Annotated in this window: 49 protein-coding genes and 1 tRNA gene (2 of these 50 running past the window's edge); 29 read left to right on the top strand and 21 right to left on the bottom strand. The window is 73.1% G+C overall.

The window, feature by feature from the left end; genetic code table 11:
• Nucleotides 1-1,384 carry the 5' portion of a TrkH family potassium uptake protein gene (locus B5Y66_RS16625; RefSeq protein WP_217700834.1) on the bottom strand. 41 nt of this gene lie to the left of the window's left edge, so the window shows 1,384 of its 1,425 coding nt (coding positions 1-1,384); the start codon lies at nt 1,382-1,384; its stop codon lies off the left edge, out of view.
• A gap of 127 nt (nt 1,385-1,511) precedes the next feature.
• Here B5Y66_RS16625 and B5Y66_RS16620 point away from each other — a divergent pair, with 127 nt between their 5' ends.
• From B5Y66_RS16620 to topA, 3 genes are all read left to right on the top strand, one after another.
• Entirely contained in the window at nt 1,512-2,669 is a 1,158-nt protein-coding gene (locus tag B5Y66_RS16620) for a S1 family peptidase (RefSeq protein ID WP_079575636.1), read from the top strand.
• A gap of 160 nt (nt 2,670-2,829) precedes the next feature.
• On the top strand, nt 2,830-3,813 hold the full coding sequence (locus tag B5Y66_RS16615) for a phosphatase PAP2 family protein (RefSeq protein ID WP_079575635.1): 984 nt from the start codon (nt 2,830-2,832) through the stop codon (nt 3,811-3,813).
• 123 nt (nt 3,814-3,936) lie between these two features.
• Entirely contained in the window at nt 3,937-6,684 is a 2,748-nt protein-coding gene (gene topA, locus B5Y66_RS16610; RefSeq protein WP_079575634.1) for a type I DNA topoisomerase, read from the top strand.
• Nucleotides 6,685-6,762: 78 nt separating this feature from the next.
• On the opposite strand, the gene B5Y66_RS16605 is transcribed toward topA, so the two are convergent.
• Nucleotides 6,763-6,969 (bottom strand): hypothetical protein, encoded by a 207-nt coding sequence (locus tag B5Y66_RS16605; RefSeq protein ID WP_079575633.1) that lies wholly within the window; start codon nt 6,967-6,969, stop codon nt 6,763-6,765.
• 74 nt (nt 6,970-7,043) lie between these two features.
• Between B5Y66_RS16605 and B5Y66_RS16600 the strand changes: the two genes are divergently transcribed.
• Together B5Y66_RS16600 and B5Y66_RS16595 are read left to right on the top strand one after the other, a co-directional pair.
• The gene (locus B5Y66_RS16600) at nt 7,044-7,502 is read left to right on the top strand and encodes a MarR family winged helix-turn-helix transcriptional regulator (protein WP_079575632.1); all 459 of its coding nucleotides are present in this window, start codon (nt 7,044-7,046) and stop codon (nt 7,500-7,502) included.
• A 71-nt stretch (nt 7,503-7,573) separates the two neighbouring features.
• Nucleotides 7,574-8,635 (top strand): Gfo/Idh/MocA family protein, encoded by a 1,062-nt coding sequence (locus B5Y66_RS16595; protein WP_079575631.1) that lies wholly within the window; start codon nt 7,574-7,576, stop codon nt 8,633-8,635.
• Nucleotides 8,636-8,645: 10 nt separating this feature from the next.
• On the opposite strand, the gene B5Y66_RS16590 is transcribed toward B5Y66_RS16595, so the two are convergent.
• Nucleotides 8,646-9,062, bottom strand: a complete 417-nt coding sequence (locus B5Y66_RS16590) for a pyridoxamine 5'-phosphate oxidase family protein (RefSeq protein WP_079575630.1) — start codon at nt 9,060-9,062, stop codon at nt 8,646-8,648.
• Nucleotides 9,063-9,175: 113 nt separating this feature from the next.
• Between B5Y66_RS16590 and tmk the strand changes: the two genes are divergently transcribed.
• From tmk to B5Y66_RS16565, 5 genes are all read left to right on the top strand, one after another.
• The gene (gene tmk / locus B5Y66_RS16585) at nt 9,176-9,871 is read left to right on the top strand and encodes a dTMP kinase (RefSeq protein ID WP_079575629.1); all 696 of its coding nucleotides are present in this window, start codon (nt 9,176-9,178) and stop codon (nt 9,869-9,871) included.
• Complete coding sequence (locus tag B5Y66_RS16580; RefSeq protein WP_079575628.1) at nt 9,868-11,019, top strand: DNA polymerase III subunit delta'; 1,152 nt, start codon at nt 9,868-9,870, stop codon at nt 11,017-11,019. The genes tmk and B5Y66_RS16580 overlap by 4 nt, the downstream gene beginning before the upstream one ends.
• A gap of 129 nt (nt 11,020-11,148) precedes the next feature.
• Entirely contained in the window at nt 11,149-12,834 is a 1,686-nt protein-coding gene (locus B5Y66_RS16575; protein WP_079575627.1) for an enoyl-CoA hydratase-related protein, read from the top strand.
• Entirely contained in the window at nt 12,831-13,400 is a 570-nt protein-coding gene (locus tag B5Y66_RS16570) for a hypothetical protein (RefSeq protein WP_139820942.1), read from the top strand. The genes B5Y66_RS16575 and B5Y66_RS16570 overlap by 4 nt, the downstream gene beginning before the upstream one ends.
• A gap of 63 nt (nt 13,401-13,463) precedes the next feature.
• A complete protein-coding gene (locus B5Y66_RS16565; RefSeq protein WP_245807181.1) occupies nt 13,464-15,065 on the top strand; it encodes an alpha/beta hydrolase in 1,602 nt (533 codons plus the stop codon).
• 51 nt (nt 15,066-15,116) lie between these two features.
• On the opposite strand, the gene B5Y66_RS16560 is transcribed toward B5Y66_RS16565, so the two are convergent.
• Nucleotides 15,117-16,010 (bottom strand): PrsW family intramembrane metalloprotease, encoded by an 894-nt coding sequence (locus B5Y66_RS16560; RefSeq protein ID WP_079575625.1) that lies wholly within the window; start codon nt 16,008-16,010, stop codon nt 15,117-15,119.
• Nucleotides 16,011-16,147: 137 nt separating this feature from the next.
• Between B5Y66_RS16560 and B5Y66_RS16555 the strand changes: the two genes are divergently transcribed.
• A tRNA-Thr gene (locus tag B5Y66_RS16555) sits at nt 16,148-16,223 on the top strand.
• Nucleotides 16,224-16,798: 575 nt separating this feature from the next.
• Here the strand turns inward: B5Y66_RS16555 and B5Y66_RS16545 are convergent.
• The 4 genes from B5Y66_RS16545 to B5Y66_RS16530 form a co-directional block, all read right to left on the bottom strand.
• Nucleotides 16,799-18,067 carry an enolase C-terminal domain-like protein gene (locus tag B5Y66_RS16545; protein WP_079575991.1) on the bottom strand — a complete coding sequence of 423 codons (1,269 nt, stop codon included), beginning with the start codon at nt 18,065-18,067 and terminating at the stop codon, nt 16,799-16,801.
• Between the two features lie 53 nt (nt 18,068-18,120).
• Entirely contained in the window at nt 18,121-19,743 is a 1,623-nt protein-coding gene (locus B5Y66_RS16540; RefSeq protein WP_079575623.1) for an aldehyde dehydrogenase (NADP(+)), read from the bottom strand.
• A gap of 41 nt (nt 19,744-19,784) precedes the next feature.
• On the bottom strand, nt 19,785-20,729 hold the full coding sequence (locus B5Y66_RS16535; protein ID WP_079575622.1) for a 5-dehydro-4-deoxyglucarate dehydratase: 945 nt from the start codon (nt 20,727-20,729) through the stop codon (nt 19,785-19,787).
• Nucleotides 20,730-20,860: 131 nt separating this feature from the next.
• A complete protein-coding gene (locus B5Y66_RS16530; RefSeq protein ID WP_079575621.1) occupies nt 20,861-21,745 on the bottom strand; it encodes a LysR family transcriptional regulator in 885 nt (294 codons plus the stop codon).
• A 114-nt stretch (nt 21,746-21,859) separates the two neighbouring features.
• Between B5Y66_RS16530 and B5Y66_RS16525 the strand changes: the two genes are divergently transcribed.
• Nucleotides 21,860-22,711, top strand: a complete 852-nt coding sequence (locus B5Y66_RS16525) for an NAD-dependent epimerase/dehydratase family protein (RefSeq protein WP_245807180.1) — start codon at nt 21,860-21,862, stop codon at nt 22,709-22,711.
• Nucleotides 22,708-23,835 (top strand): hypothetical protein, encoded by a 1,128-nt coding sequence (locus tag B5Y66_RS16520; RefSeq protein ID WP_079575620.1) that lies wholly within the window; start codon nt 22,708-22,710, stop codon nt 23,833-23,835. Before B5Y66_RS16525 ends, B5Y66_RS16520 begins: the two co-directional genes overlap by 4 nt.
• A 65-nt stretch (nt 23,836-23,900) precedes the next feature.
• Here the strand turns inward: B5Y66_RS16520 and B5Y66_RS16515 are convergent, their stop codons facing one another.
• From B5Y66_RS16515 to B5Y66_RS16490, 6 genes are all read right to left on the bottom strand, one after another.
• On the bottom strand, nt 23,901-25,145 hold the full coding sequence (locus tag B5Y66_RS16515; RefSeq protein WP_079575619.1) for an enolase C-terminal domain-like protein: 1,245 nt from the start codon (nt 25,143-25,145) through the stop codon (nt 23,901-23,903).
• On the bottom strand, nt 25,142-26,008 hold the full coding sequence (locus B5Y66_RS16510) for a carbohydrate ABC transporter permease (protein ID WP_079575618.1): 867 nt from the start codon (nt 26,006-26,008) through the stop codon (nt 25,142-25,144). The genes B5Y66_RS16515 and B5Y66_RS16510 overlap by 4 nt, the downstream gene beginning before the upstream one ends.
• On the bottom strand, nt 26,005-26,850 hold the full coding sequence (locus B5Y66_RS16505) for a carbohydrate ABC transporter permease (protein WP_245807179.1): 846 nt from the start codon (nt 26,848-26,850) through the stop codon (nt 26,005-26,007). The genes B5Y66_RS16510 and B5Y66_RS16505 overlap by 4 nt, the downstream gene beginning before the upstream one ends.
• Nucleotides 26,851-26,942: 92 nt before the next feature.
• Nucleotides 26,943-28,154: a sugar ABC transporter substrate-binding protein gene (locus B5Y66_RS16500; RefSeq protein WP_176168910.1), complete on the bottom strand. Its 1,212-nt coding sequence runs from the start codon at nt 28,152-28,154 to the stop codon at nt 26,943-26,945.
• A gap of 234 nt (nt 28,155-28,388) precedes the next feature.
• Nucleotides 28,389-29,138, bottom strand: a complete 750-nt coding sequence (locus tag B5Y66_RS16495) for a FadR/GntR family transcriptional regulator (protein ID WP_079575616.1) — start codon at nt 29,136-29,138, stop codon at nt 28,389-28,391.
• Nucleotides 29,139-29,175: 37 nt separating this feature from the next.
• The gene (locus B5Y66_RS16490; protein WP_079575615.1) at nt 29,176-30,309 is read right to left on the bottom strand and encodes an L-talarate/galactarate dehydratase; all 1,134 of its coding nucleotides are present in this window, start codon (nt 30,307-30,309) and stop codon (nt 29,176-29,178) included.
• Nucleotides 30,310-30,435: 126 nt separating this feature from the next.
• Here B5Y66_RS16490 and B5Y66_RS16485 point away from each other — a divergent pair, with 126 nt between their 5' ends.
• Entirely contained in the window at nt 30,436-30,747 is a 312-nt protein-coding gene (locus B5Y66_RS16485; protein WP_079575614.1) for a DUF3467 domain-containing protein, read from the top strand.
• A gap of 36 nt (nt 30,748-30,783) precedes the next feature.
• Here B5Y66_RS16485 and B5Y66_RS16480 read toward each other — a convergent pair whose 3' ends face one another.
• From B5Y66_RS16480 to B5Y66_RS16470, 3 genes are all read right to left on the bottom strand, one after another.
• Complete coding sequence (locus tag B5Y66_RS16480) at nt 30,784-32,181, bottom strand: FtsX-like permease family protein (protein ID WP_079575613.1); 1,398 nt, start codon at nt 32,179-32,181, stop codon at nt 30,784-30,786.
• Nucleotides 32,178-32,903, bottom strand: coding sequence for an ABC transporter ATP-binding protein (locus B5Y66_RS16475; RefSeq protein ID WP_079575612.1), 726 nt, complete (start codon nt 32,901-32,903; stop codon nt 32,178-32,180). The genes B5Y66_RS16480 and B5Y66_RS16475 overlap by 4 nt, the downstream gene beginning before the upstream one ends.
• Before the next feature lie 147 nt (nt 32,904-33,050).
• Nucleotides 33,051-33,659 carry a TetR/AcrR family transcriptional regulator gene (locus B5Y66_RS16470; RefSeq protein ID WP_079575611.1) on the bottom strand — a complete coding sequence of 203 codons (609 nt, stop codon included), beginning with the start codon at nt 33,657-33,659 and terminating at the stop codon, nt 33,051-33,053.
• Nucleotides 33,660-33,930: 271 nt separating this feature from the next.
• Between B5Y66_RS16470 and B5Y66_RS16465 the strand changes: the two genes are divergently transcribed.
• The 3 genes from B5Y66_RS16465 to def all read left to right on the top strand — a co-directional run bounded on the left by B5Y66_RS16465 (nt 33,931) and on the right by def (nt 37,502).
• Nucleotides 33,931-35,310, top strand: coding sequence for a serine hydrolase domain-containing protein (locus tag B5Y66_RS16465; protein WP_176168909.1), 1,380 nt, complete (start codon nt 33,931-33,933; stop codon nt 35,308-35,310).
• Between the two features lie 53 nt (nt 35,311-35,363).
• Nucleotides 35,364-36,533 (top strand): serine hydrolase domain-containing protein, encoded by a 1,170-nt coding sequence (locus B5Y66_RS16460; protein ID WP_079575609.1) that lies wholly within the window; start codon nt 35,364-35,366, stop codon nt 36,531-36,533.
• Between the two features lie 282 nt (nt 36,534-36,815).
• Nucleotides 36,816-37,502: a peptide deformylase gene (gene def / locus B5Y66_RS16455; RefSeq protein ID WP_079575608.1), complete on the top strand. Its 687-nt coding sequence runs from the start codon at nt 36,816-36,818 to the stop codon at nt 37,500-37,502.
• A 106-nt stretch (nt 37,503-37,608) separates the two neighbouring features.
• Here the strand turns inward: def and B5Y66_RS16450 are convergent, their stop codons facing one another.
• Both B5Y66_RS16450 and B5Y66_RS16445 read right to left on the bottom strand, forming a co-directional pair.
• Nucleotides 37,609-38,901 (bottom strand): ABC transporter substrate-binding protein, encoded by a 1,293-nt coding sequence (locus B5Y66_RS16450; RefSeq protein ID WP_079575607.1) that lies wholly within the window; start codon nt 38,899-38,901, stop codon nt 37,609-37,611.
• Between the two features lie 135 nt (nt 38,902-39,036).
• The gene (locus B5Y66_RS16445) at nt 39,037-39,618 is read right to left on the bottom strand and encodes an alpha/beta hydrolase family protein (protein ID WP_079575606.1); all 582 of its coding nucleotides are present in this window, start codon (nt 39,616-39,618) and stop codon (nt 39,037-39,039) included.
• Nucleotides 39,619-39,655: 37 nt separating this feature from the next.
• Between B5Y66_RS16445 and B5Y66_RS16440 the strand changes: the two genes are divergently transcribed.
• From B5Y66_RS16440 to B5Y66_RS16410, 7 genes are all read left to right on the top strand, one after another.
• Entirely contained in the window at nt 39,656-40,279 is a 624-nt protein-coding gene (locus B5Y66_RS16440; protein ID WP_079575605.1) for a pentapeptide repeat-containing protein, read from the top strand.
• 193 nt (nt 40,280-40,472) lie between these two features.
• Nucleotides 40,473-41,489, top strand: coding sequence for a glycoside hydrolase family 43 protein (locus tag B5Y66_RS16435; protein ID WP_079575604.1), 1,017 nt, complete (start codon nt 40,473-40,475; stop codon nt 41,487-41,489).
• Nucleotides 41,489-42,814: an oligosaccharide MFS transporter gene (locus tag B5Y66_RS16430; protein ID WP_079575603.1), complete on the top strand. Its 1,326-nt coding sequence runs from the start codon at nt 41,489-41,491 to the stop codon at nt 42,812-42,814. The genes B5Y66_RS16435 and B5Y66_RS16430 overlap by 1 nt, the downstream gene beginning before the upstream one ends.
• 75 nt (nt 42,815-42,889) lie before the next feature.
• Nucleotides 42,890-43,360, top strand: a complete 471-nt coding sequence (locus B5Y66_RS22325; RefSeq protein ID WP_139820940.1) for a hypothetical protein — start codon at nt 42,890-42,892, stop codon at nt 43,358-43,360.
• 121 nt (nt 43,361-43,481) lie between these two features.
• On the top strand, nt 43,482-45,518 hold the full coding sequence (locus tag B5Y66_RS16420; protein ID WP_217700833.1) for an ABC1 kinase family protein: 2,037 nt from the start codon (nt 43,482-43,484) through the stop codon (nt 45,516-45,518).
• Nucleotides 45,519-45,535: 17 nt separating this feature from the next.
• Nucleotides 45,536-46,939, top strand: a complete 1,404-nt coding sequence (locus B5Y66_RS16415; protein WP_079575600.1) for a cystathionine beta-synthase — start codon at nt 45,536-45,538, stop codon at nt 46,937-46,939.
• Nucleotides 46,940-46,964: 25 nt separating this feature from the next.
• A complete protein-coding gene (locus B5Y66_RS16410) occupies nt 46,965-48,200 on the top strand; it encodes a cystathionine gamma-synthase (RefSeq protein WP_079575599.1) in 1,236 nt (411 codons plus the stop codon).
• Between the two features lie 19 nt (nt 48,201-48,219).
• On the opposite strand, the gene B5Y66_RS16405 is transcribed toward B5Y66_RS16410, so the two are convergent.
• Nucleotides 48,220-49,098: a universal stress protein gene (locus tag B5Y66_RS16405; RefSeq protein ID WP_079575598.1), complete on the bottom strand. Its 879-nt coding sequence runs from the start codon at nt 49,096-49,098 to the stop codon at nt 48,220-48,222.
• 146 nt (nt 49,099-49,244) lie between these two features.
• Entirely contained in the window at nt 49,245-49,943 is a 699-nt protein-coding gene (locus B5Y66_RS22595) for a hypothetical protein (protein ID WP_245807178.1), read from the bottom strand.
• A gap of 217 nt (nt 49,944-50,160) precedes the next feature.
• On the opposite strand from B5Y66_RS22595, the gene B5Y66_RS16395 reads away from it, so the two are divergent.
• The 5 genes from B5Y66_RS16395 to B5Y66_RS16375 form a co-directional block, all read left to right on the top strand.
• Nucleotides 50,161-52,728 carry an ATP-dependent Clp protease ATP-binding subunit gene (locus tag B5Y66_RS16395; RefSeq protein ID WP_079575597.1) on the top strand — a complete coding sequence of 856 codons (2,568 nt, stop codon included), beginning with the start codon at nt 50,161-50,163 and terminating at the stop codon, nt 52,726-52,728.
• A 464-nt stretch (nt 52,729-53,192) separates the two neighbouring features.
• Nucleotides 53,193-54,308, top strand: a complete 1,116-nt coding sequence (locus B5Y66_RS16390; protein ID WP_079575596.1) for an ABC transporter substrate-binding protein — start codon at nt 53,193-53,195, stop codon at nt 54,306-54,308.
• Nucleotides 54,305-55,213 carry an ABC transporter permease gene (locus B5Y66_RS16385; RefSeq protein WP_079575595.1) on the top strand — a complete coding sequence of 303 codons (909 nt, stop codon included), beginning with the start codon at nt 54,305-54,307 and terminating at the stop codon, nt 55,211-55,213. The genes B5Y66_RS16390 and B5Y66_RS16385 overlap by 4 nt, the downstream gene beginning before the upstream one ends.
• Nucleotides 55,189-55,959, top strand: coding sequence for an ABC transporter ATP-binding protein (locus B5Y66_RS16380; protein WP_079575594.1), 771 nt, complete (start codon nt 55,189-55,191; stop codon nt 55,957-55,959). The genes B5Y66_RS16385 and B5Y66_RS16380 overlap by 25 nt, the downstream gene beginning before the upstream one ends.
• Nucleotides 55,956-56,548: the 5' end (the start) of an LLM class flavin-dependent oxidoreductase gene (locus B5Y66_RS16375; protein ID WP_079575593.1), read on the top strand. Its footprint extends 805 nt past the window's final position; 593 of the gene's 1,398 nt are visible here — the first part of the coding sequence; it begins with the start codon at nt 55,956-55,958; its stop codon lies off the right edge, out of view. The genes B5Y66_RS16380 and B5Y66_RS16375 overlap by 4 nt, the downstream gene beginning before the upstream one ends.

The following is a 56,548-nucleotide window of genomic DNA, read 5'->3' as shown; positions in this document are numbered from 1 at the left end:
GCTGGCGGTCCCGCATGGCGAGGCCGGTGCCGAGGGTGATGGGGCCGAGGCGGCCGAGGAACATCAGGGCGACGAGCACGAGCTGGTGCCACGCCTGCATGTCGGCGGTGATGCCGGTGGACAGGCCGGTCGTGCTGAACGCCGAGATCACCTCGTACAGCACCTGGTCGAGGGTGAAGAGGCTGGTGGAGAGGGTGATCGCGAGGGTCGGCAGCACCACGGCCGCCACCCCCACGAGCGCCACGGTGAGCGCCTGCCGCTGCGTGCCCGGCGTCAGGCGGCGGTCCCAGAGCGCGGCGTCGGGGTCACCGCGCAGCTCCGACCAGATGGCGACGGCGAGCACGGCGAAGGTCGTCACCTTGATGCCGCCGGCGGTGCCGCCCGACCCGGCGCCGATGAACATGAGCATGTCGGTGAAGAACCAGGTGCCGTTGTTGGCCTGCGACAGGTCCACGGAGTTGAAGCCGGCGGTGCGCGGCATGACCGCCTGCGTGAACGCGGCCAGCACCTTCGCGGGCGGGTCCAGCGGGCCGAACGTTCCGGGGTTGCCCCACTCGGCCGCGAGGAAGAACACCGTGCCGACCGCGAGCAGCGTCGTCGTCATCAGCACGGTGAGGCGAGTGTGCACGCTCCAGCGCGACAGCCGTCGCAGGTCGGTGGGGCCGTCCTCGGAGCGGCGCGTGCGGTGCAGCCGCCACAGCTCGAGCAGCACGGGGAACCCGAGGCCGCCGACGATGACGGCGGCGCAGATCGGCAGGCAGACCCACGGGTCGGCGACGAACGGCACCAGGTTCTGGCTGTAGATGGAGAAGCCCGCGTTGTTGAACGCGGACACGGCGTGGAACACGCCCGACCACGCGGCGTGGCCGAGCGGCTCGTCGTAGGCCGAGGCGAACCGGGCCGTCAGGACCGTGGCGACCACGAGCTCGGCGACCACGGTGAACCGCAGCACGCCGAGCAGCACCCGGCGCACGTCGCCCATCCCGACCGAGCGTGTCGACTCGGTGGCCACGAGGCGGGTGCCGAGCCCGAGGCGGCGGGTCAGCAGCAGGCCGAGCAGCGACGCGAGCGTCATCACCCCGAACCCGCCCACCTGGATCAGCAGCAGGATCACGACCTGCCCGAACGGCGTCCAGAACGTCTCGGTGTCCACGACGGCGAGCCCGGTCACGCACGTCGCGGACGTCGCCGTGAACAGGGCCTCGACGAAGCTCGCGTTCCGGCCGGTGGCGCTGACGGGGAGGCTCAGCAGGGCCGTTCCGGCCGCGATCGTGGCGAGGAAGCCCAGCGTGACGAGCTGGGCGGGCCGGCGCCGCAGGCTCGCGGGCGAGGCGGTGTCGGACGTGGGTGCCCGGTGCGGGCGGAGCCACGGGATCGTGCGCACGAAGGATGAGTGTGGCACCCGCCGGGCCCGTCGCGCGGCCTGGACGCGCCCTGGCCGCGGGCTGGCCGCCCCCGTAGCGTGTGGTGCGCCGGGCAACCGTCCGGTACCTGACGGAAGGAGAGCTCCGATGAGACGCACGACCTTCAGGGCGATGGCCGCCACGGCCGCAGGGCTCACGCTCGCAGCGACCGCGGCGACGGCCCAGGCCGCCGGCCCGGCCCCCGACGACGACGTCGTGGGCGCAGACCGATATCCGGCCGGGCTCCTGCGGGCCATGCAGGACGACCTCGGCGTGTCCCCCGAGCGCGCCGTCGAACGCCTCGGCTTCCAGGACGCCGCCGCGGCGGCGCAGGACCGGCTGCGCGAGCGGCTCGGCGACGACTTCGCCGGCGCGTGGCTCGACCCGCGGCACGACCGCCTCTACGTGGCCACGACGGGCGACGACGACGCCGCGGTGCGCGCCGCCGGGGCCAGCGCGGTCGACGCCCGGTACTCGCTGGACCAGCTCGAGGGGTGGTCCGCCGACCTTGCGGACGGGCTCGGCGACGCCGCCGGCCGCGCAGTGACGGGCTGGCACGTCGACGTGCGGGACAACGCGCTGGTGGTGGAGACGCTGGCCGGCGCGGCCCCGGCCGCGCGGGCGGCACTGGACGACGCGCTGGCCGCGGCCGACGTACCGGGTTCCGCCGTCACCGTGGCCACGACGGCGGAGCGGCCCCGGCTGCTCGACGACATCGTCGGCGGCAACGCGTACTACATCGGCTCGGGCGCACGCTGCTCGGTCGGGTTCGCCGTGACCGACGGCTTCGTCACCGCGGGGCACTGCGGCTCCGCGGGGGACACGACGTCGCAGCCGGCGGGGACGTTCGCCGGGTCGAGCTTCCCGGGCGACGACTACGGGTACGTCCAGGTGGGGCTCGACAGCACCCCGGTGGGCGCGGTGAACGACTGGGCCGGCGGCCAGGTCGCGGTGGCCGGCGCCGAGCCAGCGCCCGTGGGCGCCCAGGTCTGCCGCTCCGGCTCCACGACAGGATGGCACTGTGGCACCGTCGAGGCGCTGGACGTGTCGGTCTCCTACGCCGAGGGCACGGTCGACGGGCTCATCCGCGCCGACGTGTGCGCGGAGCCCGGCGACTCCGGCGGGTCGCTGCTCGCGGGCGACCAGGCGCAGGGCGTGACGTCCGGCGGGTCCGGGGACTGCACCTCCGGCGGCACGACGTTCTTCCAGCCGGTGGGCGAGATCCTCGACGCCTACGGCCTCACCCTGGTCACCGACGGCGCGTAGTCGCGCCGGCACGGACGACGGGCGGGGACCCCGGGGTCCACGCCCGTCGTCATGCCCCCGCCCGTCGTCGGCGGCCGGGCAGGTCGAGGGTGCGCGGGAAGGGGAGAGGTCCCCACGCAGCGCGTACGTTTCCGTCACACCGAGTCGGTAGCGTGATCCCGTGCTCACCGAGACGCGCCCCGTGCCGCCGCCGACCCCCTCGAGGGGGACGTCGGGCGTCGGCGCGCCGATCCTGCCGGTCGGCGCGTGGCGGGGCGCCCGTCCGGTCCCGCGGGCGAGGACCGCCCCGCGCGTCGTCGCCGCCGTCGTGGCGGTGCTGGCGGTGCTCGGCGTCTGGCTGACCTGGCGGTTCTTCGTCGACACGGCCGCCGGCCAGCGCGTCGACGAGCTCGCGTTCCTCGGCGCCACGCACGGCCAGGGCCGCCTGTGGCAGGTCGCCGAGCCGGTGCTCGACGTCGTGTCCGTCGCGTTCGTCGTCGCGGGGGTCGGGGTGGCGATGCTCGTCGCCCTGGTGCGGCGTCGCTGGGTGCTGGCGCTGCAGGTCGCGGTGCTCGTGGGCGGCGCGAACGTGACCACCCAGGTGCTCAAGCACGGGGTCCTCGACCGGCCGGAGCTGCTGTCCGGGTGGACCGGGCCCAACACGCTGCCCAGCGGTCACACCACCGTCGCGGCCTCGGTGTCGGTCGCGCTGCTGCTCGTCACGCCGCGGGCGTGGCGGCCGGTCGTCGCGGTCCTCGGGGCCGCGTACACGGGGGCCACCGGGGTCTCGACGCTCGTGGGCCAGTGGCACCGGCCGTCGGACGTCGTCGCCGCCGTGCTCGTCGTCCTGGTCTGGGGCGCCGCGGTCTGCGCGCTCACGCCGGCGTCGTCGACGGACGAGCTGCGCCGGCCCGGCGCGTCGTACGCGGCGCCCGGGTCGTACGTCGTCGCGGGTCTGCTGCTGCTCGCGTCGGTGGCCGGCGTCCTCGTCTCCGGCGCCACCCTCGTGGGCCTGGTCACGAACGGCGACCCGGTGCCCCTCTCGCCGGACCTCACCGCGTACGCGGCGGGGGCCCTGGGGGTGCTCGCGGTGACCGCGGGGGCGTTCGCCGCCCTCCTCGTGCTGCGTCAGCTCACTGCGCAGCCGCGCCTCACGTCTCGGTAGAGTGCCGCCCGGCGGCCGTGTCGGGGAAGTGACGAGCGGATGTCGTACCGTGACATGACCGGTCGGCCGGTCGCCGTCCGCACATGCCCGGCACCGCCGCAGCAACAGGGAAAGCAGGAACGGATGCCCCAGCCACGCAAGCTCGTGATCGTCGAGTCGCCCACCAAGGCTCGCAAGATCCAGGGCTACCTCGGCGACGACTTCGAGGTCGAGGCGAGCGTGGGGCACATCCGCGACCTGCCGCAGCCGCGCGACCTGCCGGCGGACATGAAGAAGGGCCCGTACGGCAAGTTCGCCGTCGACGTCGACAACGGGTTCGACCCCTACTACGAGGTCCACGCGGACAAGAAGCAGAAGGTCCGCGAGCTGAAGAAGGCCCTCAAGGAGGCCGACGAGCTCTACCTCGCCACCGACGAGGACCGCGAGGGCGAGGCCATCGCCTGGCACCTGATCCAGGAGCTCAAGCCCAAGGTCCCGGTCAAGCGGATGGTGTTCCACGAGATCACCCGCGAGGCGATCCTGCGGGCCCTGGAGAACACCCGTGAGCTCGACGAGGACCTCGTCGACGCGCAGGAGACGCGCCGCATCCTCGACCGGCTCTACGGCTACGAGGTCTCGCCGGTGCTGTGGCGCAAGGTGCGCCAGGGCCTGTCCGCGGGCCGCGTGCAGTCCGTCGCGACGCGGCTCGTCGTGGAGCGTGAGCGCGAGCGGATGGCGTTCGTCTCCGCGGGCTACTGGGACGTCACCGGGCAGTTCGCGCCGACGACGGGCGACGACGCCGGGCAGGCGTTCCGCGCCCGCCTCACCGGGCTCGGGACGGAGCGCGTCGCCTCGGGCCGCGACTTCGACGACCGGGGCCGCCTCAAGGTCCGCACCGGCGTGGTGCAGCTCGACGAGGCGTCCGCGAACGCCGTCGTCGCGGGGCTCGCGGACGCGTCCTTCGCCGTGCGCTCGCTCGAGACCAAGCCGTACTCCCGCAAGCCCGCGGCGCCGTTCACCACCTCCACGATGCAGCAGGAGGCGGGCCGCAAGCTGCGGATGAGCTCGCGCCAGGCGATGCGCACGGCGCAGGCCCTGTACGAGAACGGCTACATCACCTACATGCGTACGGACTCACCGTCGCTGTCCGCGGAGGCGACGGACGCCGCCCGCCGGCAGGCGGCGGAGCTGTACGGCCCCGAGTACGTGCCGGGCGCACCGCGCCTGTACACCTCCAAGAACAAGGGCGCGCAGGAGGCGCACGAGGCCATCCGTCCCGCGGGCGACTCGTTCCGTACCCCGGCCCAGGTGGCGCGCGAGATCTCCGGCGACCAGTTCAAGCTGTACGAGCTGATCTGGAAGCGCACCGTGGCGTCCCAGATGGCCGACGCCAAGGGGTCGACGGCGTCGGTGCGCGTCGCCGCCTCGCTCGCGGGCGCGGCGGGGGACCTCGCGGGCCGGGACGCCGTCTTCTCGGCGTCCGGCACCGTCATCACCTTCCGCGGTTTCCTCGCCGCCTACGAGGAGGGCACGGACGTCGCCGAGGGCGCGGACGCGTCCGCCAAGGAGGCGCGCCTGCCGCGCATGGGCGAGGGCGACCCGCTGAGCGGCGACGGCCTCACGGCCGAGGGCCACGCCACCACGCCGCCGGCCCGGTACACGGAGGCGTCGCTGGTCAAGGCGCTCGAGGAGCTCGGCATCGGCCGCCCGTCGACGTATGCCGCGACGATCTCGACCGTCCAGGACCGGGGCTACGTGCGCACCAAGGGCCAGGCGCTGACCCCCACCTGGCTCGCGTTCGCCGTCGTGAAGCTGCTCGAGGAGCACTTCCGCTGGCTGGTGGACTACGACTTCACGGCCGAGATGGAGGCCGACCTCGACCAGATCGCGTCGGGCAGCCGGGACCGTGTGGCCTGGCTGACGCGCTTCTACTTCGGCGACGGTTCGGGCGAGAGCACGGGCTGGGGCCTGCACGAGCTGGTGGAGAACCTCGGCGAGATCGACCCCGTGGCGATCAACTCGGTGCAGATCGGTGAGGGCATCCGCGTGCGCGTGGGCCGGTACGGCCCGTACGTCGAGGACCTCGGCGCCGAGGTGGCCGAGGGGGAGAACCCGCCGCGCGCGTCCATCCCGGAGGAGGTCGCCCCGGACGAGCTCACCGTGGCGAAGGCGCGCGAGCTGCTGGCCGCCGGGGCCGAGGACGGCAAGGTGCTCGGCACCGACCCGGTGTCGGGCAACGAGATCATCGCGAAGAACGGTCGCTACGGCCCCTACGTGACCGAGGTGCTCGACCTGCCGGAGATCGACCCGAGCCTGTCCGCCGCGGCGCAGAAGAAGGCGAAGGCCGCCCAGCCGAAGCCGCGCACCGCGTCGCTGTTCAAGGACATGTCGCTGGAGACCGTGACGCTGGAGGACGCGCTCAAGCTGCTGTCGCTGCCGCGCGTCGTGGGCACCGACCCCGAGTCGGGCGATGAGATCACGGCGCAGAACGGGCGCTACGGCCCGTACCTCAAGAAGGGCACCGACTCGCGGACGATCGCGTCGGAGGAGCAGCTCTTCACGATCACGCTGGACGAGGCGCTGAAGATCTACGCCGAGCCCAAGCGCGGCCGGGGCGCCCGGGCGGCCACGCCGCCGCTGCGCGAGCTGGGCGACGACCCGACCAGCGGCAAGCCGATCGTCGTGAAGGACGGCCGCTTCGGCGCGTACGTCACGGACGGCGAGACCAACCGGACGCTGCCGCGCGACCTCACGCCGGAGAGCATCACGCCCGAGCGCGCCGTCGAGCTGCTGGCGGAGAAGCGTGCGGCGGGCCCGGCCAAGAAGCGCCGCACGACGACGAAGGCGCCGGCGAAGAAGACGACGACGCGGAAGACCACCACCAAGAAGTAGCGCGACGGGGTGGTCGAGCCCCCGGTGGCCGAGCCTGTCGAAACCGAGGACGTGGTCTCGACAGGCTCGAAGGGGCGGTCAGTCCTTGCGCTCGACGAGGTACACGTGCCCGTCGGCCCTCGTGACGCGCTGCAGCGAGCGGCGCAGGGCGGCGTCCCGGGCGAGGTCCTCCGCGCTGGGCGGGATCGGCGGGGTGCGGCGGATCGATGCGGGCCCGAAGAACCTCAGCAGGCTCTCCGTCACCTTCATGCCCCAGGTCCGGTCGTCGTCCTCGCGGCGTGCCATGACACTCCCTCGTCAAACACTTGGTGGGCCAACCATTGGTGCGCCAACTATAGGCCGACTCGTAGGGTGGGCGCATGGACCTGCCCGCCGACCCGCTGCGCCTCGAGGCGCAGGTGTGCTTCTCGCTCTCGGCGGCCGCCCGGGCGATGGTGTCGATCTACCGCCCGATCCTGGAGCCGCTCGGTCTCACGCACCCGCAGTACCTCGTCATGCTCGGGCTGTGGCAGGACGAGCGCTCCGGCGCGACGACGACGGTCACCGGGCTGAGCGCCCGGCTCCTGCTCGACCCCGGCACGCTGTCGCCGCTGCTGAAGCGGCTGGAGCGGCAGGGGCTGCTGGAGCGCCGCCGCGGCACCGGCGACGCGCGTGTCGTCGAGCTGCACCTCACGGCCGCGGGGCGGGCGCTGCGGGACGAGGCGGAGAAGGTCCCGGCGAAGGTCGTCTCGGCGAGCGGGCTGAGCCTGGCCGAGCTGGAGCAGGTGCGCGACGTCGCGAACCGCGTGGTCGTGGCGTCGCTCGGCACGCTCGCCTGAGGCGTCCCCCAGAGAGAGCCCCGGGCAACTACGCCCCGTTCCCGTGCGCTCCGGCGGGTACGGTGGCGGCCATGACCGACGTCACACCTGCCTCGTTCGCGCCCGGACTGACCACCGACGACCTCGCGGGGACGGTCCCCGACCCGCGGACCGCGCCCGCGGTGCGCTGGGGCGTGCTCGGCGCCGGCAACATCGCCGGCTCGTTCTCCGACGGCGTCCGGGAGCACACCGCCGCGTCGGTCGTCGCCGTCGGGTCGCGCGACCTGGCCAAGGCGGAGACGTTCGCCGCCGCGCACGCGCCGGGCGCGCGGGCGCACGGCGACTACGAGGCGCTCGTGTCCGACCCGGAGGTCGACGTCGTGTACGTCGCGACGCCGCACTCCCACCACCACGAGCACGCGTTGCTGGCGATCCGCGCCGGCAAGCACGTGCTGGTGGAGAAGGCGTTCACGCAGGACGCGGCCCAGGCGCGCGAGGTGCTCGACGCCGCCCGCGAGGCCGGCGTCTTCGTCATGGAGGCGATGTGGACCCGCTTCCTGCCGCACGTGGCGGCGCTGCGCGGCGTCCTCGCGCGCGGGGAGATCGGGCGGGTCGTCAGCGTGGTCGCCGACCACGGCCAGCAGTTCCCCCTCGACCCGGCGCACCGGCTGTACGCGCCCGGGCTGGCCGGCGGCGCGTTGCTGGACCTCGGCGTCTACCCGGTGTCCTTCGCGCAGGACCTGCTGGGCGCCCCCGAGTCCGTCACGGCCGTGGGCGCGCTCACCGAGACCGGGGTCGACGGCCAGATCGGCATGGTGCTGGGGTACCCCGGCGGCGTCCAGGCCACCCTCTCGACCACGCTGTGGGCGCGCACGGCCAACACCGCGGTGATCTCCGGCACGCAGGGGCGCATCGAGGTGGCGCGCACGTTCTACGCCCCGACGTCGTTCCGCGTGGAGCGGCACGACGGCGCCACGTGGGACTACGACGGGTTCCGCGGCGAGGGCAAGCAGTACCAGGCCGCCGAGGTGGCGCGACTGCTCGCGGCAGGCGAGACGCAGAGCCCCCGCATGTCGTGGGACGGCACGATCGAGGTGATGGACACCCTGGACGCCGTCCGCCGTCAGGCGGGGGTCGTCTACCCGGGGGAGTGACCGGGTCGGGTCAGCGCTGCTCGCCCGGCACCAGGCGGCGCCCGGAGACCTCGCTCGGCGTGATGCGGACCCACACCGTCTTGCCGTCCTCGAGGTAGCTGACGAGTCCGGTCGCGCGCGCCTCGTCGAGGTCGGCGTCCCGCTCGAGGACCTGTGCGCGGCCCTTCACCACGACGCTCCACGAAGAGGTGTCGCCGATCTCGTCGACCTCGAACGCGACCCGCGGGCTGATCGTCACCTCCGCGAGCTTGGTGCCGGGCTTGGTGCGCAGGAAGATGCGCTGGTCGGCGGCCGCGAAGCTGACGGGGAAGATCTCGGGCTCGCCGGCCACCGACGTGGCCAGCCGGCCGATCTTCTGCCCTGCGAGCAGCTCCCAGCACTCTTCCTCGGCGAGCACGGTCTGGGAAGGCTGGGGCTGGGTGGACATCGATCCTCCTGCAGGACGTGGGAGTGGCCCTTCGTCTTCCCATCGTCGCCCCAGGCGGCCGGGTCTGCGAACCCGGGGCGGGTGTGTGAGTGGTCACCGTTAGGGTGTCCGGAGTGAGCAGCGCACCCGGGTACTTCGTCTCGTTCGAGGGCGGCGACGGCGTCGGCAAGACCACGCACGTGCGCCTGCTGGGTGACTGGCTGCACGAGGTGACGGGGCGCGAGGTCGTCGTGACGCGGGAGCCGGGCGGCACGGACCTGGGCGCCACGCTGCGCCGGGAGGTGCTGCACGGGGAGGACATGGACCCCCGCACCGAGGCCCTGCTGTACGCGGCCGACCGCGCCCACCATGTCGCCACCGTGATCAGGCCGGCGCTCGCGCGCGGTGCCGTGGTGGTCACGGACCGCTACCTCGACTCCTCGGTGGCGTACCAGGCCGGCGGCCGCGAGCTGTCGGAGGAGGAGATCGAGGCGCTGTCCCTGTGGGCCACCGCCGACCTGCTGCCCGACGTCACGGTGCTGCTGGACCTCGACCCCGTCGTCGGGGCCGCCCGGCTGTCGGGCGAGCCGGACCGCCTCGAGCGGGCGGGTGACGAGTTCCACCGGCGCACGCGCGAGACGTTCTTGCGCCGTGCCGCGGCCGACCCGGAGCGGTGGGTCGTGGTCGACGCGTCCGCGAACCTCGACGACGTGCAGGCGCAGGTGCGTGTGGACGTGGCCGCACGCCTGGACCTGACGCCCTCGGTGGTCGAGCCCGTCGAAACCTGGTTTCGACAGGCTCGACCATCGGTAGGGGAGGACCTCGAATGAGCGTGTGGGACGACGTCGTCGGGCAGCCGGACGCGGTCGCCGTGCTGCGCCGCGCCGCGACCGACCCGGCCGCGATGACGCACGCCTGGCTGCTCACCGGCCCGCCCGGCTCGGGCCGGTCGGTGGCCGCGCGCGCGTTCGCGGCGGCGCTGCAGTGCACCGGGACGGACGGCGAGACCGGCGGCTGCGGGCGTTGTCGCGCGTGCACGACGACGCTGGCCGGCACCCACCCGGACCTCACGGTCGTGGCGACGGACAAGGTCGTCATCACCATCGACGAGGTGCGCGACCTCATCATGACGGCGTCCCGCACGCCGTCGTCGGGCCGCTTCCGAGTGATCGTCGTCGAGGACGCCGACCGGATGGCCGAGCGCACCACCAACGTGCTGCTCAAAGCCATCGAGGAGCCGCCGCCGCACACCGTCTGGGTGCTGTGCGCCCCGAGCGCGCAGGACGTGCTGCCGACCATCCGTTCCCGCTGCCGCGGCGTCGTGCTGCGCGTACCGCCGGCGCAGGACGTGGCGGAGCTGCTGGTGCGTCGCGACGACATCGACCCGGCGGTGGCCCTGACCGCGGCGCGGGCGGCGCAGTCGCACGTCGGGCTCGCGCGCAGGCTCGCCCGCGACGCCGACGCCCGGGAGCGCCGGGACGCGGTGCTCGAGATCGCACGTCGCATCCGGGGCGTGGGCGACGCCGTGCTCGCGGCGGGGGAGCTGGTCGACGTCGCGAAGGCGGAGGCCCTGGCGGCCACCACGGAGCGCGACGCCGTCGAGAAGGCCGAGCTGCTGCGTGCGCTCGGCGTGCAGGAGGGCGACACGCTGCCGCCCCGGCTGCGCTCGCAGCTCAAGCAGCTCGAGGACGACCAGAAGCGGCGCGCCACGCGCCGTCAGCGCGACGTCCTCGACCGGTCGATGGTCGACCTGCTGTCCCTGTACCGGGACGTGCTCGTGGTGCAGCTCGGCGCGAGCGTCGACCTGGTGAACGCCGAGCACGACGGGACCGTGCGCGCCCTGGCGGCGGACTCGACGCCGGAGCAGACGATCCGCCGGATGGACGCGATCGGCGTCGCGCGCGAGCGCCTCGAGGGCAACGTGGCGCCGCTGCTGGCGCTCGAGGCGATGACCGTGGCGCTGCGCCCGCAGGGCTGACCCTCTCGGTGGTCGAGCCTGCCGGGCCCGACCCCCTCACGGGCGACAGTTGCCTCATCGCCCCTTCATGCGGTGAGGTGTTCCGCGGCGGGGGCCACGGTGGCCTCCGTGACTTGACTGGGGGTTGGCATGAGGATCCTGCTGCTCGTCTCGGCGTTCAACGGGCTCACGCAGCGTGTGTGGGGGCACCTGGCGGACCGGGGCCACGACGTGGGCGTCGAGCTGGCACCCACCTTCGCGTCGCCGGAGGAGCTCACCGCGCGCGTCGAGGAGATCGGCCCCGACCTGATCCTGGCGCCGTTCCTCAAGCACCGGGTGCCCGAGGACGTGTGGCGGCGGTGGACCACCGTCGTCGTGCACCCCGGCCCCGTCGGCGACCGCGGCCCGTCGTCGCTGGACCACGCCATCCTCGACGGCCGGGAGCGCTGGGGCGTGACGGCCCTGTCCACGGTGGAGGAGATGGACGCCGGCCCGGTGTGGGCGACGTCGACGTTCGCCATGCCCGCGGACCTGATCGCCAAGAGCGCCCTCTACAACGGGCTCGTGGCCGACGCGGCGATGGCGTGCGTCGAGGAGGTGCTGCGCAAGGTCGCGGCCGGCGAGGAGCCGACGCCGGCCGACCGGGCCGAGCGGGAGGTGCCGGGCACCGGTGAGCTGCCGCTGCTGCGCCGGGCCGCGTTCGAGCTGGACCTGTCCCGCCCCGCCGCCGAGCTGGCGCGCACGATCGCCGCGGCCGACGGCGCGCCCGGCGCCCCCGCGACCCTGCAGGGCGCGCGCTTCTGCCTGTTCGATGCCGTGGCCGACCCCGAGCCGGTGGACTCGCTGGCCGCCCCCGGCATGGTGGTGGGGCGCGACGAGGACGCCGTGGCGATCGCCACCGGCGACGGCACCCTGTGGGTCGGGTACGCCGCGACGCTGGCCGACAAGCGCGGCACCAAGCTGCCCGCGTCGTGGGTGCTCGACGTCGCCGGGGTCCCGTTCCGCCCGGCGCCCGCCGCGCTCGCGGAGTCGGTGTACGAGCGCGACGGCGACGTCGGCTACCTGACGATCCGGTCGTACAGCGGCGCCATGCACACCGAGCAGTGCCGCCGCCTGACGACGGCCGTGGAGAAGGCGCTCACCGAGGACACCCGGGTGCTCGTGGTGCGCGGCACCGAGCACGCGTTCTCCAACGGCATCCACCTGGGCGCGATCGAGGCGGCCGACGACCCGGCGGCGGAGGCGTGGGCCAACATCCAGGCCATCGACGACCTGTGCGCGGCGATCGCCGCCGCCGACCAGGTCACCGTGGCCGCCTTCACGGCGAACGCCGGCGCGGGCGGCGTGATGGCGGGGCTGTGCGCCGACGTCGTCGTGGCGCGCGACGGGGTGGTGCTGAACCCCTACTACGACATGGGCATCTTCGGCTCCGAGCTGCACACGTGGACGGTCGCGTCCCGGCTGGGCGAGGTCGACGCCGACCGGTTGCTGAGCGCCAAGCTGCCGGTGTCGGTCGCGGAGGCGGCGACGATCGGCCTCGTGGACGCCGTCGGCCCGCGCGACCCGGAGCGGTTCGCCGCGTGGCTGGCCGACCGCGCCGCCGCGCTGGCGACGCCCGACGGGCGGGCGGAGACCGCCGCCGTGGCCCGGGTGCGCGCGCCGCGCCGCCCGCTGTCCTACTACCGCACGATCGAGCTGGCGGAGATGGCACGCGACCTCTTCGACGACCGGCGCGGGTTCGCGGCCAAGCGGCGCGACTTCCTTGGCAAGGTCGCCTCGCAGGAGACGCCGGAGCGGTTGCGGTTCGCGGACGTCCGCGAGACGGTCGGCCGGTGACGACCTCCGTACGCACCCTGGTCCGCGGCGTCGCCCTCGCCGGCGTCGCCGGCGCTCTCGCGCTCGTCGTGGCGGCGTGCGCGTCGCCCGCGCCGTCGGGCGGCGGGTCGTCGGAGCCGACGGCGGCCTCGCCGTCGGCGTCCCCGGAGCCGTCGGCCCCGGCCTCCCCGTCCGGAGAGGTGACCGGTGTGCCCGGTCCGGGGGAGCACGTGCGCGGCCTGCCCGACGGCGCGGAGGGGACGTTCGACAGCCCTGCCGGCGCCGGCTGGTCGCCGACGCCCGGGGTGCTGCTGGTCGTGACGTACGGGTCGAGCACCTGCCCGCGCCTCGCCGAGGCCGAGGCCGGCTGGGGCGGCAGGCACGAGGCGATCGACGTCGGGCTCGTCGACCCGGACCCGGGCCCCTGCACGATGGACTACGTGCCGACCACGAGCGCGGTCGCGGTGCCGCCCGACGCGGACGCGGGGTCGGGGGTGACGGTGCGGCTGGGCGACATCGGCAAGGTCGAGGTGGCGCCGCGTGCGGCCGACGGCGAGGCGGGCCCTCTGGCCTGGGTCGCCCCCTGACCGTGGGTCGCGCTCGCCGGTGCCACGTCCGACTCGGGTTCTGAGCGACGGTAGGTTGGGCTGGTGATTCCCGACGAGCGCCGATCGACCGCCCGCCGCACGCCCTCCCTCCGCCCGACGCCGCGTCGCGCCACCCTGCGCAGGGCGGCCGCCGTCGTCGTCGCCGGGGTGGTCCTCCTCGCCGGGTGCACCGCGCCCGCCAAGGAGCAGTCGCCCGTGGGTTCCGCGTCCGGGCCGGCCGCGTCGCAGGCTCCGGACGGGTTCGCGCAGTACTACGGGCAGACGCTCGAGTGGGAGGACTGCGAGGACGGGTTGCAGTGCGCGACGGCGTCGGCGCCGCTGTCCTGGCAGGACGCGGACGCGGGCAGCATCGAGCTGGCGCTGGTGCGCAACCCGGCCGACGGCAAGGACCCGGAGGGCTCGCTGCTGGTGAACCCCGGCGGGCCGGGCGCGTCGGGCGTCGACTTCGTCCGCGGTGACGCCCAGGGCGGCGGCTCGACGTTCGGCAAGCGGCTGCAGGACGCGTTCGACATCGTCGGGTTCGACCCGCGGGGCGTGCAGCGCTCGACCCCGCTCAAGTGCTTCGACGACGCCCGCAAGGGCGAGTCGCTCGCCAAGGACTTCGACCGGAGCACGGACGCCGGCCTCGAGGCGATGGCGGACGAGTACGAGGCGTGGAACGCGGCCTGCGCGGAGAACTCCGGCGACGTCCTCGGCCACGTGGACACGCAGAGCGCGGCGCGCGACATGGACATGCTGCGCGCGGTGCTCGGCGACGACACGCTGCACTACCTCGGCTTCTCCTACGGCACCCAGCTCGGCGCCACGTACGCCGGGCTGTTCCCGGACCGCGCCGGCCGCCTCGTGCTGGACGGCGCGATCGACACGACGCTCACCTCGGAGGAGGTCTCCCACGGGCAGGCCGTCGGTTTCGAGAACGCGCTGCGGGCGTACGTGAAGGACTGCCAGGCGGGCGGGAGCTGCCCGCTGACCGGGTCGGTCGACGACGGGATGCGCCAGATCCGGCAGGTGCTCGACCACGCCTACGAGCGGCCGTACGAGACGTCGAGCTCCGGCCGCACGGTCACGCAGAGCCTCGCGTTCTACGGGATCGCCGTCACGCTCTACAACCAGGGGAGCTGGCCGGCCCTCACCCAGGGCCTGGACGAGGCGATCAACCAGGGCACCGGCGACGTGCTGCTCTACCTCTCCGACCAGTACTTCGACCGGAACGCGGACGGCAGCTACTCCTCGAACTCGGAGGAGGCGATGCGCGGGGTGAACTGCCTCGACGACCGTGCCACCACTGACGTCGACCAGATGCGGGCCGACGCCGCCGCGATCGAGAAGGACGCCCCGACCATGGGCTCGTTCTTCGGCTACGGCGGGCTGACCTGCGACGGCGCCGAGTACCCGCAGGTGGAGCGGGAGTTCGACGTGCACGCGAAGGGCGCGCCGCCCATCGTCGTCGTCGGCACCACGAACGACCCGGCCACCCCGTACGTGTGGGCCGAGGGCCTGGCGAAGACGCTGGACTCCGGCGTGCTGCTCACCTACCAGGGCGAGGGGCACACGGCGTACCAGCCGTCGCGGTCGTGCGTGGCGGACGCCGTCGAGTCCTACCTCGTGGACGGGGACGTGCCGGAGGACGGCGCTACCTGCTGAGCGACGTCGCCGGTCGAGCCTGTCGAGACCAGCGAGAAGGTCTCGGCAGGCTCAGCCGACGGGGCGACGCACGCGTGACCAGTGCCGCAGGGCGAGCACGCCCAGCACGGAGATGACGATCAGCCCGCCGACGTAGAACACGGTGGACCAGGTGGAGGCGTTGTCGGACGCGACGGGCAGCAGCTGGCCGTAGGCGAGCTCGTAGTGCACGCCGCCCGTGACCTTGAGCGCGAGGTAGGCGGAGATGAAGCCCATCGAGTCCCACAGGGCGTGCAGCGCGACCACCGTGAGATAGGCGAGCACCACCCCGCCGGTGAACCGGTACTTGCCGGCGGCCGACGCCGCGCCGAAGATCGCCGCACCCAGGATCGCGGTCCACAGCACGTGCCCGACCGGTGTGAGCAGGCCGCGCACCGCCTCGGTCTGCAGCAGGGCGTTGAGGTCGATCTGCCCCAGGCGGGTGAGGCTCGCGTTGAACGCGTAGCCGGCGGACTCGAACGCCGCGAACCCGGCACCGACGGTCGCGCCGAGCAGCGCGCCCTTGAGCCCCGTCTTCTCGGCCACACGGGCGCCGACCACCAGGAACACGGCGATCTTCACGGCCTCCTCGATCGCGCCCACGCCCACGTAGATCCACAGCGACGGCGACAGGTGCGACTCCAGGATCGACGCACCCAGCACGCCGAAGATGCCGCCGAAGAAGAACGCCGCCAGCAGCAGCATGATGTCGATCGAGCCGTGCGCCTTCTCCACGACGAACAGCACCACGCTGAACGGCACCAGGAAGCTGCCGAGCAGGATCACGGTCGGGATGAGGTTCGAGTTCTGCGTGCCGAACGTGACGGCGGCGGTGACCGCCCACAACAGCACGCCGAGGACGAGCGTCTTCCACCACCACCCTCGGCCCGTGGTGATGACCGTGCTCTGCGACGTGGTGGGCTGCATGGGCACGAGTATGCGGAGGTCAGCGCGCCCTGTCGCGCGGAAGCGTCCCGCAGGTGGGCAGCGGTTTTGGAGACCGCCCCGCGCGTCAGGTACTGTGGGCGCGCTCGTTGATCCGGCTGCACGCCGGTGGACGGCGCGCCGCCTTAGCTCAGTCGGTAGAGCGATTCACTCGTAATGAATAGGTCATCGGTTCGATTCCGATAGGCGGCTCCAGCACGGAAACCCCTGCTGACCTGGACGCACAGTCCGGAGTCGGTGGGGGTTTCTCGCGTCTCAGGCACCCTTGCGGCCATCTTGCGCACCCCCGCCGACCGTGCCAGCGACGCGCGCACCACCGGGGCGCCGTCGCGCCACGCCCTACCCGCCGCCGACGTCCTGCGCACCTGGAGCGGGCCGAGGTCGCGATGGCGCCCACGGCGCGGGCGGACGTCACCTTGCACATGCCCCTCGACGTCCCCGGCCGGCACGCACGGCGCGGGTGAACCCGCCGTGCGTGCATCCGGCGTCAGCGCAAACGTGAGGCCATGGTCACGGTCAGGTACCTGGCGTCGACCAGGTGCGAGGTCTGCGGTCAGAGGATCGCGGCGGCGATGGTCCATGTGGTGGGGGGACAGGGTGGTCCGCCCGACCACATGACGATCGCCAACGTGGGGTGGCACCTCGAGTGTCGCGGGCACGACGGGGCACTCGAGGAGTTCGTCGAGCAGTGCCCCGAGTGCGAGGCGCGCGCCTGACAGGGCGGGTGCGCGCGGCGACGGTCGGCGTCGGACCCGGCAGCGCCCCCCGGGCTACCGGACCAGGCAGGGGCGCTTCGGGTCGAACTCCCAGCCGGGCACGAGGTACTGCATCGCGACGGCGTCGTCCCGCGAGCCGAGGCCGTGCTCCAGGTACAGCTCGTGCGCCTCGGCGAGGCGGTCGGGGTCGAGCTCGACGCCGAGCCCGGGCGCGGTCGGCACCCGGATCTCGCCGCCGGAGATCTCGAGCGGCCGGGTGGTGAGGCCCTGCCCGTCCTGCCAGATCCAGTGCGTGTCGAGCGCGGTGATCTCCCCCGGGGCGGCGGCGCCCACGTGCGTGAACATGGCGAGCGAGACGTCGAAATGGTTGTTGGAGTGCGAGCCCCAGGTGAGGCCGAGCTCGTGGCACAGCTGCGCGACGCGGACGGAGCCGGCCATGGTCCAGAAGTGCGGGTCGGCCAGCGGGATGTCGACGGCGTCCGACCGGATCGCGTGCCCGAGCTCGCGCCAGTCCGTGGCGATCATGTTGGTCGCGGTGGGCAGCCCTGTCGCCCGGCGGAACTCGGCCATCACCTCGCGGCCGGAGAACCGGCCCTCGGCCCCGCACGGGTCCTCGGCGTACGCCACGACGCCCCGCATCCGGCGCCCGAGCCGGACGGCGTCGTCGAGCAGCCAGCCGCCGTTGGGGTCGAGCGTGATGCGTGCGTCGGGGAACCGCTCCTTGAGCGCGACGACGGCGTCCACCTCGAGGTCGCCCGCCTGCACGCCGCCCTTGAGCTTGAAGTCGCGGAAGCCGTAGCGCTCCCGCGCGGCGTCGGCGAGGCGGACGACGGCGTCGGGCGTCGTCGCGGCCTCGCGGCGCAGCCGGGACCAGGCGTCGGGCGCGTCGGGCTCGCGCAGGTACGGCAGGTCGGTGGCGTCCGGGTCGCCGACGTAGAAGAGGTAGCCGAGCATCGGCACGGCGTCGCGCTGCTGGCCCTCGCCGAGCAGCTCGGCCACCGGCACGCCGAGGTCCTGCCCGTGCAGGTCGAGCAGCGCGGACTCGAGCCCGGTCACGGCGTGCACCGTGGTGCGCAGGTCGAAGGTCTGGTTCCCGCGCCCGCCCGCGTCCCGGCCGGCGAACCGGGCCGAGACCCCGCGCAGCACGGACCGGAGCCGCGGGACCGGCTGCCCGACCACGAGGGTCGCGGCCTCCTCGATCGTCGCGCGGATCTTCTCCCCGCCCGGCACCTCGCCCAGCCCGGTACGGCCGTCGGAGTCCTCGACGACCACGATGTTGCGGGTGAAGAACGGCGCGTGCGCGCCGGACAGGTTGAGCAGCATCGAGTCGTGCCCCGCGACAGGGACGACCTGCACCCGGGCGACGGTCGGGGCGCTCACCGTGCCGCCTCCGTCTCCGCCGCCCGGAGCACGCCGTCCACGCGCCGGGTGAGGCGCCACGGGTTGTCCGGGCGCACCGGCTCCGGCAGCAGGTAGTCCGGCAGGCCCTGGTAGGCGACGGGCCGCAGGAACCGGTCGATCGCCAGCGTCCCGACGGACGTGGTCCGCCCGTCCGACGTCGCGGGGAAAGGGCCGCCGTGCACCATCGCGTGGCCGACCTCGACGCCGGTCGGCCAGCCGTTCGCGAGGATGCGACCGGCCTTGCGCTCCAGCACGGGCAGCAGGCGGCGGGCCGTGGCCGCGTCCGCCTCGGTGAGGTGGAGGGTCGCGGTGAGCTGCCCCTCGAGGCGGCCGACGGCGGCGAGGAGCTCGTCGTCGCCCGAGTACCGCACGACCAGGGACGCGGCGCCGAAGATCTCGGCCTCCAGCACGGGGTTGGCGAGGAAGGTGGCGACGTCGGCGACGAAGACGGACGGCGCGGGCGCGTTGCGGGTGGCGCCCGGGGTCCCGGTGCCGGCGGCCTCGACGCCGTCCTGGGCCCCGAGCGCGTCCACGCCGTCGTGCCACGCCCGCGCGATGCCGGCGGTGAGCATGGTCTGCCCCGTGGCCGCCTCGGCGGCGCGGCGGACGGCGTCGACGAACGCGTCGCCGCGCTCGGACCGCGGCGCCAGCAGGATCCCGGGGGCAGTGCAGAGCTGGCCGGACGAGCCGGTCACCGACGCCAGGTACGCCGCGGCGAGGGCGTCGACGTCGGCGCCCTCGTCCGGGTCGAGCGCCCCCGGCAGCACGACCACCGGGTTGACCGAGCTCATCTCGGCGTAGACGGGGATCGGCACGGGGCGGGCGGCGGCCGCGGCGACGAGCGCGAGGCCGCCCGAGCGGGAGCCGGTGAACCCGACCGCCCGGATGGCCGGGTCGGTCACCAGCGCCCGCCCCACCTGGGCCCCGGGGCCGTAGACCAGCGAGAAGACGCCGGGGTGCAGTCCCTCGGCGGCGACGGCGTCGGCGACGGCGCGCCCGACGAGCTCGCCGGTGCCCGGGTGGGCGCCGTGCGCCTTGACGACCACCGGGCACCCGGCCGCGAGGGCCGAGGCGGTGTCGCCGCCGGCCACGGAGAACGCGAGCGGGAAGTTGCTGGCGCCGAACACGGCGACGGGGCCGACGGGGACCTGGCGCTGGCGGATGTCCGCGCGGGGCAGGGGAGCGCGGTCGGGCCGGGCAGGGTCGACGCGGACGCCGCGGTGGTCCCCCTGGCGCACGACGGCGGCGAACAGGCGCAGCTGACCCGTGGTGCGTGCGAGCTCGCCCGTGAGCCGGGCCTCGGGCAGGCCCGTCTCCTGCATCGCGCGCGCGACGATCGCGGAGCCGGCGGCCTCGAGGTTCTCGGCGGCGCGCTCGAGGAAGCGGGCGTGCGGCTCGGGGGCGAGGGCGGAGAACGACGCGAAGGCCTCCTCGGCGGCGGCCGTGGCGTGGGCGAGCTGGTCGACGGCGAGCAGCGAGTAGGCGGGCTCCAGCGGCTCGTCGGTGGCGGGGTCGTGGGCGACGGCCGTGCCGGCGGCGCCGACCAACGGCTCCCCGGCGACGATCGAGTGCCCGGCGAGGACGGCGGTGACGGTCATGGGGTTTCCCTCCGGGGTGCGCGGGTGGCGGGCGTCGGCGGTCAGCGGGCGAGGGTGGCGTCGGCCGGGCGGATGCCGGCGGCGTCGACGAGCGCGCGCAGGTCGTCGACGTCGCGGGCGGTGAGGTCCTGCAGCGGGGGGCGCACGCCGCCCAGGTCGCGGTCGACGGCCCGCAGGCCGCCCTTGACGATGGAGACGCCGTAGCCCTTGGCCCGGTCGCGGATGTCGAGGTAGGGCAGCACGAACCGCGTGAGCTTCTCGGTGACGGCGGCACCGTCGAGCTTCCGCACGTCCCGGTAGAACTCGAGCGCGAACTCGGGCACGAAGTTGTACATCGCCGAGGAGTAGGTGCTCATGCCGAGCTGCAGCAGCGGCAGCGCGAAGGTCTCCGCGGTGGGCAGCCCGCCGAGGTAGAAGAGGCGGTCGCCGTTCGTCGCGACCACGCGCGTGAGCTGCTCGATGTCTCCGAGGGCGTCCTTGAAGCCGATGAAGTTCGGGTGCCGGTCGGCGAGCCGGGCCACGGTCCGTGCGGAGTAGACGGCGTTGGCGCGGTTGTAGACGATGACGCCGACGCTCGTCGCGGCGCACACCGCGGAGGCGTGCTCGAGCAGTCCGTCCTGGTCGCAGTCGGTGAGGTACGGGGGCAGCAGCAGGACGCCCTCGGCCCCCGCCGCCTCGGCGGCCCGCGCGTTCTCGACGGCCTGAGCGGTGTTGCCGGAGGCGCTGCCGAGCACCGGGGTGGCGCCCTCCGCCGCCTCGACAGCCAGCGCCACCACCCGTGCGGACTCGGCCGGCGTGAGGCTGAATCCCTCGCCCGTGCCGCCGGCGGCGAAGAGCCCGCCGATCCCGAAGCTCGTCTGCCACGCGATGTGCTCCGCGTACCGGGCGTCGTCGACCTCGCCGTCCGCGGTGAACGGGGTGACCGGGAACGACAGCAGACCCTCCTTGAGGGTGGCGGCGAGCTCCGAGGGTGAGTACGTGGCCACGATGGCCCCTCCTGGTGACAGACGTCGGCGGTGACAGTTCGTCGGACAACTTAAGAAGGGTTCACGATGCCTGTCCAAGCCCGGAATGGCATCGGATCATGCTCGACGGGTATCGAGTCCCCGATGCGGGGTCAGTCGTGCACGGCCCGCAGGTGGCGCAGGAACTCGTGCAGCGCGGGGTTCTTGGAACCCCGGTCCCAGATGGCGTGCAGCTCGACGACGCCGTGCGGAACGTCCGCGAGCTCGACGAACGTCACGCCGGGCAGGCCGAGCAGCCGGGAGGACTCCGGCACAAACGCCACCCCGCGACCCGCGGCCACGAGGGAGCACATCGTGAGGATCTGGCTCACGACGTGCACCACGTTGACGTGCTCGACGTCGACGTACCGCACGACCATGTCGTAGAAGTACCGGGCCTTCGTGGGGTGGTGGCCGATGAGGGGTACATCGCGGAGGTCGGCGGTGCCGACGGGACGCCGGAGCCCGGCGAGCGGGTGCCCGTCGGGAACCACCAGCACGAGATCCTCGGACAGCAGGAGCCGGGACGCGAACGTCGCGTCGTCGAACGGCGGACGGCCGAGCGCCAGGTCCAGCTCTCCGCGCCTGATCGCCTCGATCTGCTCGACCGTGACGAGCTCCTGCAGGTCCAGGTCGACGTCGGGCATCAACTCGCCGACCTGCTGCACCAGGGGGCCTAGCAGGCTGAAGCCGGTAGCCGCCGTGAATCCCAGGCGCAGCACCCCCGCCCGGCCTGCGGCGATGCGCCGCGCCAGCGCCGGGGCGGCATCGGCCGCAGTGAGCAGCCGGCGCGCCTCCCCGAGGAACACCGCGCCCGCCGTCGTGAGCTCGACGTGCCGGTTGTCACGCTCGAGCAGGGCGACACCGACGGCGTGCTCGAGCTTCTGCACCTGGCGGCTCAGCGGGGGCTGGGTCATGCTCAGCCGCTCGGCCGCCCGGCCGAAGTGCAGCTCCTCCGCCACGGTGACGAAGCACCGAACCTGTTCGAGCGTGTACATGCGGCTCCCCACGATCCCTTGCTCGATGCTTTCCCTGGATCAGTCGATGCCCTTCGAGCCTTGGACAGGCATGGTACGCATCCCTAGAGTCGATCCTCGAGCGGCCTGCGGGGCGTGGGCGCCGCACAGGACCATCCGACGAGGAGCGCTGACATCACACCTGCCGACCGCCGGACGACGTCACGACCGCGGTACCTGATCACCGGCGGGGCGGGCGCCGCGGCCCGAGGGATCCGACCGCTGCTGCGCGATCGAGGGGTAGACCTCGTCCTCCTCGACGTGGTCCCGAGCGACCCGCAACCGGGGGAGACCGCGGTCCAGGCCGACCTGACCGACGCCGACGCGGTGCGGCGCGCGGTCTGTGGCGTGGACATGGTGGTTCACCTCGGTGGCTTCAGCCGTGAACGCCCGTGGTCCGACGTCGCGCGTGCCAACGTGGAGGGCACTCGGACGCTGCTGCAGGCAATGGTCGACGAGCGGGTACGGAACGGCCTGATCGCGAGCTCGACGCACGTGGTGGGATTCTGGCCGGTTCCCGACGAGCCGGTCGAGACCCTCCCGCCACGCCCGGACTCCCTCTACGGCGTGAGCAAGGTCGCGATGGAGGCCATGGCCTCGGCGTACGCCGACCGGCACGATCTGGTACTGACGGTGGCCCGCATCGGCACCGTCGAACCGCTCCCCACCTCGCCGCGGTCGTTGGCGACCTGGCTCTCGTTGCCCGACCTCGTGCGCCTGATCGAAGCCGCGGCCGTGCACGCCGCCCCGGGGGCTCACCCTGTGTGGGCCGTCTCGCACAACACCCGACGCTGGTTCTCCCTCGCGCCGGGACGGGCCGTCGGCTACGAGCCGCAGGACGACGCGGAGCGGTACGCCGACGCGTTCCCCGACCCGGGCGACGTCGGCAACGGGCTGATCGGCGGTGCCTTCGCCGACGGCGAGCGTCCGCTCGGCGTGGCCTGGTGACCGCGACGTTCTGCACGTACCCGTGGGACCTCCTCGACGATCCCCGGGCCACCGGTCGTGTTCGCGAGGCCGGCGCCGACGGCGTGGCGATCGCGGCCGCCTACCACTCGGTGCGTGCCGCCACCCCGCTCCACCCGCGCCGTGCTGTCGTCGACGCCGGCGCTGCCTACTACCTGCCGCTCGACGACGAGGTCTGGTCGGGCTCGACGTTGCGGCCGCGCACCGATGCCCCGTGGGTCGGTCCCGGAGCCTTCCTGCGCGCCGCCCGGGCCGCGCGCGAGGCGGGACTCCGGGTCGAGGCGTGGCTGGTGCTCACGCACAGCACCCCCGTTGGTAACCGCGCACGCGAGCTCACTGTGCAGAACGTCCTCGGCGAGCGGTACCCGTACGCGCTCTGCCCGGCGGCACCCGACGTCCGCGACTACGCACGGCGGCTCGTCGCCGGCGTCGTGCGGTCCTTCGACGTCGACGGGCTGATGCTGGAAGCCCTGGGTCCGTTGGGTGTCAGCCACCTCGGCCGGCACGAGAAGACCCAGGGCGCCGACTGGACCCCCGTGGCGGAGAATTTGCTGTCGATCTGCTTCTGCGACGCCTGTCAAGGGCTCCTGGCCGACCACGACGTCGACGTGCCGCGTCTGCGGCTCGAGGTCCGGGCCGGGCTGGCGGCCGAGCAGGCCGGCCACCACGGCGCCACCGAGGACCACGTCAGCCGGTCCGTCGCGGTTCTCGCCGCCCGGGCGGAGGCCCGGTCTGGTCTCGCGTCCGCCGTGAAGGACGCGTGCGACCAGGTCCCGCGCGTCGTCGTCCATGCCCAACCCGACCTCTGGGCGACCGGCCCCTTCACCGCGCTGGACGACGCGGTCACGGCGTTCGACGGGGTCGTCCTGCCCGGTCATCTGGTGACGGACGATCTCGGCACGGTCGGCGCGGTGCGGGATCGGCTGCCCGGCAGACGCGTTGGCGGGTACCTCTCGGCCATGCCGCCGGCCACGCCCGACTCGATCCGGCGCGCATGGCCGGCAGGCCTCGCCCGCGTGGACGACGCCTACGTCTACCACCTCGGCCTGCTGTCGGAGGCGCGGCTCGAGGCGGCGGCCTCGGCACTGCTGACCCGGCGCGACTGACCCGGCACGGCGAAGGCCCCGCCCGGAGATGACGGCCGGGCGGGGCCTTCGCGCACGACGACCCGTCAGTACCGCGGGCGCGCGTCCGTGAACGTCGGGTCCCACCGGCGCATGTAGCCCCCGTCGTCGCGCGTGCGGTGCCCGGACTCGACGTACCGCTCGTGGAGCTCGGCCACCCGGTCCAGGTTGACCTCGACGCCCAGTCCCGGGCCGGTCGGCACCGTGACCGCACCGTCCACGATCTCGATCCCACCTTCGGTGACCACGTCGTCCGCACGGTTCCAGGGGAAGTGGGTGTCGCAGGCGTGGCTGAGGTTGGGGATCGCCGCCGCGACGTGGGTCATCGCCGCGAGGGAGATGCCCAGGTGGGAGTTGGAGTGCATCGACACCCCGATGTCCATCGCCTCGCAGATGGCGGCGAGCTCCTTGGTACGGCGTAGCCCGCCCCAGTAGTGGTGGTCGCTGAGCAGCACCTGCACGGCGTCCGCCCGGACGGCGGGTCGCAGGTGGGCCGTCTCCACCACGCACATGTTCGTCGCGAGGGGCACCCCGGTCTCCGCGTGGATCCTGCTCATCCCGTCGATGCCCAGCACCGGGTCCTCGAGATACTCGAGCAGGCCGTCGGTCCGGTGTGCCACCTCGAGCGCGGTCTGGTGCGTCCACGCCCCGTTGGGGTCGATGCGCAGCGGCATGCCGGGGAACGCCTCCGCGAGCGCACGCAGCGACTCCACCTCGATGTCGGGGTGCAGCGCACCCGCCTTGAGCTTGAACGACCGGAACCCGTAGCGGTCGACGAGCAGCTTCGCCTGCGCGACGATCCCGTCCGGGTCCATCGCCTCGCCCCATTCGTCCGGCTCGCCGTCCAGGTGCCCGGCCCACTTGAAGAAGAGGTAGGCGCTGTAGTCGACGCGGTCCCGGAGCGCACCGCCGAGCAGCTCGCTCACGGGCCGCTCGAGCAGCTTTCCCTGGGCGTCGAGGGCCGCGACCTCGATCGGCGCGAACGTCACCAGCCGCGCCTGTGCTCCGAGGTCCGGGCGCAGCCGGCGCAGGACCGTGTCGACGGCGGCCTCGATCCGCGACGTCGCGAACACGTCGAGGCCGAGCACGGCCTCGCACAGGGCGGGAACGACGTCCGCCGGCAGCGCGTCCCCGCGGCCCTCTCCCCAGGCCACGACGTCGCCGGCCTGCAGCCGGACGAGGGTGCGCAGAGCCAGCGGCTCGTGCACGCCCGCAGCATTGAGCAGGGGCGGGTCGGAGAACGCGAGCGGGTAGACCTGCAGGTCGGTGATACGGCTGTCGATGATCGTCATCCCTTGATCGCCCCCGAGGAGATACCGCGCATGAAGGAACGCTGGAACCCGAGGAAGGCGAGGATCGACGGCAGCATGGCCAGCGTCGCGGCGACCAGCACGATGCCGATGCCCACTTCCGGGTCGGCCCGCAGGCTGCGCAACGCCAGCGGGAGCGTGTAGTTCTCCGGGTCGGAAGCGACCAGCAGCGGCAGCATGTACTGGTCCCAGATCATGGTGAAGCCGAACACCCCGATGACCCCCAGGGCAGGTGTCACCGCCGGGAGCACCACCGACCAGAACACCCGGAACTCGCCCGCCCCGTCGAGACGGGCCGCCTCTTCGAGCTCGCGCGGAACCTCCTTCATGAACTCGACCATCACGATGATCCCGAATCCCCAGGCGACGAGCGGCACGATCATCCCCGGAAGCGAGTCCGTGATGTTGAGGTGCAGCAGCGGGAGGTCCGACAGGACGATGGTGAGCGGGATCGCCAGGATCTCCTCGGGCAGCATCATCGTCGCCATGATCAGGAGGAGAACGATCCCCGCGCCACGGAACTTCTTGCGGGCCAACGAGTAGGCCGCGAGCACCGACACCGCCATCTGGAGCAGGAGCCCGATCCCGACGACGATCAGGGAGTTGGCGAGGTACCGCAGCACGTTGCGGTCCAGCGCAGCTCTCCAGTTCTCGAGCGTGAGGTCGGTCGGGAACAGCGAGAGGTGCGACGGGTCGTGCGACCCGGAGAACGCGCCGACCAGCAGAGCGACCAGCGGGCCGGCGAAGAGCAGGACGACGACGGCACAGGCGAGCGCCGTGAGCGCCCTGAGCCAGACCGGGTTCTGCGACCCGAGCCCGAGCGCGGTGTCGAGGTTGCGGTTCATGCGTTCCTCCTCTTCGAGCCGACCCGCACGGCGAGCGTCAGGACGATCGTCGCCACGAGCAGGACGACCGAGCCCGCGGCGGCCACGCCGAGCTCGTTGCGCGCGAACCCGAGCTGGTACACGAGCGTCATCAGCACCTCGCTCGAGCCGTTCGGCCCGCCGTTGGTCAACAGGAACACCTCCGTGAAGATCCGCATGGCGCGGATGGCAGCCAGGGTCAGAAGGATCACCATGACGGGCCGCAGAGCGGGGAGCGTCACGTACCGCACTCGACGCACCCACCCGGCCCCGTCGAGCGACGACGCCTCGTAGAGCGAGCGATCGACGCTGACCAGACCGGCGATGATGATGATCATGTTGTAGGGGGCGTCCCGCCAGATCCCGACGAGGATCACCGAGAGCAGCGACGAGTCCGGCGAGTTGATCCACTGGGACGGCTCCATGAGGAAGACGCCGATGATCTGGTTGGCGATCCCGTCCTCGGTCGGGTAGTAGATGATGCGCCACAGCTCGGCGATCACCGCGACCGGCACCACGACGGGTAGGAACGCCGCGGAGCGGACGAACCACAGCCGGCGTGCCTGACCCTCGAGCAGGAGAGCGAGCGCGAACCCGAGCACAAGGGCCCCGGTGATCTGGAAGACGGCGATGACCGCGGTGTGCCACAGGGCCGCGACGAACTCGTCGGTCGCGAACAGGTCCCTGTAGTTCGCCGTGCCCACCCACGAGTTGCCCAGGTAGGGCTGGACGTCCTGGAAGCTCATCACGACGGCCTGACCCATCGGGATGAACTTGAAGTACAGGAAGAGCACGAGCGCCGGGGCGAGGAAGAGCCAGGGCACCCAGACTTTTCCCTCGCGACGTGACGTCCGCCGACGGGTCGGCGGTGACGCCGGCCGCGTCGCGGGCGGGGTCTCCGGTCGGGTCAGGACGGTCACGGGGCAAGCACCTCCTGGTGGGCGAGCTCGGCCGTGAAGACGTCGTCGAGCTTCTCCATCTCGGATCGGACGTCGAGCGAGCAGTCGCTGATGAGCGCGTTGAGGGTCTTGGCGGACTCGTTGAGGAACGGGTTCCAGTTGGGGACGGCGGGCACGTAGCGGCCGTTTTCGTCGAAGAGCTTCTGGAACAGGTTCCAGTCCGGATCGTCACGTGTGTCGGCCATGTCGACCGTCGAGTTGACGGGCAGCCGGACGATGTTGCCGTCCCTGTCGCCGGCCATGCCGATCTCCTGTCCCTGGGCGGAGATCATGAACTCGGCGAACTCTTCCTGCGCGGTCTCGTTCGCCGAGCCGGCCATCAGGTACGCGTTGTTGCCCTCCGCGAGTGTCACGAGCCCTGCGGGACCCGGTGGCGGGGTGAGCACCTCGAGGTCGCTCCCCAATGCCTCCTTGAGGGACGCCAGCTCGTACGGAGCCACGAGGAACGACCCTGCGCCGCCGGACTTGAAGAGGTCCTTGGTGGTCCCCGAGTCATAGCTGCTGGCCCCCGGCTGCAGCACGTCGGCCTTGCACGAGAGGTCGCGGATCCACGTGGCCGCGCGCACGGACTCGTCGGTCGCGACCGCGGAGCGGTAGCCGTCCGGCGTCTCCTCGAAGTACTCGCCGCCGCCCGACCAGAAGTAGGTCGAGGTGCTCCAGGACATGTACCCGCGCTGGGTGGTGCCCGGCAGGGCGAGACCTGCCACCTTCTCGCCCGTCCCGGTGGGATCGCCGTCGGCGTATGCCTTCCACATCGACACGAGCGAGTCCCAGTCCTCGGGTACGTCAAGACCGAGGTTCTGCCGCCAGTCCTTGCGGTTGAAGAGCGCCACCGTGTGGGCGGTCACCGGGACGCCGTAGTAGTCGCCGTCGTAGGCGCGGGCGCCGTCCCAGGCACGCTCGTTGACGTCGTCAGCACCCTCGATGGCATCCCGATCGATCTGGCGCAGGAGGCCCTGGGTCTGCATGTTGCCGAGCTGAGCCGTGTCGTTGATGACGACGTCGGGCAGGTTGCGCTGAACCGCACGCTGCTGCAGCTTGACCTCGAACTCGTCCGAGATCGAGGTCATGGTCGCGGGAATGCCGGTCGCCTTCGTGAATGCCGCGACGAGCTCCTGGCCGATCTTGTCCGAGGGGCCCCCGGGTGACTTGCGCTGCCAGATCTCCAAGGTCTGCTTGTCGGTTGGTGCCTGCTCGACCTCCACGGCCGCACTCGCGCCTGAGCACGCAGAGAGCGCCAGAACGGCCGCGGCGCCTACGAAGGCGGCGAATCGTCTCACCATGATCTCCGTCGTTCATGAGTTTGGGAACCAGCCCCGTACCGGGGCGAGCGTCCGTCAGCCTAGGGAGACCGGTGATACCTGTCTAAAACCGGTTCGGCATCGATTGATTCAGAAGATGCATCACCTGAGGGAGTGGCCGGACCCGTTCTCACGCCTCGCGCCGGTCTCGTCGAGGAGCCGGCGTCGCGAACCGGCGAGGTGCACGCGCATCGCCGCCGCGGCGGCGAGCGGGTCCTGCGCCGTCAGGGCTTCGAGGAGTGCGCGGTGCTCGTGGACGACGGTGGCGAAGCGTGACGGGGCGGTCACACCGTCCGCCGCTCCGCCGGCCGAGCCTCCGCCGGGCCGGTCCAGCCGGCCGCGCGGCATCGCGATCATCTGCGGGCCGAGCCGGTCCAGGGCCTCCAGCAGGTACCGGTTCCGGGCCGCCTCGGCGACGAGCCGGTGGAAGGCGAAGTCGTGCTGCATCGCCGTCGCCGGGTGTCCGTGCGCGGCGTCGAGGTCCCGCAGCCGGGCCGCCAGCGCGTCGAGGTGGGCGTCCGAGCGGCGCTCCGCGGCGAGGGCGGCCGCCTGTGTCTCGACGCCCAGCCGGAAGTCGACGAGGCCGAGCCGGTCCTCGAGCGAGCGCGCGACCGGCACGGCGTCGTCGGGCCCGGCGGGCGGCGCCAGCGCATAGCTGCCGCTGCCGCGCCGGGTGTGGACCAGGCCCTCGAGGTTGAGACGGGCGATCGCCTCGCGCACGACCGTGCGGCTGACCTGGTGCTCGGCGGCCAGCGCGGTCTCGCTGGGCAGCTTCTCGCCGGGGGCGATGTCGCCGTCGACGATCCGCGCCCGCAGCGCGGCGACCAGGGCGCCGCTCAGGGTCGGGGGCATGGGCCCATGCTTCCACCCGCCGGCCCCCGGCCCGGGCTCACCGCGCCCCGACCAGCACGCTGTCCGTGGTCCAGGCCCGCGCCTGCTCGGTGAGCGTCACGCCGAGCCCGGGGCGTTCCGGCACGAGCATCCGGCCGTCCTTCGTCTCCAGCCGCTCCTCGAACAGGGGGTCGAGCCAGTCGAAGTGCTCCACCCACGGCTCGCGGGGGTAGGTGGCGGCCAGGTGCAGGTGGATCTCCATCGCGAAGTGCGGCGCGAGGTCCAGCCCTGCCTGGTCGGCCAGGGTGAGCAGGCGCAGGAACTGCGTGATGCCGCCGACGCGCGGGGCGTCGGGCTGGATGATGTCGCACGCCCGGGCGGCGATGAGCCGCTCGTGCTCGGCCACCGAGGCGAGCATCTCCCCGGTGGCGATCGGCGTGTCCAGCGCGGCGGCGAGGGCGGCGTGGCCCTCGGCGTCGTAGGCGTCCAGCGGCTCCTCGATCCACACGAGGTCGTAGGGCTCGAGGCGGCGGCCCATGCGCAGCGCCGTGGTGCGGTCCCACTGCTGGTTGGCGTCGACCATGAGCGGCACGTCGGGGCCGAGGTGCTCACGCACCGCCTCGACGCGGGCCAGGTCGGTGCGGGTGTCCGGCAGGCCGACCTTGATCTTGATGCCGCCGATGCCCTCGGCGAGGGAACGCGACGCGCGGTCCTTCACCTCGTCGATGCTCGCGTGCAGGAACCCGCCGGAGGTGTTGTAGGTGCGCACCGAGTCGCGGTGCGCACCGAGCAGCTTGGCCAGCGGCAGGCCCGCGCGCTTCGCCTTGAGGTCGTAGAGCGCGATGTCGATCGCGGCGAGGGCCTGCGTGGCGACGCCGGAGCGGCCGACGGACGCCCCGGCCCAGAGCAGCTTCGTGTACAGCTTGGCGATGTCGCTGGGGTCCTCGCCGATCGCCGCTCCGGCGACCTCCTTCGCGTGCGCGTACTGCGCCGGGCCGCCCGCGCGCTTGGAGTACGAGAAGCCGAGGCCCGCGTGCCCCTGCTCGGTGGTGATCTCGGCGACGAGGAAGACCACCTCCGTCATGGGCTTCTGTCGCCCGGTGAACACCTTGGCGTCGGAGATGGCGGTGGCCAGCGGCAGCGTGAGCGTCGAGAGCTGCACGGACCGGATGGCGTCGGGCTGGTAGGGCATGGCGCTCCTTCGCGTCGTCCTGCGGAGAAGGTGAGCATACAAGTCGTGAAGTTGTCTGACTAGTAGCTGACGGGCGTCGTCGGACAGGGACGGCGCCGCGCCCCCCGACGGTGCGAGAGTGGGCACATGGCGAGCAACGAGGTGAAGTTCAAGATCGACGTCCCCACCGAGCTGGAGGGAGGGGTCCCGGCGGACTTCGCGTCGTTGTGGCACACGTCGACGTCGTTCGTCATCGACTTCGTCGCGGCCACGAAGCCGCCCCAGCCGGTGACCGACCCCGACACGGGGGCGGTCACCGGCCGGGTGGTGCCGGGACGGGTGGTCTCGCGGGTGCGGATCCCGCCGCAGCAGGTGTTCGAGCTGGCGCGGGCGCTCACCCAGCAGCTCGACGCCTGGGAGCGCGAGACCGGTCAGAAGACCGAAGGCTCTGCCGGTTGAGCCCCCGCCGGCGCTCGACAGGCTCGATCGGCGCTCTCAGAGCGCCCGCTCGGGCCGGGCGAGGATGCCCGGCACGAGGCGGGCGCTGAGCGCTGCGGCGCCGCGCACGGCGAGGAAGCCCAGCGCGAAGACGGCCAGCGCGGTCACGATCGCGACGGGCTGGATGAAGATCGCCATCCCGACGAGCGGGAAGAGCAGCACGGCCGCGCACAGCGCCGAGCCGCCCGCCACCATCCACAGCGCCGACATCACCGCGCGCCGGGAGGCCTCGGCCATCACGGCGCGCGGCACGCCGAGCCGGTCGAGCGAGACGTGCACCGCGGCCCGGTCGAGGGTCGAGGCGGCCTGGTTGATGCCCACCGAGCAGGCGACCATGAGGAACGACACCGCGACGGTGACCAGGACGCCGGTGGAGATGTCCTGCATGAGCCACCGTTCGTCCGGGTCCATACCCTCGGTCGAGGTCATGTCCGCCATGGCCAGGCCGACAGCGCCGAAGACGCCGACGAAGCTCGTCATCGCCACGCCGCTCACCTGCCGCCACGCGACCTTCGGGTCCTCGAGCACCATCCGGGCGGCGAGCAGCCTCGGCACCGTCTGAGCCTTGCGCGCCTGCCGGCGGGCGCGCACCCGCACGAACCAGGGCCCGAGGGCGTCCAGGGCGAGCAGCATGCCGCCGAAGATCGCCGCGAGCGTGCCGACGATCGCGACGATGCCGCCCATCTCCCCGAGGACGCCCAGCACCTGCATGAGCCCCAGCCCGACGACGAGCACGCCGACGGCGATCACGACGCGCACCCAGTGCGCGGTGCCCGGGCGCTGGCGGGTCCGCACGCCCAGCGGCGTCACGACCACGGCGCGCAGCCCGACGACGGCGCTCGCCGCGGCCAGCAGCGCGACCCCGAGGACGGCGAGCGGCAGCCACCACCACGGCACCCACATCTGCGCGCCCAGCGCCTCGCCGCGGAAGTGCAGCAGCCCTACGAGCGGCGCGAGCACCGCGTAGAGCACGACGCCGAGGACGGCGCCGAGCAGCGCCGTCACGGCCGCCTCGAGGACGGTGAGGGCGGTGATCGTGCCGGTCGTCGCGCCGAGCAGGCGCAGGGATGCCAGCCGCTCGTCGCGCCGGCGGGCGGCGAGCCGCGCCGCCGACGCCCCGACGGTGGCGAGCGGCACGAGGAGCAGCACCACCGCGATGACGGCGAGGGTCGCGTAGGTGGAGGCGAGCTCGTCGTCCCACTGGAAGAAGGCCTGAGCCCCGCCCAGGACGACGAGCAGCAGCGCGGTGACCACGCCGAACGCAGCCACCGGCAGGGCGGTCGCCAGGCGGTCGCCGTCGCGCCGGCGCGCGAACAGGGGCGCCAGGTGCACGGCGGTGGCCAGCGCTCCGGCGGGGCGCGACCCGGCCACGGTGGCCGGCACGGTGATGCTCATCGCGACACCTCGGCGGCGCTCGCGGCGGCCGCGGGGGCCGCCGTGTCGGAGACGACGCGCCCGTCGCGCAGCACGACGGTACGGGCGCAGCGGCGCGCGACGTCGGCGTCGTGCGTGACGACGACCAGCGTGCGGCCCTGCTGGGTGGCGGCGAGCAGGAGGTCCAGCACCTCGACGGAGGTGGCGGAATCCAGTGCCCCGGTGGGCTCGTCCGCGAAGATCAGCCGGGCGCCGGTGACCTGCGCGCGGGCGATCGCGACGCGCTGCGCCTGGCCGCCGGACAGCTCGCCGAGCCGGCGCTGCTCCAGCCCGGCCAGGCCCAGGTGCTGCAGCCACTGCGCGGCCTCGGCCTCGGCCTGGCCGCGCGGCACCCCCGCGAGCATCCGGGCCACGGCCACGTTCTCCAGCGCGGTCAGCTCGTCGAGCAGCAGGCCCTGCTGGAACACGAAGCCGAGCTCCTCGCGCCGCAGCCGCGAGCGCTCCCCGTCGTCGAGCGACTCCACCCGCACCGGGCCCTGCACCGACGCGAAGGACACCAAGCCGGCGGTGGGCCGCAGGATGCCCGCGAGGCAGTGCAGCAGCGTCGTCTTGCCGGAGCCGGAGGCCCCCATGATCGCCACCGACTCGCCCGCGCCGATGTCGAGGTCCACGGCGTCCAGGGCGGGCGTGACCCCGCCGGGGTACTGCATCGTCAGTCCACGCGCGCTCAGCAGAGGTGTCATGACACCACCGTGCCGGTGCGGCCATGCGCCCCGCGTCGGACCACGAGCGGATTCGCCGGGGGCGGACGTCCCCCTGAGGTATGACGCGGCTCAGGGGTGAACTGGAGCCGAGGCGATGCAGGGGATGCGCCTAGCACCATCATGGCGTCAGGACGGGGGAGCGAAGGATCGCAGGACATGGTCGACGAGCACCCGGAGCTCGTCGGCGTCCTGCAGCGTCCCCTGGTGAAGCAGGAGCCGGTAGTAGAGCGGTGCGTAGAGCAGCTCGATGAGCAGATCTGGGTCGGCGTCCGAGCGGATCTGTCCCGCGTCGCGGGCCTTGAGCAGCCGGCGGCGTGCGTCGTCGACCCGCGGGCCGAACAGGTCGTCGACGAGGCCGTGCGCGAGCCGGGGGTCGTGGTGCGTGTCGGCGATCAGCCCGACGAGAGCCCGGCCGACGCGTCGGTCGGACAGCAGTCCGCGGACGAGTCCGCCCATCTGCACGACCAGGTCCTCGCGCAGGTCCCCGCTGTCAGGGAAGTCGGCCGCAGGGTTCGCGGCGTCATTGAGGGCCTCGAGCACGACCGCGCCCTTCGATGGCCACCACCGGTAGATGGTCTTCTTGCTGACCCCGGCCCGCGCGGCGATCGCCTCCACCGTCACGGGCCCGTATCCGTGCTGCGCGCACAGGTCCAGGCTCGCGTCCAGGATCGCGCGGCGGCTCGACTCGCTACGCCGTCGATGGGGGGGCTGTGCCGGTGCGTTCTGGTCGGGCATGCCGTCGATCCTAAGGGAAACGATACGGAGCGTGTTGACAACGTCTCGCGTCGGGACGATACTCCACTCTCAATGGAAACGCGTCGTGTCGTTTCTCGGTCTCTCGGTGCCACGCAAGGAGTCGATCGTGACGAATCAGGCCCACGCTCCGAGCGTTGCTCGGCGCGGTGGCACCGAGCAGGGTCGGCCCACGCCGAGCCGGCGGTCCCAAGCCGCCGTCGGTGTGCTGCCACGGACGACACCTGCCGCCGCAGGCGTGTCCTCCCAGGCGATGACGGCCCTGCTAGACCGGCTCGAGCGAGACTCCGTCGCGTGCCACTCGCTCATGGTCGTCCGCAACGGCAGCGTGGTCGCCGAGGGTTGGTGGGCCCCCTATGCGGCCGAGCGGCCGCACCTGCTCTACTCGCTGACCAAGTCGTTCACCGCGATCGCCGTGGGACTCGCCGTGGGCGACGGGTTGCTCTCCCTCGACGACCGGCTGGTGGACGTGCTGCCCGACCACGTGCCAACCGGCGTCACCGAGCAGGGACGCCGGCTCACCGTGCACCACCTGCTGTCCATGACGACCGGGCACGGAGGGGACAGTCTCGCCGAGGCCTGGGCACTGGAGCCGGACGACCTGACCAGGGGATTCCTGCGTGTGCCGTTCGTCGCCGTCGAAGGAACCCGGCACGACTACGACAACGCCACCACCTACGTCCTGGCCCGAATGGTCGAGCGCGTCACCGGCCGGGGCCTGCCCGAGCTCCTCGACGAGCGCATCTTCGAACCGATGGGTATCGAGCATGCCGAGTGGGACCGGGTGGCCAGCGGTGCCGCCTTCGGGTTCCACGGCTTGCACCTGACGACGGAGGCCGTCGCCGCCTTCGGTGAGCTGCTGCTGCGTGGCGGCCGCTGGGGCGACCGTCAGCTCGTCGCGCGCGAGTGGGTGGACCTCGCGACCCGACGCCACGTCGAGACGCATCAGGTCGAAGGCTGGTCGGACAACCCCGACACGCGGCAGGGCTACGGCTACCAGTTCTGGATGTCGCGCCACGGGTACCGGGGCGAGGGCTCCTTCGGCCAGGTGTGCCTGGTCGTCCCGGCGCACGATCTCGTGGTCGTCGTGACCAGCGCCCTCGGGCACGGAGGCGAGGCCCTGCTCGACCCGATCTGGGAGTGCCTCCTGCCCGGCCTGGACCTGGCTGACGGCCCCGAGGACGACGGCGCCCTCGCCGAGCGTCTGCGCCGGCTCGCGTTCGCCCCGCCGACGGGCACGGTCGACGCCGGGCGCACGGCCACGGCACGGCTCGACGCCTCCGCCGAGGGCTCGGCACTGCCCGAGGGGGCCTCGGTGGTCGTCCGGCCCGCGGGCGGAGGCTGGATCGTGCGGCTCGGGTCGTCGCTCGGCGTCCAGGTCGACGTCGACGTCGGCTACAGCGTGTGGCGGGAGAGCGCGCCGCTCGGCCGCCCGGTCGTCGCGGCGGGGGCCTGGCAGGGGGACATGTTCGTCGCCGACCTGTACGTCATCACCACGCCCCACCGGGTGCGCGTGGTGGCCGACGCCCACGCCGGCACCGCGACCGCGACCTGGAATCTCGTCCCACTGACCGGGCCCGACCTGGCGCTGCACCTGCGGTCGCCGCTCATGACGCGACCTGACGTCGCCTAGCCGGGCTCACGCCGCCATCCACCACCTCCGTCGACCAGATGAGGAGCATCACCATGACGAACCCGACGAACCAGGTCCTTGCGCCGAGCGACCACGGGGGAGACGGCACCGGGCACGACCGACCCGCCCTGCGCCGCGCGCTCCATGAGATCGCCGACGCCGGGTTCACCGGCTTTCAGCTGCGCGTCAACGATTCCCGAGGCGAATGGGTCGCCAGCGCCGGGGCGAGCGTGCTGGGCGAGCCAGCCCCACCGTCCCCGGACGGACACATCCGGATCGGGAGCAACACGAAGACCTTTGTCGCGGCGACGGTGCTGCAGCTGGTCGCCGAGGGCGTCGTCGTGCTCGACGCTCCCGCCGCCGACTACCTGCCCGACCTCGGGATCGACCCCCGGATCACGGTACGGATGCTGCTGCAGCACACCAGCGGCGTCTTCAACTTCACCGGCGAGATCTATGGACCGGACGCCGACGTGGAGGGCGTCCCTTTCAACGGGATGATCCTTGTGCCGGGGATTCCCTGGCAGGGCAGGGAGTGGGTCGACTCCCGGTTCACGCGCTACGCGACCGAGGACCTGGTCCGCCTGGCGCTGTCCAGGCCGGCCCGCTTCGAGCCCGGCGCGGACTGGAGCTACTCCAACACCAACTACGCACTGGCGCGGCTGATCATCGAGGCGGTGAGCGGACGCACCCTCGCCGAGGAGATGCACCGGCTCGTCCTGTCCCCGCTCGGGCTCACGCAGACCCAGGTGCCGGACACCGCCTCGATCCCCGAGCCGCACGCACACGCCTACTACCGGTACGAGGACGGCGGCCAGCAGACGACGGTCGACGTGACCGCGCAGGACCCCTCCTGGATCTCCAGCGGCGGCGACATGATCTCCACCACCCGGGACCTCCACCTCTTCATCTCCGGCCTGACGAGCGGCAGGCTCCTGCCCGCACCCCTGCTCGCGGAGATGCTGACGCCGCACGCGCCGGTCGGGTACGGGCTCGGGGTGTTCGTCCAAGGGACCGGCCATGGCGCCGTCGTCTTCCACAACGGCGGCATCGCCGGCCACGGCGCGCTCATGTACAGCTCGCTCGACGGCGCCACGACCCTGACCGCCGGGCTGAACTACGTGGACGACGCCGCGCAGTCCCTGGGGGCCGCGTTCCAGGCGGCCACGCAGCGTCTCGTCACCGAGGTGTTCGGCGACCCGTCTGCCGCGTCCGCCGGCTGAGGTCCCCGGCGGCACCCCGGACCGGGCAGCCCCCCGCACGGAGGGCCTCGGCGCGCGGGCGGCCCTCGCCGCGGTGCCGAGGTCCGCCACGAACGCGGCGAAGGCGTCGTCCCACTCGGCGCGTCGCGCAGGCGGAGCAGGGCCGACGGGTGGGTGGCCACGATGACGCGGGGCCGCATCGCGGCTGGCTCGGCCTCCAGCCAGCGCACGCGCACGTACGCGACGGCGGGGCGATCGCGCGAGCGGGGCACGGGTACCTCCGAGCTCACCTAGGCTTCGCCCATGGCTTGGAGCTTCGGTCGACGTCGGCCCACCACGTACCTGCTGGGTGAGCCGGTGGACCCGTACCCGGCTCAGGCGCCCGAGGCGGCGCGCGGCCGCGTGCTGCGGATCACGGAGATCGGCGAGCCCGTGCTGCACGCCCCCGCCGCGACGGTCGAGGAGCTCTCCACCCCCGAGCTCGCGCGCCTGATCGACGACATGTTCGCCACGATGGAGAACGCCGAGGGCGTGGGCCTCGCGGCGCCGCAGGTCGGCGTCGGGATCCGGCTGTTCGTCTACGACGTCACCGACGAGCGCGGGGACCGGCACGTGGGCCACGTCGTCAACCCCGTGCTCGAGATGGACCTCGACGCCGAGCCCGAGACGGAGGACGAGGGCTGCCTGTCCGTGCCCGGCGCCTACGAGCCGCTGGAGCGGCCCGGCGGCGCCACCGTGCGCGGCGTCGACCAGCACGGCGGCCCGGTGCAGCTGTCCGGGAGCGGGTTCCTGGCGCGGGCCTTCATCCACGAGGCGCAGCACCTGGACGGCACCCTGTACTGGGACCACCTGTCACCCGAGCTGCAGGCCGACGCGCTGCGGCAGCGGGACGAGGAGCGGCCGGACATCCTCGCCGGGCGGCACGAGCTGGCCGTCGAGCTGGGCAAGAAGCCCGCCGCCTACCCGGCCGAGCCCGCGGGCGGCCGCTGAGTCGCCGACTCGACGGTCGAGCCCGCCGTGACCACACCGCTGGTCGAGCCTGTCGAAACCCAGGACGGGTCGCGACAGGCCCGACCGGCACGTGATCAGCGGTGCGTCAGCCCAGCATCCCCGGCGCGATGGAGAAGAACTCCCTGACGCCGTCGTCGAGGCTCGTCGAGCCGAACCCGATGTCCTGCGCGATGCGGGTGAACTCCACCTCGACGGCGCCGGCACCCTCGGGCGGCGGCGGGGGAGTGTCGCCCGCCACCTCGGACAGCTGCTCCCAGTACTCGAGGATCTGCTGGTCGAGGCCCTCCGTCTCCAGAGCGTCGAGCGCCGGCTGGGAGATCGGGGCGCCGCGCGACAGACCGAACTCCTTGCTCACCTCGGGGTCGTTGGCGATGAAGTCGATGAACTTCGCCGCCTCCTCGGGGTGCTCCGAGTTCGCCGACATCGACAGCTCGAGCGACGGCTTGAGGTACAGGCCGCGGTTGCCGGCGTCGTCGGCCGGCGGGAGCGTCATGGTGAACTCGCCGCCCGCGCTGCCCTCCGAGAAGCGCACCAGGAAGTTGTAGAAGCTGAGCTCGCTGGCGGTGACGCCGGAGCCCAGCACGTCCGCGCCGTTGAGCTGCTCCTGGCGCTTCGGGTCGATGAACCCGTCATCCTCGAAGAGCGGCGTCGCGCGCTCCCACCACGCGGTGAGGTCGGCCTCGGTGAAGCCGAGCGCGCCGTCCGCGGTGTAGAGCGACTTGCCCTGCTGCGCGAGCCAGATCTCGAACACCGTCCAGATCTGCGTGTACTGCGTCGAGCCGCTCACCTGCGGGTCGTGGTCCGCGCCGGCCTTCCCGACCTGCGACAGGACGGCGTCGTACTCGTCCCAGGTGAGGTCGCCCTCGGGCACGTCGACCCCGAGCTCCTTCATCAGACCCGTGTTGAAGAAGTTCGCGATGCCGCCCGTGCTGGTCGGGATACCGACGAGCTTGCCGTCCACCTTGGCGGCCGGCATCACCGTCTCCGGGAACGTGGAGATGTCGATCGTGCCGTCCTCGACGAACTCGTCGAGCGGGGCGACCTGTCCGGTGCCGCCGTACTGCGACAGATAGGTCACGTCCATCTGGAACACGTCCGGGAGGCTGCCGCTCGCCGCCTCCGTGTTCCGCGCCGTCCAGTAGTCGGCGAACGACGCGTACGACGACTGGACGGTGACGTGCGGGTTCTTGTCCTCGTACAGGTCGATCGCCTTCTCGTACCGCTCGGCGCGCGACGCGTCGCCCCACCACGCGAACGTGAGGGTGACGTCCTCGTCGCCCCCGCCCGCACCGGTGCCGCCGCTGCAGGCGCCGAGCGCCGCCAGGGCGCCGACGGCGAGGATCGCGACGCCAGGGCGTCGGAGCTTTCTCGTGGACATGAGGGCCTCCTTGCACACATGTGCCGTCGGTCGACGGTCGTGACGGGACAGATGCTGGCAGGAAGACGCTCGTGCCGAGCGCGAGCGGACAAAAACGCGCTTCGGTGGACACGCGGACCCGGCACGGCCGGTGGGTCAGAGCGTGCGCACCCAGTCCGCGACGGCGGCTGCGACGTCGTCGTCCTTGCCCCGCACGTCGTGCGCGCCGGCCAGGGTGACCGTCGTGACGGGGCCCGGGATGGCCGCCGCATGCTCGGCCAGCTCGTCCGGGCTGCCGAACGGGTCGCGGTCGCCGGCGACGAACAGCACCGGCACGGCGATGTCCGGGAAGTGCTCGACGCGCAGCCGCTCGGGCTTCCCCGGCGGGTGCAGCGGGTAGCTGAGCAGCACGAGCCCCGCCGCGGGCAGGCCCTCGGCCACCGCCATCGAGCACATCCGCCCGCCGTACGACCGGCCGCCCAGCAGCAGCGCGTCGGTGCCCACGCCGAGCTCGCCGGCGAACCGGGCGGCCTCCGCGCGCAGGTGCGCGACCGCCACGGGCGGGCGGTCCGGCATCCGCTTGCCCGCCAGCCGGTACGGGAAGTCGACCCGCTCGGTGACCAGCGGCGGGTCCAGCGCCGCGAGCCGCCGCTCCACCGCCACGAGCGTGTGGTGGTCGCGGCTCGCCCCCGCGCCGGGGGTCAGGATCAGGCCTCGGGGCGTCGTCGTGTCGGGCACGGGTCCAGTGTCGCAAGCCGCCGGTAGCGTCGGGAGGATGAGCGATGTCGAGCGAGGTTCCGGGCCGGGCGCCATCGAGCCGGGCAGCAGCGTGCGGGGCGAGGACTGGTACGGGCTGGACCTGTCCGGCGTGACGCTGGAGCGCGTGGAGCTCGTGGAGGTCGACCTCACCGAGGTCACGGCCATCGGCGCCACGTTCGAGGAGTGCACGTTCCGCGGGGTGCGGTTCAACGCGTCGGTGTGGAGGGACTCCGCGTTCACGGGGTGCACGTTCAGCCGCGCCAATCTGTTCGACGCGTCGTTCGAGGGCTGCAAGCTCGTGGGCTCCCGTTTCGACGACTGTCGGTTCGACCTGTTCCGTGCCGAGCGCGGCGACTGGTCGTTCGTGACGCTGCACCGGGCGGCCCTGGACGGCGTGCACCTCGAGGGGCTGCGGATGCGGGAGGCCGACCTCGTGGGCGCCCGGCTGTCCGGGGCCACGGTGATCGGGGTCGATCTGTCCGGCGCTGAGCTGGCCGACGTCGACCTGCGCGGGGCGGTGCTGCGCGGCACCGACCTGTCGGCGCTCGACCCGCGCGCGGCCCGCCTGACGGGCGCCGTCGTCGACCCGGCGCAGGCGGTCGTCGTCGCCGAGTCGCTGGGGCTCGTCGTCACGCCCTGAGGCCCGGGTGGTGACGGGGCTCGCGTGGGCCTCGTCACACCGTGCTGCCTTCGTTCCTGGTCATGGCGCCGCTCCGGGCGCGGACGTCGTGGACGTCACGTCGACCACTGGTTTACATCGTTTACATTTTCGGTGGAGCAGCGCTCGATGCGCTCTGCCGGACCAGTGCAGGACACCGGAGGAAGAGACACCAATGACGGACCAGGTCACGATCAACCCGATCGTGCTGCAGCGCGCCGACCCGTGCGTGCTCCGGCACGAGGGGACCTATTACTTCACCGGCTCCCACCCGCGGTACGACCGCATCGTGCTTCGCCGCGCGGACCGCCTCGAGGACCTGCAGGCGGCCGAGGAGGTGACCGTCTGGACCAAGCACGCCACCGGTCCGCAGTCACAGCTCATCTGGGCCCCGGAGATCCACCGGGTGGACGGCGCCTGGTACATCTACTACGCCGCGGCCCCCGTCGACCACGGCACCGTCGACGCACCGAGCGAGAACGAGACGTTCAACCATCGCATCTTCGTGCTGGAGAACACCGCCGAGGACCCGTTCGACGGCGAGTGGGTGGAGCGTGGCCAGGTCGACACCGGCTGGGAGTCGTTCGCCCTGGACGCCACCAGCGTCGTGATCGACGGCGCGCAGTACCTGGTCTGGGCGCAGCAGGACCTCACCGTGCGCGGCCACTCCAACCTGTACATCGCCCGGATGTCGACCCCCTGGACGCTCGCCACGCCTGCCGTCGAGCTGACGCGACCGGAGTTCGACTGGGAGATCGAGGGGTTCTGGGTCAACGAGGGCCCGTCGGTCCTGGTGCGCGGCGGGCGCGTCTTCCTCACGTACTCGGGCGCCGCCACCGGCGTCGACTACGCGATGGGCGTGCTCACCGCCGACGCGGACGCCGACCTCCTCGACCCCGCGTCGTGGACCAAGAGCGCGCAGCCGGTCTTCGTCTCCGACCCGTCCGTGGGCCAGTACGGCCCCGGCCACAACTCGTTCACCGAGACGCCCGACGGTGACGCCGTCCTCGTCTACCACGCCCGCACGTACACCGAGATCTCCGGCGACCCGCTGTGGGACCCGAACCGGCACGCCCGCGCCCAGGTGCTGCCCTTCGACGCGGACGGCAGCCCCCTGTGGGGCACGCCCGTGCCCGACACCCGCCCCACCCCCACCTCGACCGAGGTCCTCCCCGCTGACGGAGCCTTCTGATGTCCATCACCACCGCGACCCCCGACGGCGCCACCGCCAAGCCCCGGGCCCGCGACTCCCTGAAGAAGCTCGCCTTCTGGAACTTCGGCGGGCTGTTCTTCTTCTACTTCGCCATCTGGCAGCTCGCGTTCACGTTCCTCAGCCGCTGGCTGGAGACCGAGGCCGGGATGTCGCACGGCAACATCGGTCTGCTCAACTCGGTGATGGCCTTCACGGCGTTCTGCCTGCAGCCGTTCTACGGCTTCATCCAGGACAAGCTCGGCTTCCGCAAGAACCTCTTCGCGTTCGTCGTCCTCGTCGGCGCCATGATGGGGCCGTTCTTCGCGTTCGTGTTCACCCCGATCGTGAACGCGAACCAGGTGCTCGGCGCCGTCGTCGGCGGTGTCTTCCTGTCGCTGACCCTCAACGCGGGCGTCGGGATCGTCGAGACGTTCAACGAGCGCAACGCGCGCGCCAACGGCTTCGAGTACGGGCACGTACGCCTGTTCGGGTCCGTCGCCGGTGCCACCGCGTCCCTCGTCGGCGGCTTCATCTGGGCCTCGAACCCGGACAACATCTGGTGGGCCGGAACCTTCTCCGCGATCGTGCTCGGCGTGCTGCTCTTCGTGGCGCGCACCCCGAAGCCCGGTGAGCCCGGCTACGCGGCGGCGAGCGGCGACGCCGCCGGCGAGGCGCGGACCAAGGTCACGCTCGCGACCGTCAGGCAGCTGCTCACCAACCGGTCGTTCGTCGGTTTCATGGTGCTGATGTTCGGCACCGCGGCGCTCTACGACGTCTTCGACCAGCAGTTCCCGAACTACTTCGCGCAGTTCGTCACCGGCGGCATCGACTCGCAGGTGCTGTTCTCCCGGGTCGTGTTCGTGCAGATCCTGCTCGAAGCGGTCGTCATGATCGCGACGCCGTTCCTCATCAACCGGATCGGCGCCAAGAACGGGCTCCTCCTGTTCGGGTTGGTCCTCGTCGTGCGTGTGCTGGGCTCGGCATTCTTCACCTCGACCGAGATGCTCATCGTCTGGCGGCTGCTCGCCGCGATCGAGATGCCGCTCATGCTCATCTCGGTGATGAAGTACCTGACCCGCATGTTCGACGTCCGGATCTCGGCCACGGCCTACATGCTCGGCTTCAACATGGCCAAGCAGATCGGCATCGTCATCTTCTCCTGGGCGTTCGGTGCCGCCTACGACACGATCGGCTTCGGCAACTCGTACATCGTCATGGGCGTCGTCGTGGTCGTGGTGACCGTCGTCGCGAGCGTCCTGATGCGTGACGACCGCCGTCACGCGCTGTCCGACGGTTCTGCTCCGGAGGCAGTGCCCGACCGCTGACCGCCGCCCTGCGCCACGTGGGGCAGGTCTCGGACTACCTCGGCGGATCGGGGCGAGCGGTGCCAGGGTGGGCGCATGACCGCACCGCTCGTCGTCCGCGCGCTGGCGCTGGGGGTGGCCGCGGGCTCGCGCGCGTCGCTCGGCGTCGCCGCCCCGCTGCTCGGCCCGGTGCCGGCGCACCGGCTGCCCACCCACCGCCTGCGCCGTCCGGCCGGCATGCCGCGCCTGCTCGCGGGTCTCGCCGTCGCCGGTGAGCTCGTCGGGGACAAGCTGCCCACCGCGCCGAGCCGCCTCGACAGCCCCGGCCCGCAGTCACGGGCCGCGAGCGGGGCGCTCGGCGGCCTCCTTCTGGCGCGCCGGCACCATGTCGGCCCGGCGTCCACGGTCGCCGCGCTGGTCGCCGGCGCCGCGGGCGGGGCGGCCGGCACCTTCACGGGCGCGGCCTGGCGGTCGGTGGTCGCGAGCCGGGGGTGGCCGGACCTGCCCGCGGCGCTCGCGGAGGACGTCGTCGCCCTCGGCCTCGCGGCCTGGGCCACCCGCGCCTGACGCCGCCTCGACGGCCGAACATGCAGTTGCGCTCGTTCTGGACGTCGATAACGAGCGCAACCGCATGTTCGGCACGACGGCAGGTGGTCGTGTCCGGGAGAGTGGGCGCCATGGAGCTCACGTGGACGTGGTAGGCGGCGTGGTCGGCGCGATCTTCGCGTTCCTCTCGACGGTGGCGATGCTGGTGCTGCTCGCGTGGACGTCGCGACGCGTGATGGGCGCGCCCGTCGGCTGGATCCGCGCGGCGCTCGTGTCGCTGGTCGCGATCTCGGGCGCGTCGGGCGCGCTCACGAGCGGGCTGCGCGCGGCCGGGTGGTGGAGCGGCGACGGCACGCTCGAGGTGGACCCGTGGGTGGCGCTGGTGGGGATCACCATCGTCTTCTGCTGGGCGTTCGTGCTGGGCCTGTGCGTGCTGCTCGTGCTGGAGCTGCTGGTGCCCACGGGCACCCTGCCCACGCCGTGGCGCGCCGTCCGGCGGCTGCGGCAGGGGCGGCGCGAGACGCGTCGCTACGCGCAGGTCGTGGCGATCGCCGTCCGGCACGGCCTGGGCGGCGCCCTCGGCCGGAACCGGCGGGACGACGCGCGTGCGGCGTCCCGCTCCGACGCGCGCCGCCTCGCCGTCAGCCTGCGCGACACCCTCAGCGACGCGGGCGTCACGTTCGTGAAGTTCGGCCAGATGCTGTCCACCCGCCGCGACCTGCTGCCGGACGCCGTCACGGAGACGCTCGCGACCCTGCAGAGCGACGTGCCCCCGGCGCCGTGGGGCCAGGTGGAGGCCGTCGTCGAGCAGTCGCTCGGCCGGCCCGCGGCCGAGGTCTTCGAGGCCCTCGACCCGGAGCCCCTCGCGTCCGCTTCGGTGGGCCAGGTGCACGCGGCGCGTCTGCTCGACGGGCGCGACGTGGTGGTGAAGGTGCAGCGCCCGGGCGCACGCGAGCAGGTGGCGGTGGACCTCGCGATCCTCGGCAGGCTCGCCCGGCGTCTGGAGAGGGACACCGCGTGGGGGCGCACCCTCGGCGTCGTCGCGCTGGCCGACGGCTTCGCGGCCTCGCTGCGCGAGGAGCTCGACTACGCGGTCGAGGCGGAGAACACGCGCGCGCTGCGCACCGCCCTCGACGTCACGACGCACGACGGCGCGTCGTCGGGCCCCCTGGTCGTGGTGCCCGACGTCGTGGACGGGCCGTCGAGCGACACGCTGCTCGTGCTGGAGCGGCTGGACGGCGTCCCCGTCGGCCAGGCGCAGGCCCTGCTCGCGGGGCTCGACGCGGGGACGCGGACGGCGCTCGCGGACCGGCTGCTGAGCGCCGCGCTCGACCAGCTGCTCGTGGCGGGCACGTTCCACGCCGACCTGCACCCGGGCAACGTGCTCGTGCTGGCCGACGGCGGCCTCGGCCTGCTGGACATGGGGTCGGTCGGGAGGCTCGGCGAGCCCGAGCGCATCGCCCTCGGCGCACTGCTGCTGGCGATCGACGGCGACGACGCCATCGCCGCCACCGACGCGCTGCTCGAGCTGCTCGACGCCCCGCCCGGCCTGGACGCGCGGCGCCTCGAGCGCGAGGTGGGGCAGCTCGTGCTCCGGTTCCGCGCGGGAGCCGGCGCGGGTGCGGCGTTCGCCGGGCTCGTGCGCCTGGTGACGTCGTCGGGGATCGCGGTGCCGCCGCAGGTCGCGGCCGCGTTCCGCACGTTCGCGTCGCTGGAGGGCACGCTCGGCCTGCTCAGCCCCGGCTACGACCTCGTCTCGGGCGCCCGCGACCACGGCCGCCCGCTGCTCGGCCGGCTCATGACCCCCGAGGCGGTGCGCCGCAAGGCCACGCAGCAGCTGCTCGGCTTCGCGCCGGAGCTGGAGCGCCTGCCGCGGCGGGTCACGCGGCTCGTGCGCGACCTGGAGGAGGGGCGGTTCACCGTCGCCGTCCGCGCGTTCGCCGACCCCGCCGACAGGGCCTTCCTCTCCGGCCTGGTGCAGCAGGTCATCATGACGCTCGTCGCCGTGGGTGCCGTCGTCGGCGCGGTCGTGCTGCTCGTCGCCGACGGCGGACCGATGCTCGCTCCGCAGTTGCCGTGGTTCACGGTGCTCGGGGCCGCGCTGGGGTTCGTCGGCACCGTGCTCGCCGTGCGCGTGCTGGTGCTCGCGTTCCGCGGCACCACGCGCGAGCGCTGGTAGCGCGGCATGATCGGGACATGAGATACGCGGAACACATCTCCGAGCTCGTCGGGCACACCCCGCTCGTGCGGCTCACCCGTGTCACCGAGGGCCTGAGCGCGACGATCCTCGCGAAGGTCGAGTACGTGAATCCCGGCGGCTCGGTCAAGGACCGCATCGCGCTGAAGATGATCGAGGCGGCCGAGGCCTCGGGCGAGCTGCGGCCGGGCGGCACGATCGTCGAGCCGACGTCGGGCAACACCGGCGTGGGCCTCGCGCTCGTCGCGCAGCGCAAGGGTTACGACTGCGTCTTCGTCTGCCCGGACAAGGTGAGCGAGGACAAGCGCGACGTGCTGCGGGCGTACGGGGCGCGCGTCGTCGTGACCCCCACCGCCGTCCCGCCCGACCATCCGGACTCCTACTACTCGGTGTCCGACCGGCTGGTGCAGGAGATCCCGGGCGCCTGGAAGCCGAACCAGTACGCCAACCCGAACGGTCCGCTGTCGCACTACGAGTCCACCGGCCCCGAGGTGTGGGCGGACACGGACGCGCGGGTGACGCACTTCGTCGCCGGCGTCGGCACGGGCGGCACCATCACGGGCACGGGCCGCTACCTCAAGGAGGTCTCGGCGGGCCGCTCGGAGGGAGGCCCCGTGCGGATCGTCGGCGCCGACCCGGCGGGCTCGGTCTACTCGGGCGGGGACGGGCGCCCCTACCTCGTCGAGGGCGTCGGCGAGGACTTCTGGCCCGCGGCCTACGACCCGCAGGTGCCCGACGAGGTCATCGCCGTGACCGACGCCGACTCCTTCGCGATGACGCGTCGGCTCGCGCGCGAGGAGGGCCTGCTGGTGGGCGGGTCGTGCGGGATGGCCGTCGAGGCGGCGCTGCGGCTGGCGGGCCGTCTCGAGGAGGAGGACGCCGCGGCCGCGGCGGACGCGGTGATCGTCGTCCTGCTGCCCGACGGCGGTCGCGGCTACCTGTCGAAGATCTTCTCCGACACGTGGATGCGGTCGTACGGGTTCCTGCCCGACGAGGAGGGCGTCACCGCGGGCGACATCCTGCGCGCCAAGGACGGGCGGCTGCCCGACCTCGTGCACACGCACCCGAGCGAGACCGTGCGCGACGCGATCGAGATCCTGCGCGAGTACGGCGTCTCGCAGATGCCGGTCGTCGGCGCCGAGCCTCCCGTGAAGATCGGGGAGGTGGCGGGCGCCGTCACCGAGCGGGCGCTGCTCGACGCCGTGTTCTCCGGCCGCGCCTCCCTCGCCGACCGCGTCGACGCGCACATGGAGCCACGTCTGCCGCTCATCGGCGCCGGCGAGGGCGTCGACGCCGTGCGGTCCGCGCTCACCGCAGCCGACGCGCTCCTCGTCGTCGAGGACGGCGACCCCGTCGGCGTCCTCACCCGGCACGACCTCCTCGGGTTCGTCGCGGGCCGGTGACCACGCCCGTGCGTAGTCTGGCCGGGTGACCACGACGAGCAGCGACCACGGCAGCGAGCACCCGGACTGGACCCGCACCGGCTTCTCGACCCGCGCCATCCATGCCGGTCAGGACCCGGACCCGACGACGGGCGCCGTCGTGCCGCCCATCCACCAGGTGTCCACCTACAAGCAGGACGGCGTGGGCGGGCTGCGGGGCGGGTACGAGTACTCCCGCTCCGCCAACCCGACGCGCACCGCGCTCGAGGAGGCGCTCGCCGCCGCTGAGTCCGGGGGCCTGGACCCGGCGCGCGGGTTCGCGTTCGCCTCCGGGCTGGCCGCGGAGGACACGCTGCTGCGCGCGGTGCTGCGCCCGGGCGACCACGTGGTCGTGCCCGACGACGCGTACGGCGGCACCTACCGGCTCATCGCGCGGGTCTTCGGGCCGTGGGGCGTGGAGCACACGCCGGTCGACCTCGGCGACGTCGAGGCGGTCCGGGCGGCGATCCGTCCCGAGACCCGGGTCGTCTGGGTGGAGACGCCCACCAACCCGCTGCTCGGGGTGAGCGACGTCGCGGCCCTCGCCGAGGTGGCGCACGACGCCGGCGCGCTCCTCGTCGTCGACAACACGTTCGCCACCCCCTACCTGCAGCAGCCGCTCGCGCTCGGCGCGGACGTCGTCGTGCACTCGACGACCAAGTACATCGGCGGGCACAGCGACGTGGTCGGGGGAGCGCTCGTGGTCGCGGCGGGCGCCCGGCTGCCGGGCGGTCTCGAGTCGCCCGCGGGCGGCACGGACGTGGCGGGCGCCGTCGGCTTCCACCAGAACTCCTCGGGCGCCGTCGCCGGACCGTTCGACGCGTGGCTCACGCTGCGCGGGCTCAAGACGCTCGCCGTCCGCATGGACCGCCACCAGGCCAACGCCGCCGCGGTCGCGGACTTCCTCGCCGGGCACCGGGCCGTCACCGCGGTGCTCTACCCGGGCCTCGCGTCGCACCCCGGGCACGACGTCGCCGCCCGCCAGATGCGCGGGTTCGGCGGCATGGTGTCGTTCCGTGCGGGCAGCGAGGAGAAGGCGCTGGCCGTGTGCGCGCAGACGCAGGTCTTCACGCTCGCCGAGTCGCTCGGCGGCGTGGAGTCGCTGATCGAGCACCCGGGCCGCATGACGCACGGCTCGGTGGCGGGCACCTCCCTGGAGGTGCCCGACGACCTCGTGCGCCTCTCCGTCGGGATCGAGGACGTGACGGACCTGGTCGCGGACCTGGAGCAGGCGCTCGCCTGACCGACCTTGGGGGGCGGCGTCAGCCGCGCACGACGGTCACGGGGCAGGGCGCGAAGTCGAGCACCTGCCGGCTCACCGACCCGAGCAGCAGCCGGTCGAAGCCACCGAGGCCGCGCGCGCCGACGACGAGCCGCTCGGCGCCGTGCGCCGCGGCCACGAGCTGCTTGGCGGCCTGGCCGTGCACGACCCGGCGGGTCAGCCGCTCGGGCGGCAGGGTCACGCCGGCGGAGCGCACCGCCTCCGCGAGCGAGTCGGCCGCGAACTTCTCGTAGTCGTCGACGGGCGGCGCCCAGCCCCAGGAGCCGGGCAGCGGGGCCAGCGTGGTGATCTGCCACGCGAAGACGGCGTCGATCGACGCCCCCGTCCGAGCCGCGACCTGGCAGGCGTGCCGCAGCGCGGCGACGCTCGGGGTCGACGTGTCGACGCCGACGACGATGCGCGGCGTCGCCTCGGCGGGCACGTCGTCCTCCGCGGCGCCGTCCGGGTCGCCGTGGCGCACCACCGTGACGGGCACGCCTGCGTGCTCCACGACCGTCGTCGACACCGAGCCGAGCACGGCCCGGCCGAGCCGTCCGCGGCGGCGGCGGCCGAGGACGAGCATGTCGGCGTCGGAGCCGAGCTCGAGCAGCCGGTCCGCCGCCGGCCCGGGAGCCGCCGTGACCGTCCCCTCGACGTCGAGCCCGGTCCGGGCGCGCGCGGCGTCGAGCAGCCCCTGCGCCTCCTCGTGCTCGGGCGCCAGGGCTGCCTCGTGCGCGGCGGCGTCCGCGCCCTTGCCGGCACCCGCGGCGACCATCACCAGCGTGAGCGGCACGGCGGCCGACGCGGCCTCCCGCATCGCCCAGTCCAGGGCCTCGTCCGACTCGGCCGACCCGTTCACCCCGACCACGATGCCGCGCATCGTTCACCCCGACTCTCTCGCCGTGCGTGCCGTCGTCCTCGTCGTGCCGGACGACCTGTCCCTTGGTCTGCAGGATAGGTCGCCGCCCCGCGCCCGTCAGGGCGAGGCGGCGGGGCATCGATCACGCCATCGATCACCCTCCGCCGTCAGGTGTCGGTGGGCGGCGGCGCGTCCTCCGCACCATCGCTGCGACCGGGCCCCGACAGGAGGGCGTCGACGTGCCGGGTCACCACCTCCACCCGGTCGACGAGGTCGGCCGGGCCGGTGACCACCAGGGCGCGGTCGACCGCCGCCACGTACACGGCGGTGGTGTCGCGGGCCGTGACGCGCACGCACTCGGCGTCGTCGCCGTCGACAGCGAACGTCCCCGTGCGCAGCGGGGCCTTGTCCACCTCGGCGACCAGGGCACGCATGGCGCTGCGGTAGTCCTGGAAGGAGTCGGCGAAGTCGGGGGACCCGCCGTCGTGGCCGCCGTCGCCGTCCGGCTCGACGGGTGCGGCGATGTCGGCGTGCAGGGGCGCGGCGAGCGCGCCGCTGCACGCGGCACGCACCACGTCCTCGACGTCGTCGTCCGGGACCCGGGTGCGCAGGGTCTCGACCTCCAGGGCCTCCCCGGTGAAGCTGCGGTAGGCGCGCACGAACCGCTCGCACGTCGGGTCCTCGGAGTCCGAGTGCCCGGTGAGGGCCTCGTCCTCCAGGTCGAGCCCCCAGGTCAGGGGGTCGTGCACCTCGCCGAGGACGCCGGAGAACTGCGCCAGGCGCGCGTCGTCACCGTTCCACGCCCGCGGTCTCGCGTCGTGCCCCGCCCCGCCCGTGGCTCCCGGCTGCTGCTCGAGCTCGTCCATCGGTACCCCCTCGGTGGCGATCCCCGCGGCGACGACCGCCTTCCTCCGAGCGTGGACGCACCTCCCGCGGGTGGCAACGCGGCACGCCGTCACGCCCCTGGCGAACATGGGCTTACCGAGGGGGGCCGGGGAGTTGGGAGCGCATAGAGTCGTAGCGGTCAGGCTGTAGCCGTCAACCGACGGGGTGCAGGAAACGCCGCTCGTGAGGGAGCAGCACATGTTCGAGAGATTTACGGACCGAGCCCGTCGGGTGGTCGTCCTCGCGCAGGAAGAAGCGAGGATGCTCAACCACAACTACATCGGCACCGAGCACATCCTGCTCGGCCTCATCCACGAGGGTGAGGGCGTGGCGGCCAAGGCGCTGGAGTCGCTGGGCATCTCGCTCGACGGCGTCCGCACGCAGGTCACCGAGATCATCGGCGAGGGCCAGCAGGCCCCGAGCGGGCACATCCCGTTCACGCCGCGCGCCAAGAAGGTGCTGGAGCTGTCGCTGCGCGAGGCGCTCCAGCTCGGGCACAACTACATCGGCACCGAGCACATCCTGCTCGGCCTCATCCGCGAGGGCGAGGGCGTCGCCGCCCAGGTGCTCACCAAGATGGGCGCCGACCTCAACAAGGTGCGCCAGCAGGTCATCCAGCTGCTGAGCGGCTACCAGGGCAAGGAGCCCGTGGCCGCCGGCGGCCCGCAGGAGGGGCAGCCGTCCGGCTCCGCCGTCCTCGACCAGTTCGGCCGCAACCTCACCCAGGCCGCGCGCGAGGGCAAGCTCGACCCGGTCATCGGGCGCAGCCAGGAGATCGAGCGGGTCATGCAGGTGCTGAGCCGCCGCACCAAGAACAACCCGGTGCTGATCGGCGAGCCCGGCGTCGGCAAGACGGCCGTCGTCGAGGGCCTCGCGCAGGACATCGTGCGCGGCGACGTGCCCGAGACGCTCAAGGACAAGCAGCTCTACACGCTGGACCTGGGCGCACTCGTGGCGGGCTCGCGCTACCGCGGTGACTTCGAGGAGCGCCTGAAGAAGGTGCTCAAGGAGATCCGTACCCGCGGCGACATCATCCTGTTCATCGACGAGATCCACACGCTCGTCGGGGCAGGCGCCGCCGAGGGCGCGATCGACGCGGCGAGCATCCTCAAGCCGATGCTGGCCCGCGGCGAGCTGCAGACCATCGGCGCGACCACCCTCGACGAGTACCGCAAGTACGTCGAGAAGGACCCGGCGCTGGAGCGCCGCTTCCAGCCGATCCAGGTCAACGAGCCGTCGCTCGAGCACGCCATCGAGATCCTCAAGGGCCTGCGCGACCGCTACGAGGCGCACCACCGCGTGTCCATCACGGACTCCGCGCTGGTCTCCGCCGCGCAGCTCGCGGACCGGTACATCAACGACCGGTACCTGCCGGACAAGGCGATCGACCTGATCGACGAGGCGGGCGCGCGCCTGCGCATCCGCCGCATGACGGCGCCTCCGGAGCTCAAGGCCCTCGACGAGGACATCGCCGAGGCGCGCCGCGACAAGGAGTCGGCGATCGACGAGCAGGACTTCGAGAAGGCCGCCGGGCTGCGGGACAAGGAGAAGCAGCTCACCGCCCAGCGGGCCGACAAGGAGAAGGCCTGGAAGTCGGGTGACCTCGACTCCGTCGCAGAGGTGGACGACGAGCTGATCGCCGAGGTGCTGGCGATGTCGACAGGCATTCCCGTCGTCAAGCTCACCGAGGAGGAGTCCAGCAAGCTCCTGCACATGGAGGACGAGCTGCACAAGCGGGTCGTCGGCCAGGAGACCGCCATCAAGGCGCTGTCCCAGGCGATCCGCCGCACGCGCGCCGGGCTCAAGGACCCGAAGCGCCCCGGTGGCTCGTTCATCTTCGCCGGCCCCACGGGCGTCGGGAAGACGGAGCTGGCCAAGGCGCTCGCCGAGTTCCTCTTCGGGGACGAGGACGCGCTGATCCAGCTCGACATGTCCGAGTTCTCGGAGAAGCACACGGTCTCGCGGCTGTTCGGCTCGCCCCCCGGCTACGTCGGCTACGACGAGGGCGGCCAGCTCACGGAGAAGGTGCGGCGCAAGCCGTTCTCGGTGGTCCTGTTCGACGAGGTGGAGAAGGCGCACGCCGACATCTTCAACTCGCTGCTGCAGGTGCTCGAGGACGGTCGTCTGACCGACTCGCAGGGCCGCGTGGTGGACTTCAAGAACACCGTGATCATCATGACCACGAACCTCGGCACGCGGGACATCGCCAAGGGCGTCCAGACCGGCTTCAACGCCGGCGGCGACCTGGTGACCTCCTACGAGCGCATGAAGGCGAAGGTCAACGAGGAGCTCAAGCAGCACTTCCGGCCGGAGTTCCTCAACCGTGTCGACGACGTGGTGGTGTTCCCGCAGCTCTCGCAGGACGAGATCATCGAGATCGTCGACCTGGAGATCGCCAAGCTGGACAAGCGGATGCGCGACCGGGACATGGGCATCGAGCTCACGCCCGCGGCGAAGCACCTGCTGGCCGAGAAGGGTTATGACCCGGTGCTCGGCGCCCGTCCGCTCAAGCGGGCGATCCAGCGGGAGATCGAGGACACGCTGTCCGAGAAGATCCTGTTCGGCGAGGTCAAGGCGGGCGAGCTGGTGCTCGTCGACGGCGAGGGCGAGGGCATCCTCGGGGAGTTCACCTTCCGCGGGGTGCCGAAGAGCGAGCACGAGCGCGGGCCGGTCTCGGTCGGCGCCGCGGCGGCCCTCGACGCACCGGCCGGCGTCTCGGTGCACGACCTGCCCCCGACCGGCCAGATGCAGGCCGGCGCGGAATGACGCGCTGATCCACTGACCTGACGGTCGACGACAAGGCCCCGGACCCCCTCACAGGGTCCGGGGCCTTCGTCGTGCCCGCCCGGTACTGTCAGGAGCCGTCAGGAACCGGTCATCAGGGTCCTCGTCCTGACGGCGCCCACCGACGGGGGTCGGCGGGTCCGCATCGTGAGACTTTCCGGCGATCTCTCGCGCAGGCCTTGCCAGGCGCCTACCTTCCCCGCATGCACGCCGACGCGAACGGACTACGGTCCCCGGGCACCCGCACCGCGGGGCCCGCCGCGCCGTGCGCCTGCCGGCGCTGTCGGCCCTGTCGTCGCTGTCGCTGAGCCACCCGCGAGCTGAGCAGCCGGCCCGTCGTCGCTGAGCCGCGCCTCCGGCACCACCCCGCTCGAGACCACCGCCCCGTCCGCCGTCGTGCGTGCGGGTGACGTGGCGTACCCCCGCACGCCCCGAGAGGACCCGTCATGCCCCGAACCACCCTCACCCGTCCCGCGCTCGCCGGCCCGACCGCCCGGCACGCCGTGGCCGCCGCCGTCGGCGTCGTCGCGCTGCTGGGCACCGCCGGCTGCGCCGCCGACGCCGCCGCCGACGGCGCCGGCGGCACGCTCGCCGCCTCCGACCCCCTGCCGTCCACGGTGCCCGACGGCACCACGCTCGTCGTCGGCGACCCGACCACCGAGGTCGCGCTCGAGCTGGCCGGCGACGAGATCGAGCACGACCTCTCGTTCGACCTGGAGTGGGCCAACCTGTCGGGCGGGCCGCAGACCATCGAGGCGTTCCGCGCCGAGTCGCTCGACGTCGGCGCGGTCGCGGAGATCCCGCCCATCCACGCCACGTGGACGGGCGTGCCGGTGTCGATCGTCGCCACCCAGTACCGCGAGAACTGGCAGGACGCCCCGGTCTACGAGCTGGCCGGGCGGCCCGGCCTGACGCTGGGTTCCCTCGACGACCTGGCCGGCAAGCGCATCGCGTTCAGCCCCGGCCAGGCGCAGGGCGCGCTGGTGCTCAAGGCGTTGGGCGCGGCAGGGCTGACCCAGGACGACGTCGAGCTCGTCGAGCTGCCCAGCACCGGCGACGTGTACTCCACGGCGCTGGCCGCGGGGGAGGTGGACGTCGCGCCGCTCGGCGGCACCCAGCTGTTCCGCTACCTCACGAAGTACGAGGCGGACGGCGCGCAGTCGGTCAGGCACGGTCTGCGGGACGACGCCGGACACCTCTACGCGCCGAAGGCCGTGCTCGAGGACCCGGCCAAGGCCGCCGCCCTGCACGAGTACGTCGAGGTGTGGGCGAAGGCGAAGGTGTGGGTCGCGGAGCACCCCGAGGAGTGGAAGCAGGGGTACTACGTCGAGCACGAGGGGCTGACCGACGAGGACGCCCAGTACCTCATCGACCACGCCGCGGTGCCGGACATCCCCGCCGACCTCACCGAGGGCATCGCGCGCACGCAGGACACGATCGACCTGCTCTCGACGGAGCTCGGCGAGGACCCGCTCGACGCGGCCGACCTGTTCGACCAGCGGTTCGTCGCGGCGCAGACGGCGGGCGTCGAGGCGCAGCGCGCCGCGGAGGAGGGCCGGTGACCGCGCTCGGCACCGCGACGCGGGCGGGCACGGTGCCCCGCGCCCGGACCTCGACGGAGCCGGCACCGGGCCGCCCGGGCGGGCCGCCCGGCGTCCGCCCCGGCCCCCGGCCCGACGACCGCCCCGCCGGACGACGGCTCGGGCTCGGCCGCCCGGTCCCCGCGGCCGGGCTGGTCGGCGTCGCCGTCCTGGTCGGCGTGTGGGTGGCCGGCTCCGCCTCGGGGCTCATCGACCAGCGGGTGCTCAGCGCGCCGTGGACGGTGGTCACGACGGCCGGCGACCTGATCGCCCAGGGCGACCTGCAGGAGAACCTGGGGGTCTCGCTGACCCGCGCGGCCCTGGGCCTGGCCTGGGGCGTCGCGGCGGGCGTCGTGCTGGCGCTCGCCTCCGGGCTGAGCCGGGTCGGCGACGCGCTGCTCGACGGCCCGATCCAGGTCAAGCGCGCCATCCCGAACCTCGCGCTGCTGCCCCTGCTCATCCTGTGGTTCGGCATCGGCGAGCCGATGAAGGTCATCACCATCGCGCTCGGCGTCTTCATCCCGATCTACCTGCACACGCACAACGGGCTGCGCTCGATCGACTCCCGGTACGTGGAGCTGGCCGAGACCGTGCGGCTGAGCCGGCCGCAATTCGTGCGCCGCGTCGTGCTGCCCGGCGCGCTGCCCGGCTTCCTGCTCGGCCTGCGGTTCGCCGTCACCGGGTCCCTGCTGTCGCTGGTCGTCGTCGAGCAGGTCAACGCCACCGCGGGCATCGGCTACATGATGGAGCTCGCCCGCACCTACGGCCAGACCGAGGTCATCATCGTCGGCCTCGTCGTCTACGGCGTCCTCGGCTTCAGTGCCGACGCCGCCGTCCGCCTGCTGCAGAGGAGGGCGCTCGCATGGCGACGCACGCTGGAGGACTGACCGCCGTCGTCGAGGTTCCCGCCGACGCCCCCGCCGTCGCCGTCCGCGGCCTCGTGCGCGCGTACGGCGAGGACCGGGTGCTGGACGACCTCGACCTGGAGCTCGGCGCGGGGGAGTTCGTCGCGATCCTGGGCCGGAGCGGCTCCGGCAAGTCGACGCTGCTGCGGGCGCTCGCGGGCCTCGACCACGGCGTCGCGGGCACCGGTGAGGTGCGCGTGCCCGACCAGGTGTCCGTCGTGTTCCAGGACTCGCGGCTGCTGCCGTGGGCGCGGGTGCTGGACAACGTCGTCCTCGGTCTCGGCGGCGCGCGGCGTGCTGCGCGCGACGCCGGCCGGGCCGCCCTGGCCGAGGTCGGTCTCGCCGGTCGGGAACTTGCGTGGCCGAACGAGCTGTCCGGCGGCGAGCAGCAGCGGGTCTCCCTGGCCCGGTCGCTGGTGCGCTCGCCGCAGCTGCTGCTGGCGGACGAGCCGTTCGGGGCCCTGGACGCCCTCACCCGCATCCGCATGCACACGCTGCTGCGCGACCTGTACGCCCGGCACCGGCCGGCCGTGCTGCTCGTGACCCACGACGTCGACGAGGCGATCGTGCTCGCCGACCGCGTCGTCGTCCTCGACCGCGGCCGCATCGCGGTCGAGCGCCGCATCGACCTGGGCGGCGCGCGCGACGCCGCCGACCCCCGCTTCGCCGCCATCCGCACCGAGCTGCTCGACGCCCTCGGCGTCGACCGGAAGGACGTGACCGCATGACCCGCGACGCCGCCACCGGGCACCGGCCCGGCCGCTTCCACCTCAACGCGTTCCTCATGAGCACCGGCCACCACGAGGCGTCGTGGCGGCTGCCGGAGAGCTCGCCGGACCACACGTCCACGGACCTCGCCTATCTGCAGCGGCTCGCCCGCACGGCGGAGGACGGCCTGCTGGACTCCGTCTTCTTCGCCGACGGCCCCGGCCTGCGCAGCGACGTCGGGCGCCGCCCCGCCGGGTCGCTCGACCCGCTGATCGTGCTCACCGCGCTCGCCGCCGCGACCGAGCGGATCGGCCTCATCGCGACGGCGTCCACCACCTACAACTCGCCGTACAACCTGGCGCGACGGTTCGCCTCCATCGACATCGTCTCGGGCGGGCGCGCCGGGTGGAACGTCGTGACGACGGCCGGCCCGGACGTCGCGCGCAACTTCGGCCTCGACGACCAGCCCGCGCACGCCGTGCGCTACCAGCGCGCGGCCGAGTTCCTCGACGTCGCGTACAAGCTGTGGGACTCGTGGGACGACGACGCCGTGCTCGGCGACAAGGAGCAGGGCGTCTGGGCGGACGCGAGAAAGATCCACCCGGCCGC

Source organism: Krasilnikoviella flava (genome assembly GCF_900167525.1).
In the GTDB taxonomy this organism is placed as follows: Bacteria; Actinomycetota; Actinomycetes; order Actinomycetales; family Cellulomonadaceae; genus Isoptericola; species Isoptericola flavus.
Note: the sequence above shows the minus strand (reverse complement) of the source record. Positions and strands in the feature narration are given on the sequence as shown.

Excerpts from the sequence above, each read along its gene's own strand:
- B5Y66_RS16620 (WP_079575636.1), top strand. The coding sequence starts at position 1,512 with ATGAGACGCACGACCTTCAGGGCGATGGCCGCCACGGCCGCAGGGCTC.
- topA (WP_079575634.1), top strand. The coding sequence starts at position 3,937 with ATGCCCCAGCCACGCAAGCTCGTGATCGTCGAGTCGCCCACCAAGGCT.
- B5Y66_RS16605 (WP_079575633.1), bottom strand. The coding sequence starts at position 6,969 with ATGGCACGCCGCGAGGACGACGACCGGACCTGGGGCATGAAGGTGACG.
- B5Y66_RS16600 (WP_079575632.1), top strand. The coding sequence starts at position 7,044 with ATGGACCTGCCCGCCGACCCGCTGCGCCTCGAGGCGCAGGTGTGCTTC.
- B5Y66_RS16595 (WP_079575631.1), top strand. The coding sequence starts at position 7,574 with ATGACCGACGTCACACCTGCCTCGTTCGCGCCCGGACTGACCACCGAC.
- B5Y66_RS16590 (WP_079575630.1), bottom strand. The coding sequence starts at position 9,062 with ATGTCCACCCAGCCCCAGCCTTCCCAGACCGTGCTCGCCGAGGAAGAG.
- B5Y66_RS16580 (WP_079575628.1), top strand. The coding sequence starts at position 9,868 with ATGAGCGTGTGGGACGACGTCGTCGGGCAGCCGGACGCGGTCGCCGTG.
- B5Y66_RS16575 (WP_079575627.1), top strand. The coding sequence starts at position 11,149 with ATGAGGATCCTGCTGCTCGTCTCGGCGTTCAACGGGCTCACGCAGCGT.
- B5Y66_RS16560 (WP_079575625.1), bottom strand. The coding sequence starts at position 16,010 with ATGCAGCCCACCACGTCGCAGAGCACGGTCATCACCACGGGCCGAGGG.
- B5Y66_RS16545 (WP_079575991.1), bottom strand. The coding sequence starts at position 18,067 with ATGCTGCTCAACCTGTCCGGCGCGCACGCGCCGTTCTTCACCCGCAAC.
- B5Y66_RS16540 (WP_079575623.1), bottom strand. The coding sequence starts at position 19,743 with ATGACCGTCACCGCCGTCCTCGCCGGGCACTCGATCGTCGCCGGGGAG.
- B5Y66_RS16530 (WP_079575621.1), bottom strand. The coding sequence starts at position 21,745 with ATGTACACGCTCGAACAGGTTCGGTGCTTCGTCACCGTGGCGGAGGAG.
- B5Y66_RS16515 (WP_079575619.1), bottom strand. The coding sequence starts at position 25,145 with ATGACGATCATCGACAGCCGTATCACCGACCTGCAGGTCTACCCGCTC.
- B5Y66_RS16510 (WP_079575618.1), bottom strand. The coding sequence starts at position 26,008 with ATGAACCGCAACCTCGACACCGCGCTCGGGCTCGGGTCGCAGAACCCG.
- B5Y66_RS16495 (WP_079575616.1), bottom strand. The coding sequence starts at position 29,138 with ATGCCCCCGACCCTGAGCGGCGCCCTGGTCGCCGCGCTGCGGGCGCGG.
- B5Y66_RS16490 (WP_079575615.1), bottom strand. The coding sequence starts at position 30,309 with ATGCCCTACCAGCCCGACGCCATCCGGTCCGTGCAGCTCTCGACGCTC.
- B5Y66_RS16485 (WP_079575614.1), top strand. The coding sequence starts at position 30,436 with ATGGCGAGCAACGAGGTGAAGTTCAAGATCGACGTCCCCACCGAGCTG.
- B5Y66_RS16480 (WP_079575613.1), bottom strand. The coding sequence starts at position 32,181 with ATGAGCATCACCGTGCCGGCCACCGTGGCCGGGTCGCGCCCCGCCGGA.
- B5Y66_RS16475 (WP_079575612.1), bottom strand. The coding sequence starts at position 32,903 with ATGACACCTCTGCTGAGCGCGCGTGGACTGACGATGCAGTACCCCGGC.
- B5Y66_RS16470 (WP_079575611.1), bottom strand. The coding sequence starts at position 33,659 with ATGCCCGACCAGAACGCACCGGCACAGCCCCCCCATCGACGGCGTAGC.
- B5Y66_RS16465 (WP_176168909.1), top strand. The coding sequence starts at position 33,931 with ATGACGGCCCTGCTAGACCGGCTCGAGCGAGACTCCGTCGCGTGCCAC.
- B5Y66_RS16460 (WP_079575609.1), top strand. The coding sequence starts at position 35,364 with ATGACGAACCCGACGAACCAGGTCCTTGCGCCGAGCGACCACGGGGGA.
- def (WP_079575608.1), top strand. The coding sequence starts at position 36,816 with ATGGCTTGGAGCTTCGGTCGACGTCGGCCCACCACGTACCTGCTGGGT.
- B5Y66_RS16450 (WP_079575607.1), bottom strand. The coding sequence starts at position 38,901 with ATGTCCACGAGAAAGCTCCGACGCCCTGGCGTCGCGATCCTCGCCGTC.
- B5Y66_RS16440 (WP_079575605.1), top strand. The coding sequence starts at position 39,656 with ATGAGCGATGTCGAGCGAGGTTCCGGGCCGGGCGCCATCGAGCCGGGC.
- B5Y66_RS16435 (WP_079575604.1), top strand. The coding sequence starts at position 40,473 with ATGACGGACCAGGTCACGATCAACCCGATCGTGCTGCAGCGCGCCGAC.
- B5Y66_RS16430 (WP_079575603.1), top strand. The coding sequence starts at position 41,489 with ATGTCCATCACCACCGCGACCCCCGACGGCGCCACCGCCAAGCCCCGG.
- B5Y66_RS22325 (WP_139820940.1), top strand. The coding sequence starts at position 42,890 with ATGACCGCACCGCTCGTCGTCCGCGCGCTGGCGCTGGGGGTGGCCGCG.
- B5Y66_RS16415 (WP_079575600.1), top strand. The coding sequence starts at position 45,536 with ATGAGATACGCGGAACACATCTCCGAGCTCGTCGGGCACACCCCGCTC.
- B5Y66_RS16405 (WP_079575598.1), bottom strand. The coding sequence starts at position 49,098 with ATGCGCGGCATCGTGGTCGGGGTGAACGGGTCGGCCGAGTCGGACGAG.
- B5Y66_RS22595 (WP_245807178.1), bottom strand. The coding sequence starts at position 49,943 with ATGGACGAGCTCGAGCAGCAGCCGGGAGCCACGGGCGGGGCGGGGCAC.
- B5Y66_RS16395 (WP_079575597.1), top strand. The coding sequence starts at position 50,161 with ATGTTCGAGAGATTTACGGACCGAGCCCGTCGGGTGGTCGTCCTCGCG.
- B5Y66_RS16390 (WP_079575596.1), top strand. The coding sequence starts at position 53,193 with ATGCCCCGAACCACCCTCACCCGTCCCGCGCTCGCCGGCCCGACCGCC.
- B5Y66_RS16380 (WP_079575594.1), top strand. The coding sequence starts at position 55,189 with ATGGCGACGCACGCTGGAGGACTGACCGCCGTCGTCGAGGTTCCCGCC.